Source organism: Acetobacter sp. UBA5411 (assembly GCF_002409645.1).
Taxonomy (GTDB): Bacteria; Pseudomonadota; Alphaproteobacteria; order Acetobacterales; family Acetobacteraceae; genus Acetobacter.
The window spans coordinates 1-57,671 of the sequence record NZ_DHNR01000009.1; the positions used below are offsets into that span (position 1 = coordinate 1).

At 56.8% G+C, this 57,671-nt stretch carries 47 protein-coding genes and 2 pseudogenes (1 of these 49 running past the window's edge); 30 read left to right on the top strand and 19 right to left on the bottom strand.

Annotation, left to right across the window (positions count from 1 at the left end; genetic code table 11):
• The 7 genes and pseudogenes from B3759_RS03040 to B3759_RS03070 form a co-directional block, all read left to right on the top strand.
• The coding region (locus tag B3759_RS03040; protein ID WP_291363514.1) for a S1 RNA-binding domain-containing protein at window positions 1-975 on the top strand (975 nt) is incomplete at its 5' end.
• 194 nt (window positions 976-1,169) lie between these two features.
• The gene (locus B3759_RS03045; RefSeq protein ID WP_291363516.1) at window positions 1,170-4,523 is read left to right on the top strand and encodes a glycosyltransferase family protein; all 3,354 of its coding nucleotides are present in this window, start codon (window positions 1,170-1,172) and stop codon (window positions 4,521-4,523) included.
• A gap of 26 nt (window positions 4,524-4,549) precedes the next feature.
• Window positions 4,550-7,549, top strand: coding sequence for a glycosyltransferase (locus B3759_RS03050; protein WP_291363518.1), 3,000 nt, complete (start codon window positions 4,550-4,552; stop codon window positions 7,547-7,549).
• Window positions 7,550-7,605: 56 nt separating this feature from the next.
• Window positions 7,606-8,596: pseudogene (locus B3759_RS03055) on the top strand (CgeB family protein).
• 117 nt (window positions 8,597-8,713) lie between these two features.
• Entirely contained in the window at window positions 8,714-10,057 is a 1,344-nt protein-coding gene (gene lysA, locus B3759_RS03060; RefSeq protein WP_291363520.1) for a diaminopimelate decarboxylase, read from the top strand.
• Window positions 10,054-12,837 (top strand): DUF4175 domain-containing protein, encoded by a 2,784-nt coding sequence (locus tag B3759_RS03065; protein ID WP_291363522.1) that lies wholly within the window; start codon window positions 10,054-10,056, stop codon window positions 12,835-12,837. The genes lysA and B3759_RS03065 overlap by 4 nt, the downstream gene beginning before the upstream one ends.
• A gap of 327 nt (window positions 12,838-13,164) precedes the next feature.
• The gene (locus B3759_RS03070) at window positions 13,165-17,118 is read left to right on the top strand and encodes an AAA domain-containing protein (protein ID WP_291363524.1); all 3,954 of its coding nucleotides are present in this window, start codon (window positions 13,165-13,167) and stop codon (window positions 17,116-17,118) included.
• Between the two features lie 331 nt (window positions 17,119-17,449).
• On the opposite strand, the gene B3759_RS03075 is transcribed toward B3759_RS03070, so the two are convergent.
• Both B3759_RS03075 and B3759_RS03080 read right to left on the bottom strand, forming a co-directional pair.
• Complete coding sequence (locus tag B3759_RS03075) at window positions 17,450-18,565, bottom strand: metallophosphoesterase (protein WP_291363526.1); 1,116 nt, start codon at window positions 18,563-18,565, stop codon at window positions 17,450-17,452.
• A 111-nt stretch (window positions 18,566-18,676) separates the two neighbouring features.
• Window positions 18,677-19,657 (bottom strand): SDR family NAD(P)-dependent oxidoreductase, encoded by a 981-nt coding sequence (locus B3759_RS03080; protein ID WP_291363528.1) that lies wholly within the window; start codon window positions 19,655-19,657, stop codon window positions 18,677-18,679.
• A gap of 121 nt (window positions 19,658-19,778) precedes the next feature.
• Here B3759_RS03080 and B3759_RS03085 point away from each other — a divergent pair, with 121 nt between their 5' ends.
• The 4 genes and pseudogenes from B3759_RS03085 to B3759_RS16875 all read left to right on the top strand — a co-directional run bounded on the left by B3759_RS03085 (window position 19,779) and on the right by B3759_RS16875 (window position 21,143).
• Window positions 19,779-20,360, top strand: a complete 582-nt coding sequence (locus B3759_RS03085; protein WP_291363530.1) for a TetR/AcrR family transcriptional regulator — start codon at window positions 19,779-19,781, stop codon at window positions 20,358-20,360.
• Between the two features lie 204 nt (window positions 20,361-20,564).
• Window positions 20,565-20,651 (top strand): hypothetical protein, encoded by an 87-nt coding sequence (locus B3759_RS16865; RefSeq protein ID WP_291363701.1) that lies wholly within the window; start codon window positions 20,565-20,567, stop codon window positions 20,649-20,651.
• 28 nt (window positions 20,652-20,679) lie between these two features.
• Window positions 20,680-21,012 (top strand): annotated as a pseudogene (locus B3759_RS16870) (oleate hydratase).
• Window positions 21,012-21,143: a hypothetical protein gene (locus tag B3759_RS16875; RefSeq protein WP_291363532.1), complete on the top strand. Its 132-nt coding sequence runs from the start codon at window positions 21,012-21,014 to the stop codon at window positions 21,141-21,143. The pseudogene B3759_RS16870 and the gene B3759_RS16875 overlap by 1 nt, the downstream one beginning before the upstream one ends.
• Window positions 21,144-21,215: 72 nt before the next feature.
• Here B3759_RS16875 and B3759_RS03105 read toward each other — a convergent pair whose 3' ends face one another.
• The 3 genes from B3759_RS03105 to B3759_RS03115 all read right to left on the bottom strand — a co-directional run bounded on the left by B3759_RS03105 (window position 21,216) and on the right by B3759_RS03115 (window position 22,918).
• Window positions 21,216-21,500: a hypothetical protein gene (locus B3759_RS03105; RefSeq protein WP_291363534.1), complete on the bottom strand. Its 285-nt coding sequence runs from the start codon at window positions 21,498-21,500 to the stop codon at window positions 21,216-21,218.
• Window positions 21,501-21,540: 40 nt separating this feature from the next.
• Window positions 21,541-21,966: a nucleotidyltransferase domain-containing protein gene (locus tag B3759_RS03110; RefSeq protein ID WP_291363536.1), complete on the bottom strand. Its 426-nt coding sequence runs from the start codon at window positions 21,964-21,966 to the stop codon at window positions 21,541-21,543.
• Between the two features lie 151 nt (window positions 21,967-22,117).
• Complete coding sequence (locus B3759_RS03115; protein WP_291363538.1) at window positions 22,118-22,918, bottom strand: AraC family transcriptional regulator; 801 nt, start codon at window positions 22,916-22,918, stop codon at window positions 22,118-22,120.
• 72 nt (window positions 22,919-22,990) lie between these two features.
• Between B3759_RS03115 and B3759_RS03120 the strand changes: the two genes are divergently transcribed.
• A complete protein-coding gene (locus B3759_RS03120) occupies window positions 22,991-24,151 on the top strand; it encodes a CynX/NimT family MFS transporter (RefSeq protein WP_291363540.1) in 1,161 nt (386 codons plus the stop codon).
• Between the two features lie 82 nt (window positions 24,152-24,233).
• On the opposite strand, the gene gluP is transcribed toward B3759_RS03120, so the two are convergent.
• Window positions 24,234-25,550, bottom strand: coding sequence for a glucose/galactose MFS transporter (gene gluP / locus B3759_RS03125; protein ID WP_291363542.1), 1,317 nt, complete (start codon window positions 25,548-25,550; stop codon window positions 24,234-24,236).
• A 256-nt stretch (window positions 25,551-25,806) separates the two neighbouring features.
• On the opposite strand from gluP, the gene galE reads away from it, so the two are divergent.
• From galE to B3759_RS03145, 4 genes are all read left to right on the top strand, one after another.
• A complete protein-coding gene (gene galE / locus B3759_RS03130) occupies window positions 25,807-26,796 on the top strand; it encodes a UDP-glucose 4-epimerase GalE (protein WP_291363544.1) in 990 nt (329 codons plus the stop codon).
• Between the two features lie 3 nt (window positions 26,797-26,799).
• Window positions 26,800-27,216 (top strand): cytidine deaminase, encoded by a 417-nt coding sequence (locus tag B3759_RS03135; protein ID WP_291363546.1) that lies wholly within the window; start codon window positions 26,800-26,802, stop codon window positions 27,214-27,216.
• A 138-nt stretch (window positions 27,217-27,354) separates the two neighbouring features.
• Window positions 27,355-28,149, top strand: coding sequence for a trypsin-like serine peptidase (locus B3759_RS03140; protein WP_291363548.1), 795 nt, complete (start codon window positions 27,355-27,357; stop codon window positions 28,147-28,149).
• Between the two features lie 144 nt (window positions 28,150-28,293).
• Window positions 28,294-28,905: an acetate uptake transporter gene (locus tag B3759_RS03145; RefSeq protein WP_291363550.1), complete on the top strand. Its 612-nt coding sequence runs from the start codon at window positions 28,294-28,296 to the stop codon at window positions 28,903-28,905.
• Between the two features lie 69 nt (window positions 28,906-28,974).
• Here B3759_RS03145 and B3759_RS03150 read toward each other — a convergent pair whose 3' ends face one another.
• Window positions 28,975-29,376, bottom strand: a complete 402-nt coding sequence (locus B3759_RS03150; RefSeq protein ID WP_291363552.1) for a VOC family protein — start codon at window positions 29,374-29,376, stop codon at window positions 28,975-28,977.
• 45 nt (window positions 29,377-29,421) lie between these two features.
• Entirely contained in the window at window positions 29,422-31,242 is a 1,821-nt protein-coding gene (locus B3759_RS03155) for an ABC transporter ATP-binding protein (RefSeq protein WP_291363703.1), read from the bottom strand.
• A 176-nt stretch (window positions 31,243-31,418) separates the two neighbouring features.
• On the opposite strand from B3759_RS03155, the gene B3759_RS03160 reads away from it, so the two are divergent.
• On the top strand, window positions 31,419-32,465 hold the full coding sequence (locus B3759_RS03160; RefSeq protein WP_291363554.1) for a glycosyltransferase family 4 protein: 1,047 nt from the start codon (window positions 31,419-31,421) through the stop codon (window positions 32,463-32,465).
• Between the two features lie 139 nt (window positions 32,466-32,604).
• Window positions 32,605-33,120 carry a hypothetical protein gene (locus tag B3759_RS03165; RefSeq protein ID WP_291363556.1) on the top strand — a complete coding sequence of 172 codons (516 nt, stop codon included), beginning with the start codon at window positions 32,605-32,607 and terminating at the stop codon, window positions 33,118-33,120.
• An 8-nt stretch (window positions 33,121-33,128) separates the two neighbouring features.
• On the opposite strand, the gene B3759_RS03170 is transcribed toward B3759_RS03165, so the two are convergent.
• Window positions 33,129-33,548, bottom strand: a complete 420-nt coding sequence (locus B3759_RS03170) for a secondary thiamine-phosphate synthase enzyme YjbQ (protein ID WP_291363557.1) — start codon at window positions 33,546-33,548, stop codon at window positions 33,129-33,131.
• On the opposite strand from B3759_RS03170, the gene B3759_RS03175 reads away from it, so the two are divergent.
• Together B3759_RS03175 and panS are read left to right on the top strand one after the other, a co-directional pair.
• Window positions 33,537-34,898: a carbohydrate porin gene (locus tag B3759_RS03175; protein ID WP_291363559.1), complete on the top strand. Its 1,362-nt coding sequence runs from the start codon at window positions 33,537-33,539 to the stop codon at window positions 34,896-34,898. The two genes, B3759_RS03170 and B3759_RS03175, sit on opposite strands and share 12 nt — an antisense overlap.
• 96 nt (window positions 34,899-34,994) lie before the next feature.
• Window positions 34,995-35,915, top strand: coding sequence for a ketopantoate/pantoate/pantothenate transporter PanS (panS, locus tag B3759_RS03180; RefSeq protein WP_291363561.1), 921 nt, complete (start codon window positions 34,995-34,997; stop codon window positions 35,913-35,915).
• A 22-nt stretch (window positions 35,916-35,937) separates the two neighbouring features.
• Here panS and B3759_RS03185 read toward each other — a convergent pair whose 3' ends face one another.
• The 6 genes from B3759_RS03185 to B3759_RS03210 all read right to left on the bottom strand — a co-directional run bounded on the left by B3759_RS03185 (window position 35,938) and on the right by B3759_RS03210 (window position 41,614).
• Window positions 35,938-36,663 (bottom strand): NADPH-dependent F420 reductase, encoded by a 726-nt coding sequence (locus B3759_RS03185; protein ID WP_291363562.1) that lies wholly within the window; start codon window positions 36,661-36,663, stop codon window positions 35,938-35,940.
• Window positions 36,660-37,250, bottom strand: a complete 591-nt coding sequence (locus B3759_RS03190) for a cupin (RefSeq protein WP_291363564.1) — start codon at window positions 37,248-37,250, stop codon at window positions 36,660-36,662. The genes B3759_RS03185 and B3759_RS03190 overlap by 4 nt, the downstream gene beginning before the upstream one ends.
• Before the next feature lie 109 nt (window positions 37,251-37,359).
• Window positions 37,360-38,730, bottom strand: coding sequence for a chloride channel protein (locus tag B3759_RS03195; RefSeq protein WP_291363566.1), 1,371 nt, complete (start codon window positions 38,728-38,730; stop codon window positions 37,360-37,362).
• A 148-nt stretch (window positions 38,731-38,878) separates the two neighbouring features.
• The gene (locus tag B3759_RS03200; RefSeq protein WP_291363568.1) at window positions 38,879-39,811 is read right to left on the bottom strand and encodes a cation diffusion facilitator family transporter; all 933 of its coding nucleotides are present in this window, start codon (window positions 39,809-39,811) and stop codon (window positions 38,879-38,881) included.
• Entirely contained in the window at window positions 39,804-40,877 is a 1,074-nt protein-coding gene (locus B3759_RS03205) for a cation diffusion facilitator family transporter (protein WP_291363570.1), read from the bottom strand. The genes B3759_RS03200 and B3759_RS03205 overlap by 8 nt, the downstream gene beginning before the upstream one ends.
• A 32-nt stretch (window positions 40,878-40,909) precedes the next feature.
• Entirely contained in the window at window positions 40,910-41,614 is a 705-nt protein-coding gene (locus B3759_RS03210) for a (d)CMP kinase (RefSeq protein ID WP_291363572.1), read from the bottom strand.
• Between the two features lie 229 nt (window positions 41,615-41,843).
• Between B3759_RS03210 and B3759_RS03215 the strand changes: the two genes are divergently transcribed.
• Entirely contained in the window at window positions 41,844-42,044 is a 201-nt protein-coding gene (locus B3759_RS03215; protein ID WP_291363574.1) for a DUF2905 domain-containing protein, read from the top strand.
• 109 nt (window positions 42,045-42,153) lie between these two features.
• Window positions 42,154-42,564, top strand: coding sequence for a hypothetical protein (locus B3759_RS03220; RefSeq protein WP_291363576.1), 411 nt, complete (start codon window positions 42,154-42,156; stop codon window positions 42,562-42,564).
• 48 nt (window positions 42,565-42,612) lie between these two features.
• Here B3759_RS03220 and secF read toward each other — a convergent pair whose 3' ends face one another.
• The 4 genes from secF to B3759_RS03240 form a co-directional block, all read right to left on the bottom strand.
• On the bottom strand, window positions 42,613-43,554 hold the full coding sequence (secF, locus tag B3759_RS03225; protein WP_010667746.1) for a protein translocase subunit SecF: 942 nt from the start codon (window positions 43,552-43,554) through the stop codon (window positions 42,613-42,615).
• Window positions 43,555-43,564: 10 nt separating this feature from the next.
• Window positions 43,565-45,121 carry a protein translocase subunit SecD gene (gene secD, locus B3759_RS03230; protein WP_010667747.1) on the bottom strand — a complete coding sequence of 519 codons (1,557 nt, stop codon included), beginning with the start codon at window positions 45,119-45,121 and terminating at the stop codon, window positions 43,565-43,567.
• 442 nt (window positions 45,122-45,563) lie between these two features.
• Window positions 45,564-47,540, bottom strand: a complete 1,977-nt coding sequence (locus tag B3759_RS03235) for a glycosyltransferase family 4 protein (RefSeq protein ID WP_291363581.1) — start codon at window positions 47,538-47,540, stop codon at window positions 45,564-45,566.
• A gap of 48 nt (window positions 47,541-47,588) precedes the next feature.
• Entirely contained in the window at window positions 47,589-50,867 is a 3,279-nt protein-coding gene (locus B3759_RS03240) for a Hint domain-containing protein (protein WP_291363583.1), read from the bottom strand.
• Window positions 50,868-51,198: 331 nt separating this feature from the next.
• Between B3759_RS03240 and B3759_RS03245 the strand changes: the two genes are divergently transcribed.
• From B3759_RS03245 to B3759_RS03280, 8 genes are all read left to right on the top strand, one after another.
• On the top strand, window positions 51,199-51,495 hold the full coding sequence (locus B3759_RS03245) for an AtpZ/AtpI family protein (protein WP_232876314.1): 297 nt from the start codon (window positions 51,199-51,201) through the stop codon (window positions 51,493-51,495).
• A gap of 36 nt (window positions 51,496-51,531) precedes the next feature.
• Window positions 51,532-52,281, top strand: coding sequence for a F0F1 ATP synthase subunit A (locus B3759_RS03250; protein ID WP_291363587.1), 750 nt, complete (start codon window positions 51,532-51,534; stop codon window positions 52,279-52,281).
• A 51-nt stretch (window positions 52,282-52,332) separates the two neighbouring features.
• The gene (locus B3759_RS03255) at window positions 52,333-52,557 is read left to right on the top strand and encodes an ATP synthase subunit C family protein (RefSeq protein WP_010667433.1); all 225 of its coding nucleotides are present in this window, start codon (window positions 52,333-52,335) and stop codon (window positions 52,555-52,557) included.
• Window positions 52,558-52,572: 15 nt separating this feature from the next.
• Entirely contained in the window at window positions 52,573-53,187 is a 615-nt protein-coding gene (locus tag B3759_RS03260; protein WP_291363590.1) for a hypothetical protein, read from the top strand.
• 22 nt (window positions 53,188-53,209) lie between these two features.
• Window positions 53,210-53,704, top strand: a complete 495-nt coding sequence (locus B3759_RS03265) for an ATP synthase F0 subunit B (protein ID WP_291363705.1) — start codon at window positions 53,210-53,212, stop codon at window positions 53,702-53,704.
• A gap of 55 nt (window positions 53,705-53,759) precedes the next feature.
• A complete protein-coding gene (locus B3759_RS03270) occupies window positions 53,760-54,500 on the top strand; it encodes a glycosyltransferase family 2 protein (protein WP_291363707.1) in 741 nt (246 codons plus the stop codon).
• Window positions 54,494-56,167, top strand: a complete 1,674-nt coding sequence (locus B3759_RS03275) for an ArnT family glycosyltransferase (protein WP_291363592.1) — start codon at window positions 54,494-54,496, stop codon at window positions 56,165-56,167. Before B3759_RS03270 ends, B3759_RS03275 begins: the two co-directional genes overlap by 7 nt.
• A 979-nt stretch (window positions 56,168-57,146) precedes the next feature.
• Window positions 57,147-57,671, top strand: the 5' portion of a protein-coding gene (locus B3759_RS03280; RefSeq protein WP_291363594.1) for a hypothetical protein. The gene runs 429 nt beyond the window's last position; 525 of the gene's 954 nt are visible here — the first part of the coding sequence; it begins with the start codon at window positions 57,147-57,149; its stop codon lies beyond the right edge, outside the window.

The following is a 57,671-nucleotide window of genomic DNA, read 5'->3' on the forward strand; positions in this document are numbered from 1 at the left end:
CTGCAGATCGGTCAGCCGGTTCGCGTGCAGGTCATCCGCTTCAACCCGGACACGCAGCGTATTTCTCTCGGCATGAAGCAGCTTGAGGCTGATCCGTGGGAGAACGTGGCGCTCAAGTATCCGCCGGGCGCACGCTTCACCGGTCGCGTCACGAACATCACCGATTACGGTGCATTCGTCGAGCTGGAGCCGGGCGTCGAAGGTCTGGTGCACGTTTCCGAAATGTCCTGGACGAAGAAGAACGTCCATCCGGGCAAGATCGTCGCTACTTCCCAGGAAGTCGACGTCATGGTTCTGGATGTGGACAGCACGAAGCGTCGTATCTCGCTTGGTCTGAAGCAGGTTCAGCGCAACCCGTGGGAGCAGTTCGCGGAAGAGCACAAGGTTGGCTCGATCGTGGAAGGCGAGATCCGCAACATCACCGAGTTCGGCCTGTTCATCGGCCTGTCCGCAGACATCGACGGCATGGTTCACATGTCCGACCTGTCATGGGACGAGTCTGGCGAAGAAGCCATGAAGAACTACGAAAAGGGTCAGGTCGTTCAGGCCAAGGTCCTCGACGTGGATGTCGAGAAAGAGCGTATCTCTCTCGGTATCAAGCAGCTTCATGAAGATCCGGCCGCTGACGTTCTGACGGGCGTTCAGAAGGGTGCGATCGTGACCTGCGTGGTGACGGCGGTTCAGGCCAACGGCATCGAGGTCAAGGTTGACGACGTTCTGTCCGGCTTCATCCGTCGCACGGAACTGGCTCGTGACAAGGCTGAGCAGCGTCCGGAGCGTTTCGCTGTCGGTGAGCGCGTCGATGCGAAGGTTGTCTCGGTTGACCGTGCAGCCCGCAAGCTTGCCCTGACCATCCGTGGTCGTGAGCAGGACGAAGACAAGCAGGCCATCAACGAGTATGGTTCTTCTGACAGCGGTGCGTCGCTGGGTGATATCCTCAGCGCAGCAATCCGTCGTCGGAGTGCTGACGCCTGATTAAGGCGTTCTTAGTCTGATTATGAGAAATGGCATCTCTTTTGAGATGCCATTTTTTTTGTCCATAAGCGGTAAGTGACTGAAGCGAAGGTCTTTTGCCGGGCCAGTCTTTGCGGTAAAGTCTCAAAAAGAATTGATGTTCGATCTGTGTAGTTATTCAGGGAAGGCGAAGACGGAAACGTCGGCGTAGGTCAATGGCAGTCATATACAATACGAACTACACGCATAATCCGAACTACTACCTTACGCTTGCCTTTGAACGAGCCGCCAAAACAGTCCTTGGCGATAGTAATGTTTCGTTGCCTGATAATATGACTCTCGCGGGTCTGGCGGCGCAGGGCGAGCATGATGTTCTGATCTGTATTGACGGCCAGCGTATCAATATGGAGTTGATGCGTCGTGTCAGGCCTGCCTTCAAGACGATGATTTTCTGGGCGTTTGAAGACCCGTTTATGGTGTCCTTCAACGTCGATAACATCGGTCTCTTCGACTACGTCTTCACGAACGATCCTTCCTGTGTCGATTTTTATCAGGGCAAGGGACACTACCTGCCTCTGGGCGCCAGCCTTTCGCTGCATGAGCGCAAGGTAAAGACGGCAGCCGAGCTCGATTACGACATCTTCTTTGCAGGCACGATGTGGCCGAATCGCGTCGAAACCCTGCGACGCGTCATCACGGCCTTCCCGGATGCCAGAATCAAGCTGGTATGCCCCGGCAATGAGTATCTTCCGCCTCTTCCTGCTGACCTTGCCGATCTCGCGATCCAGCGCCCCATCAGTCATGAGGCGTTCATCGATTTCGCCAATGCCAGCGCCGTGACGCTGACCATGTTTCGCGATTATGCCAGTCATGGCGATGTCGGGCAGGCGACTGCTCCGGGACCGCGCTTCTATGAGCTTGGTCTTGCCGGTACGGCGCAGGTTGTCGAGGCAGGCGAGCAGCTTGACGAACGCTACATCCATGAAGTCGCAGGCGCGAGCATGTCTCGCTCGGTCGAAGGTGTGATCGAGCATATTGCTGCATTGCTGGCCAACAAGTCCCTGCGCCGCAAGCAGGCGACTGCCGCCCAGAAAGCCGTTCTCGAGGCGCACCTGTACGATCATCGTCTTCGGAAGATGATGGAAGTAACAGGCGCAGATTTCGGTCGGCATGTTGTTTCGAAAGAAGTGTCAGTGCCTGCGCGTCGCGGTCGTCTGCGCGTGCTGATGTGCACACACTCTACTATCCATGAGCAGGCTTGGGGTGGTGTTGAGGTCTATCAGCAGACCATCGCTTCCATGCTGCTGCGTGACGTGGAGTTCTTCTACTGGCTGCATCGTGACGGCATGTGTCGTCTGACGGACGCCAGTGGTCGTGAGATCGAGAGCTTCGACGTGCCGGACACCGGCTGGCTCGACACGATGTGCGATGGTCCGGAAGAGATGGCGTTCTCGGCTGCGATCAGCCAGTACAACTTCGATATCGTGCATTTCCAGCATCTGGGACATCACTGTCTCTCACTGCCGATCATCGCCAAGGCGAATGGCGTCGGTGTGGTGTTCTCGGCGCATGACTTCTTCCTGCTGTCATCCCGCTACAATCTGCTGAATCATGAGCTTCGCTATTGCGAGGAAGATGTGAAGTGGGTGCTCGCCGCCGACATCTCCATGAAGCGCTCTGACAATGTCGAGTTTGGTGGTGAGCAGACGCGTCGCGCTTTTGTGTCGAAGATGCTTGAGTCAGTGGATGTAATCCTGTTCGGGACAAGACATTCCCACGATCTGACTCACGAAGTTTATCCGCACCTTGAGAAAAAAGTCAGTCTGACTCTGGGTATTCCGTCCCCTGAGCCGACATCTCCTATCGTGCCGAAAACCTATGAGCCGCTGAATGGTCGTCGTCTTGGCGTGGCCGTGATCGGCAACTTCCTGCGCACCAAGGGAGCGGATGCTGTTCTGGCTATCATCGAGATGGCCAATTCGGATCTCTTCGAATTCCATATCTTTGGATATGTCCATCCGGAGTATGAAGGCATCCTCAACAACATGCACAAGAACAACGTGCATGTTTACGGGCGCTATTCCGCCGGTGACGTTGAGGCGCTGAAAGTCGCTGATGTTGCCCTCAACCTGTCAATCTGGCCGGAAACCTACTGTATCTCGCTTTCAGAAGCTTGGCAGAGCGGTCTTATCCCGATTGTCACGGATGTCGGCGCGCTGGGTGATCGCGTGGAAGATGGCGTCAACGGATTCAAGGTGCCGATCGGCAGCCCGGCCGATGTGCTGCAGCGTCTTGAACTGATCCGTTGCAGTGAGAGTGTGCGCAAGCAGCTGATGGCGAACATTGGTCCGCATCTTTGGACGGACGCTCGCACATACGGTGATGAGCTTCTTCAGCTTTACCGTGATGTGGCGCCGCGCCGCGATATGGGAAGCAGCAACGTGCAGTTCGATGTGGGGCAGGTGCATTTGCTGCCGCACGCTTCCTGGAAGAATCAGGCTCCGCCGCGTCACATCTTTGATCCGCCGACAACGCGTGATCTGTCTATCGAATTGCCGGAAACAGTCACGGACTGGTATTCGATTCAAGGTGCCGAATATTACATTGATGATGTCTGTCGCCACGTCTTTGCTGAATATGAGGATGAGGATTTTGTCGCGGCCAACGAGTTCCACATCCGTGGCTGGTATGTGGTGCCGGGTGTGTCTGGCTCCGGGCATCTTTACACGGTGCTGATGGGCGAGGAGGATATTCCTCCGATCTTCATTCCCACCACACGTGAAGTGCGTTCGGACGTTACCGGTCTGTTCCCCGGTGCGCCACGTCGTTCGGGCTTCTCGGCTCAGGTCGCGCTGCGCGGAAAGTGGTGTGAGGGCGTTTTCCGGATCGGTCTCGTCAATATCGTGCATGGCAAGGGCGCATTCCAGCTGACCTCCGTTCAGATCGAGGTTGAAGGCGGTCGTATTGTCGGTATTGCGCGCCTGCCACCCTCCAATGGCCAGATCCTGCGTGATTTCGAGCGTGTTTCAGAGAGTGACGGCGTGCTGAGAGGCATCAAGCTGTCTGAGCTCGGCTGCAAGATCGGTCAGCAGTACAAGGGTGAGCTGCAATATTACATCGATCACTTCAGCGGCCTGATTGAAGACGGTGGTCACCACGAACGGGATCTGCCGGAAAGTGATCTGATCATTCGTGGCTGGGCGTTCCTCCGCGGTCTTTCGCGGGCAGGGCAGGTTTATGTCGTGCTGGTGAATGAGGAGACCGGAGCGCCGATCTTCATGGCCACATCGCGTCTGATCCGTCAGGACGTGCAGACCATTTTCCATGACGCACCTCTTTGCGTCGGTTTTGTCGGCAATCTGAGCCTGAAGAAAGGATTCAACGAAAAGCTGAATGGCTGGCATCGTATTGGACTGCTGAACGTGGTCGGTGATGAAGTCGGTTTCCAGACAACGGGCATTCGCATCCTCTGTGAAGATAATGAGGTCCGGGCCGTGGAGGAAGCCGCAGCCATCAAAACAGTCGTTGATTACTGCGTTGAAACTGTGCGTGACCTTGTCGAGCACTGAGCAGAAGTCAGAGTAAGCGCAAGCGTATGCAGCGCGATGATGTGACATTCAGCGGGCCTGCCGTTTTTGAATGGCAGGGGGGCAAGGCGACACGGATTCCCGTGTGGCTTCGCTTCGACGAGCTTTGGTATGTTGCGACCTACCCGGATGTGAAGCGCGACCTGAGCGCGGGCATTGGCGCCAACGCACTCGGCCATTATCGGGCAGTCGGTCAGGGGCGTGGGTATGCGCCCAACCGGTGGTTTGATGAAGGCTGGTATCGTTCCGTTCATCAGGATGTGGCTGAATCTATCGCGGACGGAACGATCCGGTCAGGCTTCCAGCATTATGTGGAGAAAGGCTACCGGAGCCATTCTCCACACTGGCTGTTTTCTGAATCATTCTATCGCACTCATGAGCCCGATCTGACAGGAACCGTGCTCAGGGCAGCTGGTCTTGCCAATGGGTATGATCACTATCTTTCGGAAGGAGAGGGTGGCTTTCGGTCAGGCAGTCTGTTCTTCGATCCTGCCGTGTTCGGTGACTTCGTTGCCCGGCAGAGTGGAGCAGATTTTTCTGCTTTCAGGTGGTTCATTGACAATAAGAATGGTGATGCTGACCGTTTCCGGGCGTCATGGTATTTCGACCCGGTCTGGTATCTTGAGCGATATCCCGACGTCAGAAATCTGATTGAGGACGGGTTCTTTTCCTGCGCCCTGCATCATTATCTGACAGCCGGTGAGGCGGTCGGTTATTCGCCACAGGCAGCGTTTTCCGAGGAGTTCTATCGGGAGCGTTATCCTGATGTCGGTGCGTGTGTTGCAGCCGGCCAGTTTCGCTCCGGATATGATCACTTTCTGGCCGCCGGAGCCTTTGAGGGGCGACAGCCCTCTCCGGATATTGCGCTGATGGAGTACGCCGCCAGACCTATGGTGCGCGCCGATGTGGGAAGCGGTATCTTTCGCGATCCCTTCGCACACTGGGTAGCGGCGCAGGAACGTCATGAGGTCGGGAGTGCCGATGGGGCACTGGATGAAGCTCATTCCAAAATGATGTTCTGCCGGGAGGCCGCCGGTCTTCTGGTGGAGGCCGGTCGTCGGAAACTGGATTTTTCCTACACCGGCGTTCCCACCGTCAGTGTCATCATGGTGCTGTACAACCAGTTTCCGCTGACCCTGATGGCGCTGGCTTCGCTGCGGGACTGTTTCCCCGGCGCGCTGGAGCTCATCATCATCGATTCAGGGTCGCGTGATGAAACGCGGCGGCTGGAAGACTACGTTTCCGGGGCCACGATCCGGCATCTCGATCACAATGCGAGCTTCCTGCTGTCCTGCAATATGGCGCTGGAGATGGTTTCTGCCGATGTCGTGCTTTACCTGAACAACGATGTAAAGCTGGCGCCCGGAGCAGTTCAGAACGCGCTCGATCGGCTGACGTCTGATCCGAAGATTGGTGCGGTCGGCGGCAAGATCATCCGGACCAATGGTCGTCTGCAGGAAGCCGGGTCGATCATCTGGCGGGACGGCAGCGCCTATGGCTACCTGCGCGATGCCGATCCCAACTGTCCGGAAGCCAATTTCGTCCGGGACGTGGATTACTGCTCAGGCGCGTTCCTGATGGTCTCGACGGCTCTTGCAAAGACGCTGGGCGGCTTCGACGAAGCCTATGCGCCAGCTTACTTCGAAGAGTCCGATTTCTGTGTGCGGATTATCCAGAACGGCTATCGGGTGGTCTACGACCCGTTTGTCGTGATCGAGCATCTTGAGTTCGGTTCTTCCTGCTCGAGTAGTTCGCAGGCGCTGATGCAGCGGAACCGCCGTATTTTCGTCTCCAAACAGGCCGACTTCCTGCGGGGGCAGTATCCGGCGCATGCAGGAAACGCCATTCTGGCCCGGTCACGTCCGACAAACGGACTGCGCATCCTGTTTATTGAAGACCGCATCCCTTTGCGGAGCCTTGGCTCGGGCTATGTGCGGTCAAACGATATCGTCCGCAGCATGGCGCGTCAGGGATGTGCCGTGACGGTATTCCCGGTCAATGCGCATTACCACTCGCTCAGCCGTGTGTATGGCGATTTCCCCGATACGGTCGAAGTGCTCTTTGATCGCTCGGCCGAGGATCTGGACCGGTTTCTGGAAGAGCGGGCAGGGGCGTTTGATCTGGTATGGATCGGGCGCACGCACAATCTGGCGAGACTGCTGCCGGTTCTGCACAAGAACAGCCGTTATCTGCCGGGAACCGAGTTCATTCTCGATACGGAAGCGGTCATCAGTCCCCGTCTTCTTCTCCGGGATAAAGTGCTGGGGCTAGATGAACAGGTTACGCCAAAGAGCCTCGATGTAGCGCTTAGGGAAGAATTCGAGTGCGCGTATTTCTGCCAGAAAGTCGTGGCGGTGACCGACAGGGAGGCTGAATTCATACAGCGCGCAGGGCATCAGAACGTCGTCGTGCTTGGTCATTCGCTGCAAGTGCGTCCGACGGAAAAGAGTTTTTCCGAGAGAAAAGACCTGCTGTTCGTGGGCGCGATTGTGGATGCCGAATCTCCCAATCTTGACTCGCTGATCTGGTTTGGTCGCGAAGTCATGCCGAAAATCCGGGCAGAGTTGGGCAACGAAGTGAGACTGACCGTGGTCGGTTCGCGTTCGCGCAAGGTCGATCTGTCATGCCTGAACGAGTTTGAAGGGCTGGATATTGTCGGAGAAGTAGAAGATCTGGAGCCGTTCTATGACACGCGCCGGGTCTTCATCGCACCGACCCGTTTTGCTGGCGGTATCCCTTACAAGATTCACGAGAGCGCCTCCTTCGGTCTGCCGGTTGTGGCCAGCGATCTGCTGATCGCCCAGCTGGGCTGGACGGATGGAGAGGATATCGTATCCGGTGGGGCTCCCGATGCGGGCGTGTTCGCCGATGCGGTGATCCGGCTTTATCGTGACGAAATATTCTGGAGGTTTATCCGCGAAGGGGCTTTGAAGCGCCTCGGGGAAGACTGTGCTCCGGACCGGTTTGACGCTGCGGTAGCGGCTGTGCTGGAAGATGCACGCCAATGAAAACGCGACGTTGCGAACGAGATCAACCAAGACCCCGATAAGGACTGGAGAGACTGATGGCAAAGACAGGCGAATATTCCGGACGGGTTCTGATCTGCAGTGGCGGACGCTTTGAATCGCAGGCCAATGCTCAGATCCGTGAATCAATCATGGCAGGCTGGGCGGAATGCTTTGGTGAGGAAAACGTCACCGCGGCGAACATCAGCGGTGCTGCAGCGGCGATTCGTTTCCTCAAGCCAACTGTGGTGTTCGGTATTGGGTCATATCTGCCGGAAAGCACCTATTTTGGCGAAGTGAACCGCGAAGCCAAGAAGATCGGTGCAGCGACTGTCTTCTGGGCGACAGAAGATCCCTATGAGCAGGATGCAAACTACCGCATCGGACAGGACTTTGACGCGGTGTTCTCCTGTGAGCGCTGGGGGTTCGAACTTCTACACCCGTGACAATGTCTGGCATCTGCCGCTCGCAGCCTGTCCGAAGCTGCATTATCGCCCGATTGATGAATCCGTTGAGCGGAACATTGATGTTCTGTTCTGCGGCGTAGCCTTCACAAACCGTAAGGACATTGTCCGCGGTCTGCTGCCGACCCTGCGCAATCTGAACATCAAGATCATTGGCCCGGGCTGGGGTGAGCTTGGAATCGGGTTCTCGGATGCGCGTCTGGAAAAGGAGCAGCTTGTGCAGTTCTACCAGCGTTCCAAGCTGGTCCTGAACCTTGGCCGCAGCCTGAGCTTCGAGAACAAGCGCTTCCTGATTTCTCCGTCCACGCCGGGTCCGCGCACCTATGAAGCTGCTGCGGCTGGTGCGTTGCAGGTGTTCCACGAGGATACCTACGAAATCCGTCGCTATTATACGAAGGAGGAAATTCCGTCCTTCTCGAACCGCAAGCAGTTTGAGGAACTGGTCGACAGGTACATCGACAACGGCGAGCTTCGTATTGAAACGGCGAAGAAAGCACAGGCGCGGACGATGGCGGACCACACCTATGGCCACCGTATCCGTCAGGCTCTGGGTATTCTGAAAGAAAACGGCATTCTCAATAGCTGATGCTGTCGAATGAGGCTGGGGCCTGTTGCATGACAGGCCCCAGCCATTTTTGTGATGTAGGGACCTTTGCAAATTCAGCCGATTGGCAAGTTCCGACTGAGCCGGTAACGTGACATTATGGCTGACCCGACCGTTTTCACCACTCCAGACCCCACAGTTCGCGAACTGCTGGCGACGCACTCGAACCTGTCGCTCGACGTGCGAAGTGGATTGATGCTGGATGGGGTGCCCCTTCTGGCTATTGCTGATGAAGTTGGCACGCCGTGCTGGGTCATCAGCGCTGATACTCTCAGAAAAAGAGCTGCGAAACTTCAGAATGCGATGAAAGCGGCGGGGTTGTCGGTTTCGGCGCATTTTGCGGTGAAGTCGAACGACCATCTGGCCGTGCTGAGCATCGTGTCTCAGGCCGGAATGGGGGCTGATGTTGTCAGTGGTGGTGAACTGACCAAGGCTCGAATGGCCGGAATCCCCGCGTCCCGGATCGTGTTTTCGGGGGTTGGCAAGACTGATGCTGAACTGAAGCTCGCTCTTCAGGAAGGCATTGCCCAGATCAATGTCGAGAGCGCTGAAGAGCTTGAGATCCTGTCTGGCGTGGCCTCGTCCATGGGACGTGAGATCGACGTGGCGCTGCGCGTAAACCCGGATGTCGATGCGAAGACACACGCCAAGATCACCACGGGGGTCGCGGGCAACAAGTTCGGTATTCCCTACGATGAGGCGCTTGGACTGTATCGTCTTGCTTCCGATCTACCTGGACTGAGACCCGTTGGTTACGCAGTGCATATCGGCAGTCAGATTCTGACGATGGCCCCTTATCGGGCGGCTTATGCCCGGATTGCTGCTCTCGTACGCACGACGCGTCAGGCCGGATTGCCCGTGACGGTTGTTGATTGCGGCGGCGGTCTCGGCATCTGTTACCGTGATGAAGGTGAAGGCTCACCTGAGGCGCTGGCCGGAGTGATCCGTTCCGAACTGGGCGATCTTGATGTTCGTCTGGCTATTGAACCGGGCCGGTGGATTGCAGCGCCTGCCGGTGTGCTGCTGGCGAGCGTGATTCTGCGCAAGAAGGTCACGGATGGTTCGCCGTTCATCATTCTGGATGCGGCCATGAACGATCTGTTGAGGCCTTCCCTGTATGAAGCCTGGCATGGAATTCTGCCTCTCTCGGCCCATGATGCCGTTCTTGAACCTGAAGAGGCCAATGTTGTCGGACCTGTCTGCGAGACGGGGGATACATTCGCTCAGGGACGCAGTCTGCCGCCGTTGCAGAGAGGAGCGCGTGTCGCGATCCTGGATACGGGAGCCTATGGCGCCGTGATGAGCTCCACCTACAATGCTCGTCCGTTGGCTGCGGAAGTGCTGGTCGATGGGGATCGCTGGTCAGTGATCCGGCCGCGTCAGAAGATTGAAGAGCTGTGGGCGAGTGAAATCATGTTTGAAGGAATGCGTGTCGAGGCATGAGCATAGCCCCGCCGGAACAGATCAAAAACGCAGCTTTGCCTGACGACAGCAGGCGGGCAACAGATCTCGCTGGCGTGCGCAGGAAAGCGCGTTCTGTTCTGGTTGTGGAAAGAGTTGCTGGTCTGCTCGCTCCTGCCGCTTCTGTTGCGGGTCTTTATTGTGTCGCCGGTTTTCTGCGTATTCCGCAGACCATGCCTGACTGGCTTCACGCCGTGGTCGAGGTGGGCAGTCTTGGTGCAGTCGTCTGGCTAGGACGTCGTGGGCTGAAACAGTACACGCCACCGACCCAGATGGAAGTGGACCGACGGATCGAACTGGCCTCCCGCTTGCGTAACAGGCCGCTGGCTTCCATGACGGATCGCCCGTCCGGCGTGGGGTCAGACATTCTCTGGAGCGCTTATCAGGAACGCCTGCTGAAATCGCTGGGGCCTCTGCGGTCAGGTTGGCCCGAACTCTCCAGCTTGCGCAAAAGCCGTTTTCTGCCTGTTGTGGCGCTGGCTCTCATTGGCACAGGCGTCTGGGCCGGAAGCCATGCGCCCGGACGTCTGTTGGCTGCTTTTATTCCGGGAATTGATGATCCTGACGTGCCGCTGCCGCATGTCGAGGCATGGATCACCCCGCCATCCTATGCGCCGTCTGCTCCGGTCTTTCTGGCTGACGGAGCAGCGCATGTTCCTGCCGTGCCTGAAGGTTCCGTTCTGGTTTCGACAGTCACGGGCACGCAGTCCACTCCGCATCTGAAGGGCGGTTTCAACCACGAAACCATGCAGGCGCTTGGTCAGCATTCCTGGCGTATTCAGGCGGATCTCGATCATTCCGGTGCCTTTGTGGTCAATAGTCGTGGTCGCACGCTGGCGTCATGGCAACTGACGGTGACACCGGATGCCCTACCGCAGGTGGCATGGGGGCCGAACCCCGGTGGCGAGAAGGGCGGGCGTCGGACCCGGCTTCCTTACGATGCGCATCACGCTTACGGACTTGGCTCGCTGGTCGTTGAAATCAGACTGGCTCATCCGGGATTGCTGACCAGAAGCCGTGTGCTGACAGTGCCGATTCCGCTGAAAGGCCATCCGGTCAGTGCAAAAGGCGTAGCCGGTCCAGACCTGTCAGATGATCCGTGGGCGGGCGAAGAGGTCTCCGCCACACTGGTTGCGACCAGCGTCAGCAAGAAGGTGGCCAGAAGTCCGATTGCCACTTTCAGGCTCGGTTCCAGGACGTTCAAATCACCTGTGGCCAAGGCTGTGCTGGACCTGAGGCGGCGTCTGGCTCTGGGAGATGAGCGTCGTCATGCCGCCGCCGAGGATCTGGAGGCTATTGGTGAAACACCGGGGCCGATTGACCAGAACACAGGCACGTTTCTCAATCTGACCAGCATTGTCGCGTTGCTGGATAATCGTGACGTCGACGACAACGATGCCCGTAACGAGGCTGTGGGACGGCTGTGGGATCTTGCTCTCGACATCGAGGATCAGTTGCATGGCGGCAAGCAATCCGCTCAGGCGTCGATTGATGTGCGCGCGGCGCAGGAAGCCGTTTCAGAGCAATTGCGGCACATGCGGGAAGACAATGCTCACGGGACGGAGGATCAGGCGGAACTGAAGCGGCGGATGGACGCCCTGCGCGCCGCCATCGGTCGCAAGATGCAGGCGCTCGCCGAGCAGGCCATGCGTGACGGCACGGCCATTCCCGATCTGCCCGGTCTTACGAAATCCGGTGATCGCGCCTTTCAGAAACTGATGGAACGGTTGCAGGGTGACGCGGCGGAAGGCCACGAAGACGGTGCGATGGACAAGCTGCAACAGCTTGAAGATTCCATCGAGAAGATGCGCAACGCCACGCCACAGGATATGGCGCAGCTGGCGCAGCAGATGATGGCACAGCAGAAGCTGAAAGAGCAGGCGGAAAGCCTCGGTGATCTGGTGAAGCAGCAGAGTTCGCTTCTGGATCATGCTCAGGCGCGGGTGGATCGAGATCAGCGGCGGCGGGACGAAAGCGCTGCCTCACAGCCGCCATCAGAGGACAGTGATCTTGGGTCCATGTCCACGTCGGAACTGTTGCGCAGGCTTGGTTTGGTGCCGCCTGATGGTAGCGGTGTCCCTCCTCAGCAGCCTGAGGGTGAAACACAGGCTCCCACTCCGCAGGAACCAGCCCAGTCAACGCAACAGACAGATGCGGACAAGAATGATCGTACCGCAGCGGAAGCCGACCAGAAGAGGTCGGATGGCGCTGCCCAGCATGCCCTGATGCGGGCGACTGAAGAGCTTGGGAGTGAATTCAAGGAACTTTCAGGCAAGGACGTTCCGGCGTTTGGCGAAGCGGGCAAGGCCATGAAGGATGCCCGTCATGCTCTGGCGGCTGACAATGATCCGGATGCTGTGAAAGCAGAAACTGCTGCGCTCAAGGCCTTGCAGCAGGGGCGTAATCAGATGCGGAAAGCCCTTCAGGGCAAGGGAGGCGGCTCGGGCAGCACGAGTTTCCTGCCATCCTTTGGTGGGGGCAGCAGTCAGGGTAAGGACGGTCAGTCCGGCAGTGGCGACGAGGAAAATGGTGATCCGGGTGAAGGTCAGTCCGGTGACGAGCAGAACGCCGATCGTGATCCGTTGGGTCGCTCGACAGGAGAGGGCACGGATACCAATCCAAATGCTGGGGATCGTCTCCCTGAGAAGATGTCGCGTGAACGCGCACAGGCGATTGAGGAAGAGTTGCGGCGCAGAGATTCCGACCGGACGCGTCCGAAGGAGGAGTTGGACTACTTGGACAGGCTTTTGAAGTCTTTTTGAGGAATAGAGGGTTTGGAGGATGCGGCTGTTTTGGGGGGGATTGCGGGTTGTCCACTTTCCGGCTCAGACATGCAGAAGCGGACACCTCCTCCATTTTCAGCACAGATTAAAGTAACGCAAAGGATGCCTGCTAAACACATGCATCTGTAGTGCCTATACCCCCTATGAGCAATGTATTTCCTCAGGTCGCCGCCAAGCCTTCAAAGAAAATGATAGATCTAATCCGGTGGTGATCCGCTCCCGCCCTTGGCCTGTGCGAGCATTTTCCGGCTGCATTGAACTGCGGAATAGCTTGGCATAGCTTCCTATTGAGACGGAGGAGCATGTATGCCGGTCAATCAGAAGTCGCCACGCCCATTGGATGTGCTCGAATACTGGCGCCGATCCCTCGTCGACGAAGCTCAGGCCACACTGTCCTTCGAAGGTAAGGAGGTCGTGACGCTTCGGGTCGAGGATTTGCGCCGTGGCGTTCTACCGCCGCGCGACGTCGAGGCTCTGCACGCCCTCCGCTTAAAGCAAAAGGATACCGCAGAGGACAAGGACAGCGACGTCGTCATAGCTAGCATAGCGCTGCGCGCGCTCAACCTGACCGTCACCCACGGGGCCGGAGACCTTCGGCACGCCCGTGCCTATGTCCAAGGCGTCGTCGTGGCTGTCAGCGCGACGGGCCAGCTATCGGTTCATGAGGACCTGCCGCCCTGGATAAACCGGCACTATCTGGAGCCAACTGACAGCATCGTAACCATCGGCCACGTGGAACGGATGGACGCTTGGTTGCAGGCGAACCCGCCGGATTGCACCGAGTGGTCGCGCTGGCTCGATTGGGCAGACGGCTGCTGGGACGCGGTGACCGATGGGGTGGTGCCCCAGGGATGGGTGCTGACCGAGACCGTGCCCGCGCTGACGGTCGCGTCTTCCGCCAACATGGCGATGATCCGCAACCTCAAGAAATTTTACGATGCAGCCTGCGCTGAGCCAACCAGCATAATGTCGCCTTTGCTTGCGCGCTACATCACCCCGCTCAATGACGCAGAATTGGTAGATGGGGCGTTCCGCGATGAAATGTCGAAGGCGCCCCGCGGGTCGATGAACGGCAAATATGGTCTGTCACCCAACCAGTCCGATACGGTCGGCGCATACCTAGCCCTCGAAGAGGGTGAGATGTTGGCTGTGAATGGGCCGCCGGGCACGGGCAAGACGACTCTCTTGCAAGGCATCATCGCGACCGAGCTCGTCTACCGCGCCCTGCGTAACGAGGAGCCCGTCGTCTTTGTCTGCACCTCGACCAACAATCAGGCCGTACAAAACATCATTGTCGCGATGGGCTCCGCGCTGATTGACCCCTCCGACCGCAATTGGGCGCGGCGCTGGGTGGATGGTGCAGACAGCCTGGGGCTGCTTCTCATCTCAAAGGAGCGCGCTCCCAGGGCAGAGAAGGAGGGATTCCTAGTCGCGGTCCCTGGGCGCAGGCCGGCCCCGGAGGACTGGTCTGGATTCCCAGCCCTGGAGCGCGACTGCGCCATTCTCGACCAAGCCATGGTGACGTGGATGGCGCGCTTTCATGATTATCGGCTGGACCTGCAAGATGTGGAGGACGTTCACGAAGCGGTCGAAATCCTGCGTAAGGAGATGGCGCATCTTCATAATCGCGTGCGCCCCCTCATCGCCGCCTATCAGCGTTATGACCAGCTTACGGGCGAAGGCCCCGACGACGCCGCCCTCGACGAACAGGAGGCTGAACTCGTCCGATTGAAAGGACAGTTTGATGAAAAGGCCGGAAATGTCGGTGCGCGCCTTGAAGAAGAAACCGGCGCCCTTGACGCTGCGCGCAGGCGTTACAGCGCTGAAAGTCAGAACGAGGCCCGCCTGCTGGCCCGAGCCCAGGACACCGTCGAAAAGCAACGGCGACAGGTCGAAGACACCGACGCGTTCGCCGCCCGCGTCATCGCGTCCCTTCCCAGCGAAGGCGGGATTTTCGGTGGCCTCTTCTCGACGCGCAAATGGGAGGCGGCCGAAGTCATGGTCGCTCAATCGCCTCACGCTGCGGCGTTTGTGTCCGCCATGCAGGCTCGCACACGCGCGGCTTATCTTGGCGTGATCGCGGGCCTGCAGGAAACGGCCCGCAAAGCCCTCGGGGACGCGGAGGCGGAGCTGGCAGCCGTGGAGAGAACCCGAAAAGCGCGACTTGCCCAGATCGGGGCGCAGGTCGAGGAATGCGCCAACAAAAAGGTCGTATCCGAAAGTGAGCTGCGCCAGCTCAACGAGATGAAGGCGCGCAGCTGCGATGCTCCCATGCGCGAACTCGCCAGCAAGCGCGCGGAACTCGCCGCTCTGCCTCGGATGCTGGCAGAAGTCGGCCACGCCGTGGGCGAACCGGATTGGTGGCGCCAGAACTTTGAGGTCTCCGAATGCGAGCTGCCTTGGCTCCGGGAGACATCCGATCACCGCGCACTCGATGCACTGCTTGACCGCACAGTGCGCTTCAAGCTTTTTCACCTGGCCCTACGCTACTGGGAAGGGCGCTGGATCCTTGAGACGCAGAGATTCCAGGCGGCACTCTCCGGCGGCGATACACGCGCTTACCCTTTCAAGGGGGCGGGCGAGAAGGCGCTCGTCGCCATGTATCGCCGCTGGGCGATGCTGACGCCGTGCTTCGTCTCGACGACAGCGACGCTGCCCAGGCATTTCATTAGGACCGCTCGCGTCGACCAGAAATGGCAAAGCCTCTACATGACGGGGTTCATCGACACGCTCATCATCGACGAGGCGGGGCAGATACCGCCCTTCCAGGCGGCACCCGCGATGGCGCTGGCCAAGCGTGCGGTCGTCGTAGGCGATATCTTCCAGATCGCGCCGGTCGTAACGATGCCGCACTCCACCGATTGCGGCAACGCGCAGGCCGCGGGTGTCTACCAGAGCTGGTGGAACGAGGACCATGCCGTGACCGACGGCCGGGTCGTGACGGCCAGCGCGCGCAACGAGCTGCCGGGGTCCGTGATGCGTGTTGTCCAGTCCTCAACGCGGTATTCCTCGCCCGAGGCCCCTTTACCAGGCATGTTTCTCTCCGAGCATCGCCGGTGTCACCGCGACATCATTCAAATCTGCAACGAGTTGGTCTATGGCGGTCGGCTCGAGCCTATGACGGCGCAGCCCAAGGAGCCGCCTCCGGTGCCCGCTCTGGCATGGGCGAACGTCTCCGGGCGATACGAGCGCGTCGGCGGCAGCGGGACCAACAAAAAAGAAGCCGCCGCTATCGCGCGCTGGATCGGTGCGCATGCGCAGGAGTGGGTTAACCATTACGGCTGCGAGCTATCGAAGATCGTGGCTATCGTGACTCCGTTCTCGGCGCAGAAGCGCGTGCTCCACGCGACCATTGGCCATATGCGCGACAATGGGAAACTGGATTTCTTGAACATCACCGTGGGCACCGTCCACGCACTGCAGGGCGCGGAACGGCCTATCGTCATCTTTTCGCCGACCTACGACCGCGACACGCCCCCCTCCTTCATCGAAGGCAACCGCAGCCTCCTGAACGTCGCCATCTCGCGAGCAAAGGACAGCTTCGTCATCATCGGTGCAATGGAGCATTTCGAAGGTATTCCATCCTCCACCTTGGGTATCGTGGGTCGATCAATGTTTACGCGCGGTTCAGAGCTGCGCGAGGTCACCGGCAACTATGCGGCCCCCGACGACATTGTCCTGCGCGGTGAGCGCCTGTCGACCCACGCCGCTCATGTCAACGCCTTCAACGCTGCTCTGAACGAATTGGCGTCAGGATGCAACGCAGTGGTCGTCTCGCCTTTCCTGGGCGCGGACCCCGTGGAGACCCAGGCCCTCCAGGACGTCGTCAGCGGCGCTATCGCACGGCGCTGCTCCGTGCACATCGTCACGCGACCGGCGACCAGACCTGTCGATGCCCGCCTGCAGGTGCTATTGCGCGAGATGGGCGCGACCCTCCATCACATTGCGCTACTGCACTCCAAGTCGCTCATTACGCCCACGGTGCTCATCGAAGGCTCGTTCAACTGGCTGAGCGTCAAGCGCGCCAATCCCGAGGGGGCCAATCTCGACACGTCCTGGCGCCTGACGGGCCTGCCTGCGCGCACGGCTGCGGCTGAGGCCATCAAAGAGCTCAGAGCCCGCGGCGCCGCAGTGAACGTCGTGATTACCGGTGAGGCGCGCCCCGCCCTGGATAATGCGCCAGACACGGGCAACGCTGAGGAGCCCCGAGACACCCTCTTGAGGACCGCAGTGGTTCAGATGGTTCCGCCCGCCGTCTAGCCGGGGACCGCTGCACCCCTCGTGCTCTGGCCGGCGGGCATTAATCATTGAGGGCGAGGCCGGCACCAGGCCGGAAGAGAAGCGGGGTTAAAACGTCTAGCCCTGCGAGAAGACAACGCTATCAGGGAATGCGTCCGGCGGCATCCTACTGGCGAAAGCAGTATATTCCACTCCCCCAAGAAGCCAGATTTCTTGATTGGGGGGTAAGCAGGTTGTCCGCTTTAAAAGTGCCCACTGGATGTTTCCTGCCATTGATTCAACTGCAGATAGAGACACTCAGGCGACAGAAATGATCGGACAATGGGAAGAAGTTGTCGGTCGACCTTGACGCCTATCCGGCCCGCAGATGAAAGCGTGTGATTTCGGCTGGCACGCCCAGGCGGAGCGCGAAGCCGGGCCATAGACCGGTTCCGTTGCTGACATAAAGCATCATGCCGCCCACCTGATAGCGTCCGGAGGCAAAGCCGTTATTGCCTCGCGCGACCAGCCGGTCGAGGCCGCGGATCATCCCGCCGTGCGTATGACCCGAAAGCTGAAGCGCCACCCCCCGAGCCGCCGCGGCCCGGGCATCGCCTGGTTGATGATCGAGCAGCACAACCGGCGCATGGGCAGGACAGCCCGCCAGCGCGGCGTCAAGATCCGGGCCCACCTGACCGTGCCCACGTGCCGAGCGATCCGTCACGCCTGCGATCACCAGATGGGCCGTGTCGCGCGTGATGATTCTGTGCTGGTTTTCCAGCACATCGAAGCCCAGTGCAGACAGATGGCGTATCCAGGCCGCATAATCGAAGAAATATTCATGGTTGCCCGGAGCCGCCAGTACGCCATCGGGGGCGTGCAGGCCTACGAGCGGTGCGATGTCGGCACGGCGCATCTCTACCGATCCGTCGATGAAATCCCCCGTCACGACGATCAGATCGGCATTGGCCGCGTTGGCGCGCGCCACGACACGAGCGGCCCATCCCGCAGAGAAGAGCCGCGTGATATGCAGATCACTCAGCTGGAGTAGTCGGTATCCATCGAACAGCGGGGATAATCCGCGTATGGTGACGGTCACGTCCCTGACCTGTGGTACTCGCAGAGCATTAGTGACGCCGATGGCCGCGAGCAGCCCGGCCAGTCCACCTACCGTGATGCGGGCTTCGGTGCCTATATGAACCGGCTGCCAGGTAATCAGCGCAACCACCAGCGCGAAGAGATCGAGTGCAAGCTGAAACAGCGTAAGAAACAGGATCGTTCCGACCGCCCAATTGAACAGGATGATAAGCGGTTTCGGGAACTCTGGCGCGAACATCGAGCCCGAAGAGAGCCTGCTCCAGAACTGGAATTGCGACGCCACGATGACGAAGACGGCCACCAGAAGTTTCACGGCAACCGGAAGAGGAAGGGGCCATAACCAATTCAGGATCACAATCGACAGCAGCAGGCCGAATACGATAATGCGCACGAGTATGGACTTCCTCATGGATAGACGGAGCCGACGGCTTACGGTGGCCGTCAGCGTCCCGAGCACAGCTATGAGCCTGTGCTGACCCGAAGTGTTGTTCCTGCGAACGCGTCAGGCGAAGCGTTCTCCGACCATTTCCTCGCTCTTTCTCCACAGGGCCTCGGCGTGTGCCGGATCGAGAGCGTAGGCGCGGACCCCCGGATTGACCAGACTGATCGGCTGGTCGTCCGGGATCACATCGCTGACGTGACAATCCTCGCAGTAGTGTGCCCCCACGGCACCGGCATCAGCTACGACGCCAGCCCACACCGAGGTTGCAGCACCCTGTGGGATGGTCTTGAACTGGAGCGGCTCATGGCCCTCAGCGATGGCCTGTTCGTTGATCTGGCTTGCCATGGCGTCGATCTCGCCAGGCGCCATGTGCCGCACCAGTTCCGTCATGATTGCACCGGGGTGAACTGCCGTTGCGCGCACGCCCCGTGAGCGATGCCGCGCATCAAAGGCGACGGCAAAGAGAATATTGGCGGTCTTGGAGCGTCCATAGGCCACGAACGGCACATAAGGCGTATGGTCGAAATTCGGGTCGTCCAGATCAACGTTGGCGAAGCGATGTCCGGCCGAGGATACGTTGACCACCCGTGCACTATCGCGCAGCAGTCCGGCGATCCGGTTGATCAGGACGAAATGTCCCAGATGGTTGGTGCCGAACTGCGTCTCGAACCCGTCTTTCGTATGTCCGAACGGCGTCGCCATGACGCCTGCATTGGCGATCACCAGGTCGAACGGCGTGCCTTGCGCATTCAGACGGTCGGCGCAGGCGCGTACGCTCGCCAGATCCGCAAGGTCCAGCGCGGTAAGTTCGAACGCACCGCCTCCCTGCGCCGCAGCCTCGCGGACCTGTTTGGTTGCACGCTCCGCTTTTGCAAGATCGCGTACCGCGCCCACGACATGCGCGCCATGAGCCGCCAGCGCCCGGGCTGTTTCGACACCCAATCCGGCGGAAACGCCGGTCACGAGAACGCGCTTTCCCTTCAGAGACACGCCGGAGAGAACATCATCAGTTGTTGAGGTTGCGCCAAAAACCTGAGTCATGGGTGGAACTCCCTGAAATGGTGCATCCATTCCTTGCCGAAGCAGCATGGAATGTCTTATGTGGAGCATCGCTCCGCTTTGCATATACGGAGCATTGTTCCGTTTAACAAGAGGAGGACAGGTGACCGACGTGAAAAAAACCCGTCGCCGACCGCGTAGCGACGGACAGCGCAACCGGGAGCAGCTTCTGGAAGTGGCCAAAACCGCGTTTACGGTGGGCGAAGTGGACATCCCCCTGGATGAAGTCGCACGGCGTGCGGGCGTTGGCATCGGCACGCTCTACCGGCACTTTCCCAATCGCGACGCTCTTATCGAAGCGGTGTATCGCGCTGAACTGGATCGGCTTGCTGAAGCGGCTCCCGTGCTGGCCGCGCAGCATCCACCTGTGGAGGCGCTGCGCGCATGGATGCGACTGTTCGTGGATTACATTGCTGCCAAGCAGGTCATCGCCCCGGCGCTCAACGGGTTGGTTGGGGGAACAGGGGCGCTCTATGCGCATTCCGGCGACGTTCTCAAAGCCGCGGTCAACAGCCTTGTCTCCGCTGCCATCGCGGCCGGTGAGTTCCGCGCCGACATCGATCCTCTGGATCTGCTCCGCGCTCTGGCAGGGGTTTCAAATTTCTCGGCTGGTCCCGGCTGGGAAGGCAGTGCGAAACGCCTTGTCGATATTCTCATCACGGGCTCGCGGTCTTCGGCATCTTAAACACTCACGCTCCACGACCTTCTGCACTTTGCGGCGTCGTGTGTGTGTTTCGCGATATCGAATAGAAAGTCGCATCCCGTCTGCCGGCTACGACACGCGATGCGCGGATTCCAGATCTCGTGCTACGAATTATAGGGCGCGATCCGTTTTTCGGGGAAAATCATCACGGATGGTCCAGTCACGATCGCGGATTCATCCTGGCTGATGAGCTGGATGGCAAGCCGCCAGCCCCATTTCAAAAGGCAGTCCGAAGGTCAGGATCGTGACCTAGCTCTATGGTCTGTTCAGTGACTTGCCGGGCGATTACGTGAAAAAGCCCATGCAGGGATGCACAGGTGAGGAAATCACCTGCGAGTGGTTGTTCCACATGGACGTCTCGGAGGACCAGATTGTCGATATGGCATCGGCAGGGGCAATGACGCGTCCCTGCATGACGCCATTCATCAGGGAGTAGTTTAAGCCGCGCGCACCGGCTGACCATCCGAAAGTGGTGCCCGATGGCAGCGTAAATCTTGCTTTTCTGGGACAGTTCGCCGAGACGCCACGCAACGCGGTTTTCACGACGGAATATTCTGTCTGCACGGCGATGGAGGCGGTCTATACGCTGTGTGGTGTCGAACGCACCGTGCCAGAAGTCGGGAGGCATCTTTGATGTTCGGCTTGCCGCTACAGGCAGCAGCGGGACTGCGGGATGGGGAAAAGGTGCCCATGGCGGGGATGGTTAAGAGCTTCACGGATGGAACGGAAATTGATGGCCTGCTCCACCGCTATGGGCTGGTTTGAGAAGATCAGAAAGGCAGCATTGGGGGGAGAGCGGAATGTCCGCTGTCGGCAAAAGATGAGCGATAGATGCCGTTAAATCACGCGCCAGGAACCGGGCGCAACGCGGCAGTCACCGTCGAACAGTGTTCCACCGTGGGGCGCCAGTTCCGCCTCGACCAACTCAATGACGGGATGGACATCGCCATTCGTGAATAGTGTTTGGAAAGCCTTGTCGAATCTGTCCGCCAGCCCGGCATCTGTTTCTCGGAGCAGGCGCGGAGCCCATTTTCCCGTACCATTCCAGCGTCCCCGCCCGCGCAATGCGAGCTCTACAAGTTTGGGATGGAGCGAGGCACCGATCGCTATCACCTCCTGCAAAGTTCGATTGCCGCGAAGGTCATCGACTGCATCTGTTAATTCATAGCGCAGCGCATTCAAACCTGAGGACGATAAAAGAGGCGGCCCCTTTGCCAAAAAGATCTGACATCTCTCTGCGGAGTGCTACGGCTCTGTCATGCTCTCGATCGATAATTTGGCCTTCTGCAATCATATTCAGAATACTGGGGCGACCTCGTGACACGTCGTCTTTGACGAACCAAGCCAACGTTTCGCGATCATGAACGAAAGCCTCGATGGGCATATCTCCTACGACGAAGCTCTCTCGGTATGCGGCTTCGAGATGATCGTAGATGACAACGAGATCTATATCAGAAAGATAAGTACCTTCGCCGCGCATGATCGAGCCCGCGACATAAGCGAAGGATGCCGCCTCATAGCGTGCCCGGAACACGCTTTTTGCTGTCGCGAGGGCTTCAGCCGGACTAGGATAGTAACAGTCTGCCATGGGCAGATATTCGACCGGGTTCCGCAGGTAAGCAATAGAAAATGAATGTCCACCATGTAGGCGAGAACAGCCGGTCGGACTTATCGCCTCGCGGCCACGTGTCCACGACGAAGAACGCAATCTTTCGTTCTTAAACAGACTGGTAATCAGATCATTCAACCTGATCACGAAATTGGCTAGGAGGACTGCCGAGAGTCTTGCGAAATGCAAACGCAAACGCGGATGCCGTGGAATAACCAAGTGCGTGCGCAATCTCTCCGACTGGCATGCCTGATGCCAGCATGCCAACGGCGGCCTGCATCTGCACCTGCCGACGATAGTGGCTGAAGCTCATGCCGGTCTCGACTTCAAACAACCTAGCCAGCGTCCTACTGCTGGCCCCAGCCACATCCTGCCATTCGGATAGTGACCGGCCGTCCGCCGGAGAGGCCATCAGCGCATCAGTCACACGCTGCAGCCTTGCATCTGAAGGACGCGGTACACCCAGAGGTTCGGAGTGTGCCAATGCGATCTGGTCCAGCAGCACCGCCACCATGCGCGACGCCGGTGAAGGAACGGGATAATCTGATGGGCATCTGGCAACCGCATCAATCAGTTCCTGCAACAGCGTTGTAAGGGCGATGATGCGACAGGCTGGCAGAAAATCCCGGCACATCTCCGGCGCAATCAGCACGGCACGCAGCCTGCTTTCCTTGGGGCTGTGAACGGCATGTACAACACCCGGTGGCAGCAGGAGCGCCCGGCAGGGGGGCACCAGCCACTGGTTATCTTCGGTGGTGACACGGATCACGCCATGCGTGGTTGCCAGAAGTTGCCCGAGATCAGCGTGACAATGAGGTTCGACATCCGCAGCTTCCACATGATGCTCCGCATGCACGCGCACTGGACGTAGCTCTGTGGGAGGTGTGCGATCAGCAAGACTGCTGGCCTGCAAGGATCGGAATTGCTTCATCTGGCATATTTTCGACAGTTTATGGCATCCTGTCGAGCGCAGGGTAAAAAATCAGCCTGTATAGCAGAGGGCATGACACGTTCCGCGAAAACGCTTCTGCCCTGGCTGATGATCTTCGGTGCCGGTATCTGCCTGCGTATCGGAATTGCGTCCCTCTCTCCCATCCTCGACCGGATCGAACGTACTCTTGCCATCTCCAACGCCGAACTGGGCTTGCTGACCACACTTCCCGTCCTGTGCATGGGCGGCCTCTCCCCGCTCGGGCATAGGCTGGAACGGCGACTTGGCCTGAGACGCTCCATGATAATGGCATTGGCGCTTCTGACGATCGCCCTGCTCCTCCGCCTCGACGGTGGCAGCTATGGAGTGCTGCTTTTCACGGCCGTCGGGGTAGGCGTGGGCGACGCGATCATCCGGCCACTGCTATCGGGTTTCATCAAGGGTGAGTTTGCCTCCCGCACACCGGCAGCCATGAGCGTCTATGCTGCCAGCATGGGCGTGGGATCGGCCGTGGCCGCTTTCGGAACGCCCCGCATCAGTGACGTCACCGGGAGCTGGCCGCTGGGGCTGGCTGTCTGGGCGCTTCCCACGGCACTTGCCGGGTTTTGCTGGATACTATGGCGTGAGGATATTGCTGCGCCTGCGCGCTCCGCGTCACAGCCCTCTCTCACGATCAGCCGGAACGGCATTCTTGGACTGACGCTGTTCTTCGGTCTTCAGGCTGGGATCAATTACGTCGCAATAGCGTGGCTGCCGTCCCTGTATGGTGCCCTGGGCTATTCTGACCATACTGCAGGGCTTCTTGTCGCCATCATGATGCTGTTCCAGACGAGCATCAGTTTTTGCATGCATGTCATCATGCGCGCTCTAAAACTTACAACCATCAAGGCAGCTCTGGCTTTTTCCGGCCTCGCCATTTTCGGTACGTTCAGTCTGTTGGTTGCAAAGCCGGTGCCATGGCTGGCACCTCTGATGATCGGGATTGCGACGGGAGGCCTGTTCCCGGTAGCGCTCCTCCAGCCTCTGGATTTTGCGCGCGATAGATCAGAGGCGACACGGCTGGCTGGGCTAACCCAGACGGGCGGCTATCTGCTTGGCGGTATCCTACCGTGGATTACAGGTCTGCTGATTGATCAGATCGGCGTTGCCCCAGCACTCCTGACATTGCTGACTGGCAGCGCTGGCCTGCTTACCGTGGTTACGGTGCTGATCCAGCGCACTTATCAGAAATGACATAGCCCGCCACGACTGTCTGCTTTCCAATCCATTCTGGAATGATCTGAATGTCCTAGATGAAGGCGGAAGCGAACATTCATTAACCACAGGGCCACTTTCTAAACAGTTTTTCGCGTGCCTGATGAGACCGAAAACTCCATACCCCATACCCGAGCAGCACGAGATAGGCAGGAACGGCGAGCACCAGAAAAGCAGTCTGAACACCTATATACGGCTTGATCAGAACGAAAATCTGCGGGGTGCATGCTCCCCCTGAAAACATCATAACCAGTAGAGCCGACGCAAGAGGCACGTGCCGCCCCGCGTTCTGTATCGCCATGGGAAATAGGGCGGGCATGATCATGGCATTGGCCAAGCCGAGAAGGGCGACGCACAGGACGGACACATAACCTGTTGTCAGATATGCAGCGACGGCGAAGAGAATGCCGCCCACGCAGGACAACACCATGCATCGTTCCTGTGAAAGAACATGCGGGACAAGGCAGAGGCCTGCGGCATATCCGCTCATCATCGCAAAAAGAGTGAAAGCGGTGAAAAACCGCGTCTGGTCGAGAGGCATGCCGAACGCCTGCCCATAGGTTCCGATCGCGTCGCCTGCGAGAACTTCAATGCCGACATAAAGAAATGTCGCCAGCATCCCGAAACCCAAGCGCGGTGTGATGTGAAAACCGGGTGATGACAGTGCAAGAGGTTCAGGCGGGTCCATATCAGGCAGATTGGATAGAAAGACCGCGCAGGCAGCCACACCTAGAAGTGCCGCCATACCAAGATACGGCCAGTAAATAGCATTGGTGAAACCGGCGAGTATAGCCTCACGTTCCGCCACGCTGGCAGCGTGTTGTGCCTGTTCGGCTACTCCGCTGATATTGTGCATGACCATGGCGGCCAGAACGATCGGCGCGAGGATGCCTGCGAGTTTGTTGCACAGTCCCATGATGGCGATACGCTGGGCCGCCCGGTCGTGCGGGCCAAGCAGACTGACATAGGGATTGACCGTTACCTGAAGCAGGGTGAGGCCTGCGCCGATGACCATCAGTCCGCCAAGTGCGCCGGGATAGGAGCGCAGCACGACACATTGTCCGAACAGGGCGCTTCCGGCCCCCATGACGGCCAACGCCAGAGCGAGACCGCTTTTCAGGCCTGTGCGACTGGCGATGCGGGCAGCAGGCAGGGCAAAAAGAAGGTAGGCGATATAGAACGCCAACGGTACAAGAAATGCGCCGATATCTGAGAGAGAGAAAGCCACTCTCACAAAGGAAATCAGTGGACCGTTCAGCCACGTGACGAAGCCGATCAGGAAGAACAGGCCGGCGGTGCTAAGCAGAGGTGTCCAGCCAAATGATCCGGCGGGACAGCGGGATAGAGGGAGTTTTGGTGAGTGGAGCGGGCTGGGCACGATGGCAGGGTTTCCGGTGGCTTACAGAAAGATTAATTTTGCGTTAAAAACAATAGATTCTATTGCTTTATCAGTATTACGATAGGCTTGGCTCGATAGAGGATGAGATCAGTAATGCGCTGCAACAAGGTAATTTGAAAGCGCTGCATTGTTGTTAGCAGAATCTTTCAGTCATGAAATAATTTTGCCTCATTCAGTAAGGATTTTCCGGCACTGAGCGTGATTCGAACAGTAGCGTCGTGAAAGAGTGATGAAGATGAAAAATCGATTTCTTGTGACAGGCGGAGCTGGCTACGTTGGTAGTCACATGGTTTTGGCTCTACTCGACGCAGGCCACGAAGTCACGGTTTTCGACAGTCTGAGAACTGGACATCGCGCCGCTGTTCCGGATGGAGCGCGTTTTGTTGAAGGTGACCTCGCGGATCTGCCGCTGCTCGACAAGGTTCTGGCAGACGGCCCGTGGGATTGCGTCTTTCACTTTGCAGCGCTTTCTCTGGTGGGGGAAAGCATGCAGAAGCCCATGATGTATATGTCGGCCAATGGCGGGCTGGGCTTTGGCCTGATTGACGCCTGCGTGCGTCACGGCGTGAAGAAGTTCGTGTTTTCCTCGACAGCCGCGCTGTTTGGTTCAGCGGGTGACAAGCTGATCGACGAGGATACCCCTGTGCATCCGGGGTCAGCCTATGGCGAAAGCAAGCGGGTTGTGGAGCAGGCGCTGTACTGGGCCGACAGGATTCACGGTCTGCGCAGCGCATGCCTGCGATATTTCAACGCAGCAGGGTGCGATCCGCAGGGGCGGGCAGGCGAGGATCACAAGCCGGAAACGCATCTCATGCCGTTGGTGATTGACGCTGCCTTGGGACGCCGGGATTCTCTTACGTTGTTCGGACAGGATTACCCGACGCCTGACGGAAGCTGTGTGCGTGACTATATTCATGTCACCGATCTGGCTCAGGCGCATCTTGCCGTTCTGCCGCTGCTTGATGAGAAAAGTGTCACGTTCAATGTGGGTACCGGCAAGGGAAACTCAAATCTGGAAGTGATTCAGGCTGTGGAGCGTGTCAGCGGCAAACCAGTGCCTTGGAAAGCTGGGCCGCGTCGTGCCGGTGATCCGCCGATGCTTGTGGCCAGTCCAGCGCGCATCATGAAGGAAACCGGCTGGAAGCCACGTTTTACGGACCTGAATGAAACAGTCCGGACGGCTCTGGAGTGGCGCATCGCTCATCCTCATGGCTATGCGGACTGACTTGTGAATTCCGCCAGCCAACAGACCGATATAAAACTGATTAAAGCGGCTTCCGCCGTTCGGGAGCGTGCCTACGCTCCCTATTCCGGCTTTAAAGTTGGAGCAGCGTTACGTTGCGACGACGGTCAGATTCATGTCGGGTGTAACGTCGAAAATGCGGCTTATCCTGAGGGGATCTGTGCGGAAGGCGGAGCCATCGCGGCAATGGTGGCTGCTGGCGGTCGAAAGATCGTGGAGATCGTCGTGTGTGGTGGCGGAAGCGGCCCCTGCACTCCATGCGGTGGGTGCAGACAGAAGCTGCGTGAGTTCGGTGCTCCCGGGATGCCGGTCTATATGACTGATCCGGAAGGGCAGGTGCTGCTGGTGAAGACACTCAGTGAACTTCTGCCTGATAGTTTCGGTCCGGAAAGTCTGGATTGAAAATCTGCATAAATAACCCGGACATCCAGCTTATCGCCGGATGTCCGGGCTTTGTGGCGTGCAATTCTGGAGGAAGGGTTTCCTCCGTTTGAAATGCTCTCATGCAATAAGGACAAACTACCGGAGAAACTTTTAAGAATGGGTAAATTTCAGCAGACGATTTTATGTTTCAAAGGTTTTCGAAAGTATTTCCCACTCTTTACGGGAGTCGTCTTCTCCCTGCTGACGTCCGTTTCCGGGCCATCCTCTCATGCAGCCATCCCGCAACGTCCGGGGATCGGACAGACAGACCATCGTCAGGCTGTCGACATGGCCTCGTTGCCGTGGAGCGCTATTGGTCGGGTTCAGACGGAACTGGGGAGCCGTTGCACAGGTTTTCTGGTTGCGCCGACTGTCGTTGAAACGGCGGCGCACTGCCTGTTCCTGCCTAAAACGGGCCGATACATTCAGCCGCACGATGTTCACTTTCTGAGGGCCTACAGCAAAGGCCAGTATGCCGCTCATGCACGTGCGATTCGACTGCTGGTTCCACCGGAATATGACCCTCGCAACGAATCCCGCACAGCAGCCTTTGACCGGGCGACCCTGTTTCTGGAAGCGCCCGTAGCGACCATGAAAGATGTGCTTGCCGTCTCGGATCGCTTGCCATCACCGGGAACTGATGTGGTGCTGGGTGGCTATGAGCAGGATTTCAGTGAAATTGTGCGTTCCGACATGGGGTGCCGAACAGGTGCGCTCATGGTGGATGGAGGCGGTAAACCCTTGGTTACGCATGACTGTTCCGCCACCCGAGGCAGCAGTGGCGCGCCTCTACTCAGTTTTCAGGATGGGCGGTGGACTGCTCTTGGCGTGCAGGTTCTGGCCAATTACGGGGTAGGCGGTGCGGCGGCACCGTTATTGCCTCTGGTGGCGGACGGTGGCGGGGGGCAATGATCACACCGCATCGTGATATACGCTTTTCGCATCTTACTTATTATTTTAATTGTTAAATAGAGCAGAGCAGACGAGCATGTCTGAACTGGGGCGCAACAGAAGGACGCCTCATTATCAACTCCATTTAGTTGGGGAGTCTCTGTTATGGGTCGTCTAGCCAATCCTGGCCCTCTCGGTCTCGCCGGTTTCGGAATGACCACAATTCTGCTCAATGTCTGTAATGCCGGTTTCGTGCCGCTGAATTCTTCAGTGCTGGCCATGGGACTGGCGTTTGGCGGCTTCGCCCAGATGTGCGCGGGAATGCTGGAATATCCGAGGGGCAATACTTTCGGTCTTACCGCTTTCACATCCTATGGGGCGTTCTGGATCTCTCTGGTGCTGCTGATCTTCCTGCCGAAATTCGGTCTTGTCGCATCCGCGACACCCGGTGCGATGGCGGCTTATCTCGGCACATGGGGTATTTTCACGGCCTTCATGTTTGTTGGCACGCTGAAAGCAAACCGCGTTCTGCAGTTCATCTTTGGCTCACTGACTGTGCTGTTCGCCCTGCTGGTCGCAGGGGAAATGACGGGCAATGCGACCATCACGCACTTTGCAGGTTTTGAAGGCCTGATCTGCGGTGCCTCCGCCCTGTATCTCGCCATGGCGGAAGTGCTGGAAGAGCAGTTCGGACACCCGATCCTGCCAACCGGCGCACAGCACCTGCCAGTTGTGTCGACCAGTCCAGTTCATTCTGTAAGAGTAGCTGCTGAATAAAGAAAGTTTCACCAATTAAAAAAGGGCGGCTGCGTAACAACAGTCGCCCTTTTTGTATGAATAAGCCGATCAGACAAATCGTCCCGGCGCACCGCGTTGCAGCACTTCGATCCGATACCCATCCGGGTCAGCGACAAAGAAGAACTGCCCGATCAGACGGCCTTCATTCTTCAGTTCCTTGACCGGCTCCGGCTTCAGACCTTCCTTTTCAAATCGTGCATGTTCGGCCTTGATGTCGCCAACCGAAACAGCGAGATGCCCGTATCCATCGCCACGATCATAAGGACGATCGCGATCATGATTGACGGTCAGTTCCAGCTCAAAGGTCTGCTCGTCGTTTGACAGATAGATCAGCGTGAAACTGTCGAACACAAACCGATCCGCAACATGCAGACCAAAAGCCTTTTCATAAAATGCCAGTGACGCCTTTTCGTCCCTGACCCGGATCATGGAATGGATCATCTTTGCCATGGAGCGTTTCCTGTCTGTTGTTTGCGGGTGAATGAACCCCTGTAATCAAAGGTCCGGAATGTCGAAAGCCTGCAATTCCAGAAACTCGCGATAGGGACCATCACGGCGTTCAAGCTCTGAGGGAGAACCGTCTTCCACGATCTTGCCTTTCTGCATCACGACAATGCGGTCAAAATCCTTCAGAGTGGACAGGCGATGCGCAACGGCGATGACGGTGCGCCCCTGCATCAGCCGGTGCAGGGCTTCCTGAATGTGATGCTCACTTTCGCTGTCGAGAGCGCTGGTCGCCTCGTCAAGGATCAGGATAGGCGCGTTACGCAGGAAGGCGCGGGCAATGGCGAGACGCTGGCGCTGGCCTCCCGACAGTTTCACGCCACGATCACCGACTTCTGTCGCAAAACCTTCCGGTAGCGCCATGATGAAATCAGTACATTCTGCGGCTTCCGCTGCCGCCCGGACATCATCGTCAGAAGCGCCGGGTGTGCCATAGCGAATATTATCCATAACGGATCGGCGCAGCAGGGAAACATCCTGCGGCACGACGGACATGCAGCCTCGCAGGGCTTTTTCTGACAGATCGAGGATATTCACGCCATCGATCATGACAGCGCCATCCTGCACATAACGCTGCCGCTGAAGCAGCGCGAGAACCGTGCTTTTGCCGGAACCGGAACGTCCGACAAGGCCGACACGCGTGCCGGGCGCAACATGCAGATTGAAATGCTCCAGCACATTGGGGCCAGTCGGATAATGAAACACCACATCCTGAAAGGACACTTCGCCCTTGGGAGGAGTGGGGAAATCCCGGGCGTCGGCCCGGTCGTGCATTTCATGGGGAATAAGGATTGTTGAAAGCGTCTCTCCCAGCCGGGCCGTATGCTGCACGGTCTCCACGAGAGCGACGGCCAGATCGCGCGTGCCGTGCAGGATCATGAAGCCGAGACTGACCACCATGACCACATCGCCAACCGTTGCGGCGCCGACCTGCCACAGCCAGACAATCCAGACGAGCAGGCCCGCAGTCAGAATGGCCGTCAGAACCGCGTGGACAAGACGCAGGATTTCCATGTTGCGCAGGGAAACACCACGCACCGCCATTTCGCTATCGAGCAGTCCAGCCAGTCGTGTTCGCTCAAATCCAAGCATGCCGAAGGTGCGGACCAGCGGCAGATTGCCGACCACGTCCTGCATTTCCCCGTCAATATTGGCTGCTGACCCGGCATAGGACGAGTGCAGCTTCTTGCCACCCCGCGCCATGCGGAACATCAGGGCGGCCAGTGTGAAGGCAAGGGCAGTGATGACGCTGCCCATCAGGGGACTGACGCTGATCATCAGGCCGATCGAAAGCAGGACATTCAGGCACGGCGGCAGGATGTTCCACGCCAGCAGGCTTTCAAGCGTGAAGGAGGCGTTGCCCGCCGTGGAAATGCGGGCCGCCAGAGCCGCCGGCATACGGTCGGAGAAATAACCCGTGGAGTGACCGGTAAGATAACGGAACAGATCTCGGCGCACATCGCCTGTAACGGCCACAAACGTCTTGGCCGCATACCAACCTGCAACGCGCCAGGACAGATTATCCACTGCGATGATGCCAGCCAGCCAGATGACGGCAATCCAGACCGGTCGCACGGAAGTGCCGGCCTTATGCTGGTTCATCGTGTCCACCAGATGTCTGATGGACGAAGAAGAGAAGACGGCGCAGGAAACAGCGAGGCCTACAAAGCCAAACACCATGACATGCGGAAAGGCGCGGTTTCGTGCATAGCGCATGAGAAAACGCACGGGATGACCAGCATATTGCGGAAGATCTGTATCGGGGACAGTGATCTCGCTGTCGTTACTCACGCGGCTCGGCTCATGCGTCATCTGTCCTGTCAACTTTTGGGTGAGTTTAAGCGTTTGTGCCATGAGTGAAAAGCTCACACAGCAATACGGAAATCGTATGTCCTGTAGCGTTTAAAGTCGGTGAAGCCGGAAAGGTTCACTCTGATCCGGATGTAGAGTGCCTGTAGAACAACAATAAAGATGCGGAGTTACCGGTCATGCGTATCGCCCAGATTGCCCCGCTCCACGAAGCCGTTCCGCCCAAGCTCTATGGTGGCACAGAACGGGTGGTAGCTTTTCTTACCGACGAACTGGTCAAAATGGGGCATGATGTCACCCTGTTCGCCAGCGGTGACAGTGTGACATCAGCAACGCTGGAGGCGGTGTGGCCCCGGGCATTGCGACTTGATCCGGCCATCCGTGATCCGATTGCGCCGCACATGCTGCTCATGGAACGCGCAGCACAGCGCGCCGATGATTTCGATATCCTGCATTTCCATATGGATTACTGGCCGTTTACCTATTTCAGCCGTCAGAAAACGCCTTTCGTGACGACCATGCACGGCCGGCTTGATCTGATGGAACTCCAGCCGGTTTTCGACGCCTTTCCACAGGTGCCGATCGTCTCCATTTCCGACAGCCAGCGCCGACCGTTGCCACAGGCGCGTTACGCCGGAACCGTCCTGCATGGATTACCTGAACATCTGCTGACGCCACAGCCTGGCCCCAGAGACTATCTCGCTTTTCTGGGACGTATCTGTCCCGAAAAAGGGATCGATAAAGCCATTCGCATCGCCCGCGCTGTCGGTATGCCGCTGAAAATTGCGGCCAAGGTGGACAAGGTTGATGTCGAATATTTCGAGCGCGACATCCTGCCGATGCTTGGAGATGGCGTCGAACTCGTCGGCGAGATCAATGATACGCAGAAATCGGCTTTTCTTTCAGGTGCACGCGCCCTGCTGATGCCGATCGACTGGCCCGAGCCCTTCGGGCTGGTCATGATCGAAGCCATGGCCTGCGGTACGCCGGTGATCGCTTTCCGTCATGGCTCCGTGCCGGAGGTCATTGAGGATGGTGTGACAGGCGCTATCGTCACCAATGAGAAAGAGGCTATTGCGGCGTATCCCCGTGTCGAAAAACTCGACCCCGCCAGTATTCGACGTGAATTCGAGAAACGCTTCACAGCGCGTCGCATGGCGGAGAATTATCTGGCCATTTACCAGACACTGATTGAAGAACGGTCTGGAAAGACCAGTCGTCAATAATGTCGGTTCTGAACAACGCCAACCCTGTGCAATAACAGGAGCCAGACATGAGGAAGCCCGGCTTGCTCCACGGGGAGGCTTACCGCAAGGTTACGCCTCTGCGTCGGAGAGCTGGCGCTTATAGACAAGACGGGACGGGATGATCATGAAAAGTCGCCATATCTGGCATCCTCTGAGCTGGTTCTACAAGGACCGGCACCGTGACGATTCCGCTCCCGTTACGCCAAGCTGGCTCGACAAGTTCAATGATCGTCTGGCGATCCGGATGACCATCATTTTCGGCAGCATCTGGTGCGTCTATGCCTTCATGTTGTTTTCCCTGCTGCCGGTTTTCAAGCCGGAATGGCAGGGAGGGCTGCTCTATGTCAGCAATTCCATACAGCTCGTGGCGCTTCCGGCCCTGATGGTGGGCAGCGCCATTCTTGCGCGCGGCAATGATCAGCGGGCTGCAGAAGATCATGCGGCTCTTATCGAGATCCTCAGCGATGTGCGTGAAGAGGTCACTCGTCTGCGCACGATGACGGCGAACATTGCCCAGCAGGAAACACAGAATAGCGAAAGACCGACTGATCTGGTTTCCATTTCCAATGATGCGGTTATTTCCGTGAACGAGCCGGAACCCCCGACGGGCGGAGGGACCAAGGCTGGTGCCTGACAGACGGATCAGGTTCCGAAAAGATGCAGCACAACTTCCCTTTGGTGCGGCGCGCGACGATGCTCGAAAAGGTAAAGGCCCTGCCAGATACCAAGAGCTGGCTCGGAATCAATGACCGGGATGCTGAGGCCGGATTGCGTCAGCATTGTCCGCAGATGGGCGGGCATGTCGTCAGCTCCTTCCGTGGAATGTCGGTACCGGCCGTTTTCTTCCGGAACGAGCGTTTCGAAAAACGTGGCGATATCGGCGCGCACCGTGGAATCCGCATTTTCCTGTACGGTCAGAGAGCAGGATGTATGCGGACACCAGAGCGTCAGTAGTCCTGTGAACACGCCTGTCTCGCGCACCCAGTCCAGAACGGGCCGGGTAATGGGAACAAGCCCCTTGCCCTGCGTTCTGAACGTCAGGCGATGGGTATGCTGTTTCATGGTCTGTCTCCCTGTCAGGCCGGTCGGATGGTGAAGGTCAGAAAGACCTGTCCACCCCGTTGGCGGGTCTGTGGGTTGCTTGTCGGAACGGCTTTCCTTCTGACCACCGAAACGGCCCGTGCGGCGGAAAGTCTGGACTGGCTTGCTGACCCCGGTGGCTGGAGCGGTCTGAAGAAACAATGGCAGAAAGCCGGTGTCGATGTCAGCATCGAGGATGTCGAGGAACTCTGGTCCATTCCGACAGGCGGGGCCTTGCCCTCCCAGCACTATGTCGGTCTGACGGATGTGGATGTCGTGCTGGATCTTGCAAGACTGGGTGGTAGCAGCGAACGCGACGGAGCCTGGGGCAAATTCGAGGTCAGCGCTCTTGATCTCAGAGGAAAGCCTTTCAGTAACTATCCCTTGTATGCGTTCAATCAGACATCATCCAGCGAGGCGGACCCTAACCTGCGGCTGTATGAACTGGCCTACAACTGGACCAGTGCAGGCGGACATATCGACACGCGGATCGGCAAGCTCGACCTGAGCCAAGACTTCATGGTCAGCACGACGGCGCAGACTTTCCTGAATGCGTCGTTTGGCTGGCCGATGCTGCCGAGTAACAACCTCTACGGACAGGGACCGGCTTCTCCCGTCGCCACGCCGGCAGTCCGTCTGCGGTACGCTTTCTCGAAAGGGTGGCAGGCCCAGCTCGCCGTGGCGGATGATAACGGCACCGGGGCAAAGTCTTTCATCAACAATACCGATCCATGGAACCAGAATCAGGATCCGGGCGGCACACATTTCAATTTCAAAACCGGTACGTTCGTGATCGGTGAAGTTGCGCATAACGTCAATCACGATGGGAAGTCGGGGACATACAAGGCCGGCTTCTATGTCGATACCGGGCGCTTCCCGTTGCAGGCCAATCAGGATGTCAGTCGCCGTGGCAACTGGGAAGTCTATATGGTTATGGACCATACGCTCCTGAAGAATAGAGGAGCGGGCGAACTGCGCGGGTTCGTGCGGTGGGAATATACGGGGCTGGCCGACCGCAACCAGATTTCCTCTTCGCTGGATGCGGGCCTCGTTCTCGATGGTCCTTTTCATCGCTCCGGTGACAATGTCGGGATTGGCTTTGGTTACGCGGCTCCCAGCCATTACCTGATGCTTCAGCGTCCGGATGGCTCGGAGCGGCATCACGGTAATGAATACCATCTGGAACTGACCTACGCTGCTCAGGTTCTGCCGTGGCTTGTGGTGCAGCCGGATGTGCAGGGACTCATCAATCCCAGCGGCGGAGCTTATGACGACGGCAAGAAAGTTAAGTCCGCGCTGATCTTCGGTCTGCACATGGATGCGTCTTTCTGATCATCGAAACCGCGGCAATGTTTTCCCGTGCTGTGCAGAGACGGACGTGATGTGGCACAAGGCGGTCCCTGATCTCGATAATGCGCAAGGAACGGCATGATCACGCGCCTCTTTCCTGTCTGGGCCGTGCTGTTTTCTGGCGCGGCGCTTGTCTGGCCGACAGTTTTTACATCGTATGTCTGGGCCGTTACGTCTCTGCTGGCGTTCATCATGGTCACGATGGGCGTAACGCTTACGCCCGGTGACTTTCTCCGCATTGCGCGCAAGCCCAAGGCGGTTATTGCCGGGATCGGGCTGCATTACCTCGTGATGCCGTTGGCCGCGTGGCTGATCGCGACAATGCTGTCCATGCCGGAAGATCTGAAAACCGGCATGGTTCTGGTCGGCTGCGTCGCCAGCGGTACGGCGTCCAACGTCATCATCTATCTGGCAGGTGGCGATGTGGCGTTGTCAGTCAGTATCAGCATGGTCTCGACGCTGGTCGGGATTGTCGCAACGCCGCTGCTCACCCGCCTGTATCTGTCTGCCGATGTGGCCGTTGACAGCTGGGGGCTGTTTCGCAGCCTGCTGATGATCGTGGCGCTTCCGCTTGTCGGCGGACTGGCGATCAACACGTTCTTTCACAAGACGGTTCGACAGATTGAACCAGCTCTGCCAGTTGTGGCCATGCTGTCGATCCTACTTATCATTGCAAGCATTGTCGCCAGCGTGAAACCGTCGCTGGCAGCGGTTGGTCCGCTCGTGCTGGTCGGTGTCATTCTCCACAATGCGACCGGTTTGCTCGGTGGCTACTGGGGCGGGCGTCTGCTGGGGTTTGATGAGGCGGTTTGCCGGACACTGGCCATTGAGGTTGGAATGCAGAATTCCGGCCTCGCGGCGACGCTGGGACGGCTTTACTTCGCACCTCTCGCGGCCTTGCCGGGAGTGATCTTTTCAATCTGGCACAATATTTCCGGCTCCATTCTGGCGGGCTACTGGAATGCGCATCCGGCCAGAAAAAGAGCGGAAAATAACTGAAAAAGTCGTGACTAACGCCGTTTTAGCGCAGGCCAAGCCCTGATTTCAGGCCCGCTACATCCGTCTGCATTTCAAATCCGGGATGACCGGGCTGAAAAAGCATGGATGATGAGAGTGGGCCTGTCACAACCGGATCAAAACCGGCCGCTTTTACAAGATCTTCCACACGCTGAACCGAAGCCACGTCATCTCCAGCTATTGGGATGGCCAGCCGGGGAGGCGTTCTGCCTGCCTCGGATGCCAGAACACTCATGTCGATAGAGTTGAAACCACGCACGATATGCGCGCCGGGGAAATAGCGCTGCGTGGTCAGTCCGGCACCGTCCTTGTCAGCAATGGAAGCGATAGAACCGTCACGGAACGGATAGAAATTGGTGGCGTCCAGAACGGTCTTGCCTTGAAGCAGAGGCGTCAGTTTTTGTCCGATGTCCGGAATGGCGCGATAGGGGACAGCAAGCAGCACGACCATTCCAAATTGGGCGGCCTCTTCGGGCGTGCCTGCGGAGGCGTTCGGTCCAAGGCTGGCGGCCAGTTCTTTGGCGTTGCGCATATTCTGAGCTGAAAACATCACCCGATAACCAGCTTTGATCCACAAACCACCAAGCGTGCTGGCGACATGGCCTGCTCCAATAATGCCGATTGTCGGGAGAGCATCTGCTGCACGGACATGCTTTCCGGTCGTGGTAAGACCGGAAACCACTGTCAGGCCAGCCAGAAGAACGTGACGTCTTTTCATGATCGGCATCATCCGTTTCTCTCTCCACTATCCGGATTTTTGAGACCGAAAACGGGATCCGACTGAGGAAAGGGCAGGGTGGTCAGGCGGCTTAGCTGTTCGGGCGTAGGTGCCTGCCGGACAATGTCGAAGCTTTGTTCGGGGGGATACGCGCCGACCACAAGAAAATCATCATCCGAAGACAGTTTCATGTGCCCGGTTCCTGCTGGCAGCAGAGCAATATCGCCAGCACGGACTTCGACCTGTCGTCCATTGGGACCACCAAGCATCAGGTGCGCCGAGCCACCTGCAAAACCGAGCACTTCATGCCCTTCTGTATGATAGTGGTGAAAGGAATAGACCCCATTCCGCCATTGGGGTGGCCAACCGTTCTGCTCGAAAAGATTTTCAAAGTTTGCGGCAGGGTCTGGCCCGTCGATGGAAAGGGCATTGCGATAGAGAACGACCGGCAGTTTCTGGTTGTTCGGAACCCAGTCATTTTTCTGAAGCAGAAAACTTTCGGTTCTGACAGGTGTGGCGGCTGCCGCTGACCGCACACCGCCTTTCCCCAAGGAAAGGCCCATTCCCGCCAGAATGGAATTGAAGACACGCCGTTCCATGTCGGTCACTCCCGCTCTGAATCCGGAACGCCAACATGACGCGCTCAGTTCATGGCCACCAAATCAAATAATATTGTCAGGCGGGAGCGGGCTGAGACTGACTGCGGGCTTAGCCCTGTTTGACTTCGCCGGGCGTTTCGTGCGGGCGGGGAGTGATGGGAACGCTTTTCGGATCGATATTGCGCAGGAAGCGTTCCGCCAGAGCACCGTAAAGCGGCTGTTTGCAGATCATCTTGGAAACACCGAAAGCCAGAAACGAGCTGGCGAGCAGGGCAAGCGTCACCTGCTGATTGTCGCACATTTCCATGACGATCACGGTCGCTGTCAGTGGAGCCTGCACGACTGCAGAGAAATACGCCACTGTGCCGAGGAGAACCACTGCACCGGGCGTCGTATGCGGCAGGAACTGGGCGACCCAGCCGCCCATGCCCGCGCCCACGGACAGGGAAGGCGCGAACAGTCCACCAGGAATGCCGGAGCAGTAGGATACGATGGTGGCGATGAATTTCAGCACGAAATAGGAGGCAGGATAATGCTCTTCGCCGTGGATGATCGAGCGGGCCTGTGAATAGCCGGTGCCGTAAGTCATGCCGCCGGACGCCAGTCCGATGAGCGCCAGCACAAAGCCGCACAGGGCTGCGAAGGCAATTGGACGCTCAGCCACAAAACGTCCGGCTCGACCCGGCAAACCCTTGGAAGCGCGAATCAGAATGGCGGAAAAAGAGCCGCCGGTTACGCCTCCAAGGAGCCCGCAGGCGATCACTGCCAGCCAGCTTACACCAAGCGGCACAACGGAATCCGTGTGTCCGAAGTAGCTATAGTTGCCCATCAGTGCGATTGCCGTGACACCGGCCAGCACCACACCCGCAAGAACCACACCGCTGGTTCGCTGTTCGAAGGAGTGGGCGAGTTCCTCAATCCCGAACACGATACCGGCCAGCGGCGTATTGAAAGCGGCGGCCACACCGGCAGCGCCACCCGTCAGTACGAGTGCACGGCGTGATACGAGCTCTCCCATATTGAGATACCGCCCTACGGCGTTCATGATGGCGGCACCGATCTGTACGGTCGGTCCTTCACGGCCGATAGACGCGCCTGCCACAAGCCCAAGACAGGTCAGCCCGACCTTGGCCGCAGCGATCCTCAGCGAGAGAATACGATCCACAAGCTTCTGGTCGGAAAGATGCATACAGGCGATTGCCTGCGGAATGCCGGAGCCCTGTGCGCCGCGGAAAAAGGTGCGTGTCAGCCATATAGATAGTGCCAGCCCGCCGGGTGTGACGATCAGCATCAGCCAGGGACTATAGGAGATGATGAGATTGCGCAGATGCGCGGCCTGATCAGCAAGCGTCGCAAAAGTGATGGCTGCTAGCCCGACGATAATCGAGCCACCCCAGAATATCAGTTTCCGTCGCCATTCAGCCGTAGTGATGCGGGCTGTATCGCGGAAATGTCGGATGCGGCCGGAGTGGGAAGCCATCGTGTATTAGTCAACTCATGTCTTGCGGCAGAAGTCCGGGTTCGACTCTACACAGTAAAAGGTCTTCGTCAGGGCTTACGCCCGACGCCTGCCTATTCCAAGCGCAAACCCACCCAATGGTTCCATTCCGGCAAGCCGGTGTGAGATTTTAATAACACCTTGTGGCGTGTGCGAGGACAATACCGCTGTTCTTGGCCTTGTGTTCCGGTTCGACGTGAATGTTGATCACGCAGCGTCCAAGCTCATTGCGGAGACCTGCTTCGATGCGGTCGCAGATATCGTGCACGACAGCGACCGTCATGGTGCCCGGGACCACCAGATGAAACTCGATGAAGGTGATTGCTCCGACTTCGCGGATGCGGATGTCATGCGCCTCAAGAGCGCCGATGGCTTTTTCCGCGATGACCTCGTTGAGCTTGGCCAGCGTCGCTGAGTCAGGGGCCTCATCCATCAGGCCAGAGACGGATTGACGCAGCATCTCCCAGCCCACTCGAAGGACGTTGACGGCGATGAGCGCCGCAATGGCCGGATCGAGCCAGTGCCATCCGGTGAGCGGGATCAGGGCAAGCCCCGCCACCAGACCAAACCCGGTCCAGACATCGGAAAGCACGTGCTGACCACCGGCGACCAGTGCAGGAGAGCGGATACGCCGACCGATGCGGAGCATGGTCAGACCCCATGCCAGATTGACGGCGGTGGCTACGCCATTCAGAGCTAGCCCGAACCACGGAGCGCCAACATTCTGGGGGTGGACAAAACCTTCGTATGATTCACGGGCGATCAGGAGTGCGGTCACCAGCACCATGGCGCTCTCGATGATCGCTGAGAGATACTCCGCCTTGTAATGTCCGTAGGTGTGATTGTCGTCCGCGGGTCTTTCCGCGAGATGAATCGCCCACAGTCCACCGATTGCGGCAGCGACATTGATGACGGTTTCAAGAGCATCAGATTTCAGGGCGATGCTGCCTGACACCGACCATGCGGCATATTTCAGTCCGAGAGCGACAAGACTGACGCCGAGACTGACCCACGCAATCAGGTTCTTGCGCCGCTCGATCGTCTGCCCTTCCGATTCAGACACGGTCTGCCCCTACGCAGTTGACGTTACACGCTTCGGTTTCAATCTGGATGGTCGTATGGATGATGCCAAAGCGTGTGCGCAGCATTTCATTGGCAGAGTCCAGAATTCTCTGATCATTTCCGTCATCGGTCGTCCGGACCAGATGCGCTGTCAGGGCTGTTTCCGTGGTGCTCATCGCCCAGACATGCAGGTCGTGCAGGTCGGTGACACCGGGAAGGGCGCGGAAGAACTCATCAATTTCGTTCATGTCGATCCCCTTGGGGACCGCATCGAGCGCCATATCGAGCGAATCCCGCAGCAACGACCACGTTGTCAGGACAATCAGCGCTGAAATGAGCAGACTGATGGCCGGATCAAGCCATTGCAGCCCCGTCAGCAGGACCAGCCCGCCAGTTATGACCACGGCCAGCGACGCCAGCGCATCGGTCGCCATATGCAGGAAAGCCCCGCGAATATTGAGGTCGTTCTTCTGCCCCTTCATGAGCAGAAGCGCTGTGCCGCCATTCACGAGAATACCGAGAGCCGCCACGACCATGACAGTCCAGCCGGAAACGGTTTCCGTGGGATAAAGCAGCCGCAGAACGGCTTCCCATGCGATGCCGCCGGTGACCAGAAGCAGGATCACGGCATTGGAAAGCGCTGCAAGAATGGAGGAGCGACGCAGCCCATAGGTATAGCGCGCCGTCGGGCTTTTTCTCGCAAGGCTGTGGGCCAGCCAGGCGGCTCCCAGCGCGAGAATGTCGGACAAGTTGTGTCCGGCATCGGCCAGCAGCGCGAGGGAGTGTGAGAGAACACCCCATATGGCTTCAATCACCAGATAGGCGCTGTTGAGCACCATGCTGATGGCGAAAATCCCACCGAACGTATCAGGCGCATGATGATGGTGGCCGAAAAGACCGTGATCATGGTCGTGATGATCATCGTGTGCGTGGTCGTGTCCATGATCATGCCCGCTGCAACTGCTCCCATGATGATCGTGAGCATGCGCTGAATGGTCGTGATCCGTGTGATCATCATGGCTGTGATCATGGTCGTGGGTGTCGTGCGAACACTCTGAGCCGTGCATGGAAGCATCGCCCCCGTTTTTCTCTGGCGGGGTCAGGAGCAGAGATCCTTCATGCTCTCGGACGGAAGGCTCACATTTTTTGCCTTCAGTACATCACGCACAATACGCAGAGATTGCGCCAGAACTTCGTCGGCAGTCAGCGTGTCCGTCTCGATCTTGATAGCGTCCTCCGCCATACGCAAAGGGGCTGAGGCGCGGGTGCTGTCGGCGTGGTCTCGCTCAATGAGCGCGATTTCAACGGTGCGTACACGCTGGTCCCGGTCAGACGCGTCATCAGTGCCGCCGTTCTGGATGTAGCGTCGGACAGCGCGGGCATATGGGCTGGCGGTGATGAAGAGCTTTACATCGGCATCCGGAAAAATGACCGTGCCAATATCGCGGCCATCGAGCACGGCACCATTCTTGCGCGCAAACAGGCGCTGCATGTCGACAAGAGCCTGACGAACGGCATTGTCGCGTGCAACAAGGGAGGCAGCTGCATCGACATCCGGTGTGCGAAGATCAGTGCGTTTCAGGTCAGCCAGCGACAGACCGCGTGCGATACTTTCTCCGGACGTTGAAGCGGGATCAAGCCCGGCATTGATCATCAGTCGCGCCACGGCCCGATACAGCAGGCCGGTATCGAGATGTGGCAACCCCAGAGCTTCAGCCAGACGCTTGGAAAGGGTGCCTTTTCCGGCCGCTGCCGGACCATCCACAGCAATGATGGGCGCCGATCCTGTCACCGGTCTTGTCATGGAGAAACATCCTTTGATCTGGTGCTGCTTTGTGGCGCGATACGCGGACAGGACTCTGGCGTCAATCTGCCTGTGAAACGGCGAGCCGCCTTCGTGGTGCGTTTATATCGAGGCTTTTTCGCTGCTGCCACGTTGAAATCAGAATTTTTGAGCGATCAGCTCAGAAGAGCGTCGTTCAATTGAAACTACGATGTCAGAGACCACATGAGGTGCAGACAGGGAGAGGCGTGTGGGACGTACACTGATAACCGTTGGTCTGGCGATTGTTCTGGTCGGAGTGTTGTGGCCTTATCTCCACAAACTGCCGATTGGACGACTGCCGGGTGATATTCTGATCAGACGTCAAAATTTTACCCTGTATATGCCGCTCGCAACCGGACTTGTTCTGAGTGTTCTGCTGTCCTTCATCCTCTGGCTTGTAAGGCGCTGATCTCTGGTCGGAGCGAGGAAGGGCTGATAGGGATAAACAGGCAGACAAGAGACCGATTTTCAGGTTGGGAAGACAATATGATGATCGCCAGCGATCATGGCCTGTCACGATGAGCAGTGAAGATGCAAAAAGCGCGACTACCTGCGTGACAAAAGTTTGGCCGTGGCGCTTTCGCTGGCGGGCTCTCGCCTTGTGTGGCGCTCTGGCGGCCTGTCAGGCATCGCCGGTCGTCAGCACCAAACCGACGCCTCATACATTGGTGTATAGCTACATGATGGCGCATGGCATGGCGCGTGGAGCCGTGATGTCAGGTGGGATAACACCCCGCAGGCTCACTGAAATCATCGTACTGGATCATGAGGCGTTACTGGCCGTTGCACGGGAAGAATCGTTGCCGAGTGAGAGCAACATGCGGGCGGCTAACAAGGCGATCGAGCAGTTGATCGCAACGACGACGCCGGTAGATGGTGCGCCGACCTCTCCGTCATCCGACACAAAATCGGCCGCCGGAGGGCCGTGAAGCGTATCAGTGAGAAAAGGTTTTTCTCACTGATACTGCAATATTCTCTCAGATTTCCTGTTTCACCGCAGGACGCGTGTCCTTGCGCAGACGCTTTTCACCCAGAAGAAGCAGTAGTGGCGCGGCGATGAAGATCGAGGACGATGTGCCGACCACGATGCCGAACAGCATCACCCATGCAAATCCGGACAGACTTGCGCCGCCGAAGAAAGCCAGTGGCAGGGCTGCCAGAAAGACCGTGGTGGATGTGCCCAGCGTGCGGCTCAGGGTTTCGTTGATGGAAAGATCAAGCAGTTCCCGTAGCGGCATGGTGCGATAGCGCCGCAGGTTCTCACGGATACGGTCATAGACCACCACCTTGTCGTTGGTGGAGTAGCCCAGAATAGTCAGGATCGCAGCGACCATCACAAGGTCGAACTCGAAGTGGGTCAGCACGAGGAAACCGACAGTCTTGGTCAGATCGAGCACCAGCGTCACGACCGCTGAGAGAGCGAACTCCCACTCAAAGCGGAACCAGATATAGGCGAGAATCATCAGCAGGCTGATGCCGAGCGCCAGCAGACCGTTGCGGAACAGTTCGGCGGACACGGACGCGCCGACCGCATCGGCCCGCACGATGGTCGCACCCGGCTGCGCCTCGGTGATGGCGTGGCGGACTTCATCGACAACCGCATTAGTGTTCGTCTGCTCGTTCGCACCCAGCCGGATCAGTACGTCATCGGGACCACCAAAGGCCTGCACACCGTCAGTCTTGAGATTGTGCGCCGTCAGTGCGGTCCGGATTTTGCCGAAATCCGCCGGGCCATTCGTCTTGGCTTCCACAACGATGCCGCCCCGGAAATCGAGACCAAGCGTCAGGCCGGGATGGAAGAACAGGATGACCGAAGCCAGCGACAGCACGGCGGAGGTTGCCAGTCCGACAAACCGGCCACGCATGAAGTTGATATGCGTATCCTTGCGGACAAAGCGCAGGAGGGGACGTCCGAACATGATGCGCCTCTCAGACCGGAAGAGTGGACGGACGGGTGAGGGCATACCAGCGCACCATCAGCATCCGAGAGAGAAGAAGGGTGGAGAACAGCGTCGTGGCGATGCCGATCGTGATCGTGAGAGCAAAGCCGCGCACGGGACCGGTTCCAAACACGAACAGCATGACGTGCGCCAGAAAGGCTGTGGCGTTACTGTCCAGAACTGTGGCTGTGGCGCGTTCGAAACCGGCCTGCATGGCGGCCAGTGGTGTGCGACCACGTTTCAGTTCTTCACGGATACGCTCGATGATCAGGATGTTGGCGTCTACCGCCATACCGAGGGTCAGCAGCATTCCGGCCATGCCGGGAAGCGTCAGTGTCGCCCCGAACAGCGACAGAATGGCCAGCATCAGCACAAGGTTGGCGAACAGGGCGACGTTCGCATACCAGCCGAAGCGGCCATAAAACAGCGCCATGAAGATGATCACCAGCACAAAGCCGACCAGCAGGCTGAGCGCTCCGGCCCGGATGGAGTCAGCGCCCAGCGATGGACCGATCGAGCGTTCTTCCACGACTGTCAGCGGGACGGGCAGGGCTCCAGCGCGCAGCAGCAGGGCCAAATCTGTCGCCTGATGGGCATCGAAATTACCGGTGATGATGCCACTGCCACCGGTGATGGCCGTGCGGATCACTGGCGCTTCAATAATCTTGTTATCCAGAACGATCGCAAAGCGACGTCCGACGTTGGCCTGCGTCACGTCACCAAAGGCGCGGGTGCCGACTGAATCCAGCGAAAAGCTGACAGCCCAGCCTCCTGTCTGTTCGTCCGTCGTAGCACCGGCGTTGGTGAGGTTCACGCCATCAACATCGACATGATTATGCACCGCGAGCGTGCTGTCCGGATGATCGGACAATGGCAGCAGTGTGTCGCCGGGAGGGGCGATCAGCGTGCCCGGCGGAAGTTCATCGACAAGTCGGAACGTCATCTTGGCTGTGGTGCCGAGAAGAGCCTTTACGCGCTCAGGGTCGCTGATGCCCGGAAGCTCGACGACGATACGGTCTTCACCCTGCCGCGTGATCTGGGGATCAACAGCGCCGGTGGCGTCGATACGGCGTCGGACGATTTCGATGGCCTGAGAGACGGCATCATGTGTCCGGACCCGCATGGCGCCGCTGTCCAGCGTTATGGCAATGGTGTCGTCAGGGCGGGTGGTGACTGAGAATTCGTTGGAAACCGTGCGAGGCAGATCTTCCAGCACTTTCAGATCCCGGTCCTTCTCCGAAGGATCGCGGGGCTGAAAGGTGATTTCGGCCTTGTCCGGATTGATCGCAATGTTGCGATATCCAAGGTTGGCGCTGATCAGAGACTGCCTGAGTGAGTCCGACAGGCTTTGCAGCCGATCATGCGTCAGGGATGAAAGATCGACCTGTAGGAGAAGATATGAGCCTCCCCGAAGATCAAGCCCGAGATGAATCTCTGGCCAAGGGATGGACGCCGCAGGTTTGCGGACAAAGTTGGGCACGCAGAGCAGAGCGCCAAGCAGGCACACCGCGGCCACGGAGAGCAGTTTGATCCGGCTGTAATACATCATTGCGTAGGCGACCGTTCTCCGTCTTGTCCGAAACAGGGAGCTTCTGCGAAGGCAACTGCCCCATTCTTGCTTCGTCCGGTACGTCTTTAGAAAAGCGGGCGGAAGATGCAAGGCATCGGAAATGAATGCAACCGCTGACAAGGCTTTCCCGCACAGGCTGGTTCATTGTTTTTGGGGGATGCAAGGGGGAAAGGACTGCTCTGCTCTAAAAAATAATAATTTTATATTTTAATTTCATATGGTTGTTTGTTTCATCTTGTGTGCTTTGTAAATAAGTCCACGCCGCCGAAAATCTCGATCATGATGGATCAGACTACGATGCCATAGGATCAACCAACCAATATATGGCCTAGGAAAAGTAGCTCTCATTTCCTGAAGCGGAAACTTATAGAATAATTTTAACTGTATGATTTTAAAACATTATATTTTTATGCTTGGGTCATGTTTTGCGTGCAAGTCCAAGACTCCGGTCAAGCGCCGAGCGCACGCGTTCTGCTGAATGACGGATGCGGATATAGTCGCGTCCAGCTTCTGCCAGAGAAGCTGCTTTTTCAGGGGTGTGGTAAAGATCTGCAGTGAGACGTGCCAGATCCGCAGCACTGCTGGCGACAGCAGTCTGTAATTCCGGCGGAAGATTCATGCCTTCCGTCGCAATGGGCGTGGTGACACAGGGGATACCTGCAGCCCAGCTTTCCAGAACCTTGCTCTTGATACCGGCTCCGAACCGTAAGGGAGCGATTGTCAGCCGCACGGAGCGGAGGAAGTTGTCCAGATCAGCGACATGGCCAAGCACACGCACACTGCGTATCTCACTCATCTGAATGATCAGATCCGGCATGGCGCTCCCAACTAGCAGGATTTCAATATCTGGAGCCTCCGCTCGCAGAAGTGGAAGGATGTCATTCACCAGCCACTTGGCGGCATCAATATTGGGGGCATGCCCATAATGCGCGATGAAAGCCACACCATGCCGTCGTTCAAACGGAAGAGGTGGTGCTTTCAGTTCCAGATGCCATGGAACAACATGGATGCTGGCAGTTGGAACCGCAGCAGCCAGCAGATCGGCTTCGACAGGTGAATGAGTGATCACGCTATGGGACGCCCACGTCGCCATATGTTCCCGCACTTTTTCCTGCCCGGAAGCCGTGCGTAATTCAGGACGATTTTCGGCAATGGCCTGCCGTTCCAGACGTACCCACGCCAGATCGGCCACACTGGAAATCAGGCGAGCTCCCGGCATGTAAAGTCTTGCCAGATCGAGGTAGCGGCCAGCGTTGGTCAGACGGTGAAAATAAATGGCATCAAAGCTGTTTGTCTGCGTCCGAAGTAGGGATTCAACCGTCGGGTAGGCTGGAGCATGCCAGCAGGTAAAGCTCTGTTTCTCAAGCTCCCGGACAGCCGCAGAGGCCGGTTCCGTGACTGATGCGATAAAGCTGACTTCATAGCCAAGCGCCTGTGCTGCCTGCATGTGTGAAAGGAGAGCGCTGGAACCGGCATCGCGGGTTGGATCGGGAGCGCGATCGTCAACAAACAGGATTCTGGCGGCAGTTACGCCCGGTTCAGCTTCCTTGCGTCGCTGGGCTTGCCGATGGTGCTCTGTCGCCGCCTTGCGAGAATCGTCGCGTCCCTGTTGGGTCCGAAGCTGGTGGCTCTGATCGGCAAGGAACTCCAGAGCCGCCTCGCGCTGACGTGCCGTCACTATTCCGTTGAGAGTCTGTCTTACGTGTTGGCGAAATGTCTCATTGAAGCGACGTGTCGCCGGGAAATGCAGGGGTGAGCCGGGCAGGTGTGTATTGGTCTCAGCACAGAGAACTGAAACCACATGGTCACTGTCTAGAGAGAGCGGCGGCGAGAGCATGATGTCAAAGCCGTAACGGCCGTCGCTAAGGCCATTATCGCGCAGATCCGGTCGAAACTGATTGGCGAGCATACGGTGCTGCAGCGCCTTATCGACCATGATCGCCACACTGAGGCGCGTTTCAGGGTGGGTATCGCTTCGCAGCCAGCCTGCGATCCTGTCGCGTCCGACAATATCAATGGAGGCGCGCAGGTCAGCCGGGATCGTGCTGGCAAGATGCTCGGCAAAAGGGAGTGGTTGGCGATCCGGGAGCAACAGCACGTTGAAAGAGCTGATTTCTGCTGCAGGCGCAGCATCGTCCGGGATCAGAATGGAAAAGGCATGATGCCCGTCCGCGCTACCCGGGATGACCAGATCTTCCCGAAAGCCGTCTGCCGTTACGTCTGCAATCTGGTTGCCGTGGCATAATATGCGAACGTGATAACGGGCTGACGGGTCGGTCAGGTTTCTCGCCCAGCCCGCAATCGTCCAGCCCTGGCCGGGTTCATGACTGATGACGTCAACAAATCCGGCAAAGGCTGATTCGGCCGGCACGGCCGATTTTTCTGACACGCTCATAAAGAGCAGTGTCCGGTAAAATCCTGAAAGTTTTACGAACGGAAACGCTCAGGCGGCATGATCGTGCAGCGATCTGCTTGCCGGATTGATCAGGCAGCCTCCTGTGTCAGCATCCTCAACATGGATCAGGTCCGCCACCACCGGGCCATCACAGACGAAGCGGAACGCGTGCCGCCCTGAATAACGTCCTTCTCCAGTCAGATCCTCTCTGAAACGATCCGCTGTGACACGGCCCAGTTCGATGTCCCGGCTATAGATGATCAGTTCACGCGGTGTATCGGAGGCAGCGTCGCAGCGTGCCCACCCCTCAATCGTCGTGGAAGTGACTGCGTCTACGAAGCCGCTGACCCTATTACGCTCCATGACGTCAGCAGCGAGCGTTTTCAGGCGCTGTCTGATTGCTTCGAGGAGCGGACCATCTTCGATGCGGGGCAGGCAGAAGCGTGCCGTCTGACGCATTTCCTCGGAATAAAGCGCCGCATACTCAGTAGCGTTGTGGAACATGGCCCGACTGTCATCGTCGACAAATGTTTCAGAGGCGGCCCCTTCCGCCAGCAGGAGATCGTGAGTCTCGAGTTCAATATGGATATAATCCACGCGGCGTGGCCTGCGCGTCTGGGTTATGCTGGAGCCGTTGATTAGCAGGCTGGCAGGAATAAGTTTACCGTCCAGCGCCATCGCGTGAAGCGGCGATACACGCAGGGTCCGGTGCGGAAGGCCGTTTCCCAGAGCGCCAGCCTGAATGACGACGGGCAGGATATCCGGGTTGCCAGCGGCAAAGCGTCCGTCATAGCTGCGTCGCCCGATCCACCGAATCGCGCGACTTTCTCCGGAAGCTGTCCGGATGACATCCCCAATCGAGAGGGTCTCAATGGGACGCTCTCCATCTGGTGTGGTGATGAGCGTTCCGGGGCAATAGCAGGGCACGCCGTAAGTGATTCGGGTGCCGCCATCAGGAGCGCGCTGAAAGTAGAATGGTGAGCCAAATGTGCCACCTAGGTGGATGGACACGCTTTCGCTCCCCTCGGTCACGGTCAGAACGCCGTCGGAATCGATGAATCCGGTATCGATCTCATTGGCCGTTCCGGCGAATGTCAGATCGGTAATGACAATCTGGTTGATCGTGCTGACAGTCTGGGTGCCTGACGCGCTATAAAGCGAGGTCAGCCCCATCGACGAGACCGCGCCGATAACGTCAAAGCCCTGAATGGTGATGGATGCGAGCTGATCCATCGTGATGTTAAGCACTGACTGCGTCGTGTGGCTGCCCGACATGCCGTAGACCGTTTGTCCCGGATCGCTGTTCGGCAGAAAGGTGAGGGTGCCTGTGTAAAGAGCGCCATTCTCAAGAGTGAGCGTGCCGCCATCCAGCGCGATATTGGCTGCCGAGCCACCTGCCTGCACATCAATGTTGGCGTTGGCATTGGCCGTCGTATGAATCGCCGTCCCGCCAGACATGACGATCTGCTGAGCATAGCCATCCGCCCACATGGGAGTGGTGTGGTAGAACCAGCCCAGATGTAGGCCTGTCAGTGTGGTGTCGACCGCTGTGCCGCCGTTTTCGACATATTGGATGCTGTCGGAAATAGCCTGACCAAAAGGCAGATAAGTGCTTCCTGCGAAAGCGACGTTCACAGTCGTGTCGCTGGACAGACCTCCCGCGCCGACGATCTGCGTCCCGTCGATCATCATGTCCGGGCCAAGATTGTTCGCATTATAGCGACCCGTAATGGTCGTTTCGGTAGCTGTTCCGCCAAGGAGGGACTGTGTACCGCCCATGACGTTGGTAGCCGAGGCTGAGCCGCCCGCCAGCACTTCCTCGGAGCCATAAAGGCTGGTCTGCACGACCCGCCCGCCAGAATCGACAACGTCGGTGCCGTGCACTTCGTTCTGCAGGCCCAGCCCATCGACATAAAGCCGTCCTCCAGCCTCAACCATCGTGTTGATGGCAAAGGATGTGGCTGGAATGAGAGCATTTTCATCTGTGGCGACCACTGCGCCGACATCGCCGCTGGTGATGACTGTATCAATGTGGGGGGAGGCAGCCCCGCCAAACGACAGGGTGGCGCCGGTACCGTCCGCATTTTCAACCAGTGTCAGATTTGCGTTGCTGTAGTCCGTTCCGCTGTCGAGAAAGATTGTCTCAACAGCCGCACCACCCGATTCGAGCGTCAGTTGTGATCCGCTGCCGAGAGAAAGCGATGTGTCCGATGTCACGCCGGACAGAAAAACACTGTCATTCGCGCCGAAACCGGACAGAGTCAGGTTGGTCGGGACTGAGCCCAGCACCAGAGATTCTCCGCCTGATGTGGAGAAAAGGAACTGGACATGGCTGGCTTCAGCACCGTCAGCGACAATGACGGTGCCGCCGGAGAGGGCGATGCTGCCGGAAAAATGCTCCAGAGCGCCTGATGTGAATTGCAGAGTCGTGCCAGAGCCGGTCTGAGTGATCGCTCCGGCCCCTGAAATCTGGCCTGCGACGGAACTTTGGCCCTCAAAAACGAGTGTGCCATCATTTGTCACAAAACCACCTGCCTCGACCACGTCATTCACGGCCGTTGCACCGGAAGCGACAGTCTGGATTCCGCCAGAAGCAACGATAATCTGCCGGGCGGATGTCCCGCTCTGAAGCGTCTGATTTCCTCCTGAGGCGACTGTCCCGTTTTCTACGGATGCGCCGTTCATGACCTGCTGTGAGCCGCTATCGAGGATGAGAAAATTCTGATCCGTAACACCGCCTGATCCAGCGGGAGCCAGTATCTGCTCCTGAGCCGATACGCCGCTGATCACTGTGCCGGATGCGCTGCCACCGTTGAGAATCAGTGTGCCATCGGTTTCCGTCTGTAATCCCGTGACAGAGGTTGCGCTGCCAAGAACGAGTGTCCCGGACGAAACCGCCTGCACCGGGACACGGGCATCCGTAACGTTCACGGTTCCGCCGGTGAACGTTACGGATGTCACTTCAGCGGATGATATTGTGATGGCGCCTTTACTTCCTGCGACAAGGCTATCGGCCACAGCACCGCTGGAGAGTGCTATTGAGCCTCCTGCAAGCGCTATGCCCGTATTCAGCAGCCCCCCGCTCATGATCTGCACAGAGCCGGACAGGACAGTCACATTTTGTTCAGTGCCGCCGCTCTGCACGATTTCCTGCGCCGAACCTGCTGTCGTGCCCTGTAGTCTGGTGCCATTAGCAATGCCGCTGACAACCAGTGTTCCACCACCAAGGACAGTCACTGCCGAGACGATCGTGCCGGATGCAACGGTGTTTGTCTGGCCGCTGAGGACAAAACTGTCAGTGCCTGAAAAGCTGGAGGAGGTTGTCATGACAGCGCCTTCATTTGCCGGTCTCGATTTCTTCATGCGGGTGTCGGTTCAGGAAGGCTGATCTGTCAGAATCAGATTCGTTTTAACCGCGTCGCCTGATGATCCACACTGTCGCATCGATCCATTTCGGGTGGCTGTTAAAAGGACGGCAAAGCTCGTTAAAAGTCCGTTTAAGACGGGGTTTTGTTCCCAAAAAGGGTATTGAAAATGGGCTTTTTCCACGTGACGGAGCGCTATTCCGTATGATCACTTGGTTACAGAAGTGTCACGCTTGCTTGACAGGGAAATGCAGGGTCGTTAGCAAGCCGATGCACCCAGTTGGGAGGTGCAGGTGACCGAGGACAGAACTTCCTTTGACGAACGTCTCCGGGCTGCGCAAAAGCGCGTCGCGGGTAAGCAGGCCACTGACCAGAAACCGGATGCTCAGGACAAATCGCTCCTGTCTCTGGCGGCGAGGGCAGGGAGTGAAATGCTGGGCGGGCTCGTCGTTGGTGTGCTGGCAGGGTGGGGACTGGACCGCTGGTTCCATTTCAGAGCCCTTTTCATCGTGATCTTTGCACTTCTTGGCGGTGGCGCCGGTATCCTGAATGTCTGGCGGCTGATGAAGTCGCTGGAACGGCAAGAATAAGAATCCGAGCGACCAGAAAGGTCGGGGAGAATAACGTTGGCGGGCGGTTCAAGTATCAACGTGCTCGAGCAGTTCGAGCTGCATCCGGTTCTGGGTGGGTTGGGCGAGGCTCTAAGTCTCAGTCAGGCACCCATTTTCATGGTTGTGGCATGCGTGCTTGTTCTGGCTTTCCTTCATTTCGGGATGAAACCGGCAGCAGTTGTTCCTGGTCGCCTTCAGGCTGCGGCTGAAATCTGCTACGAGTTCATCCATAATCTGGCGGTGGATACGATCGGACCTGAAGGGACTGCTTTCTTTCCTTTCATTTTCGCTTTGTTCTTCTTTATCCTCGCTGGTAACTATCTGGGGCTCATCCCCTTCTCCTATACCTTCACCAGCCATATCGCTGTGACATTTGCTCTGGCGCTGATGGTGTTCCTGATCGCGATCATTGTTTCGCTGAAGGTGCAGGGGTTCAAGTTCTTCGCGCACTTCATGCCTGCGGGAGCGCCGGTGCTGCTGGCTCCGCTGCTGGTGCCGATTGAAATTCTTTCCTTTCTGTCACGTCCGGTCAGTCTGTCGATCCGACTGTTCGCCAACATGGTGGCTGGCCACGTGATGTTCGATATCTTCGCAAGCTTCGTTATCATGCTGGCCGGCCTTGGCTTCATTGGTGATGTGCTCGCGGTTGGCCCTCTCGTGATCAATATTGCGCTGATGGGACTGGAATTGCTGGTTGGTGCTCTGCAGGCCTATGTGTTTGCTATCCTGACCTGCATCTATCTGAGGGAGGCTGTGTCCCACTAATTGGGGCAGACCCCGTCGGGTTACGTTTTTTCGTTAATAGGGAAAATCAAAATGGACCTCGCTTCAGCCCGTGAAATCGGTGCCGGTATCGCTGTAATCGCCCTTGCCGGTGTCGGCATCGGGCTCGGAAACATCTTCTCCACGCTGGTCAGCAGCATCGCTCGTAACCCTGCGGCTCGCCCGCATGTGTTCGGCCTTGGCATGCTTGGCTTCGCGCTGACAGAAGCTGTTGCGCTGTTCGCCCTTCTGATCGCCTTCCTGATCCTGTTCGTCTGAGGACGGAGTAGCTTCGTGCGCAATCCGGTTTCCCTGATTCGTCACTCTCTCGTTGCAGGAGTCTCGAGTCTGCCGCTTCTCATGGCGGCGGCGCCCGGCGCGCACGCGGCGGGTATGCCTCAGCTGGACTTCAGAAACCCGCTCCTTACGGGGCAGGTTATCTGGGGTGCTGGCATCTTTCTGTTTTTCTACCTCGCTTTGCGCAGTTGGGCATTGCCGAAGGTCGATACGGTTCTTGCCAGCCGTAGTCAGCGTATAAATGGTGACCTCGATCAGGCGCGTGCAGCAAAAGTCGATGCCGACAATGCTGTCCGAGAACTGAATGAGACAAAAAAGGCAGCAGCTGCCGAGGCTCAGGCGCATCTTGATGCTGTGCTTGATGAGGAGCGCAAGCAGACAGCATCTCGTCTGGCTGAATTGGGTTCCAAGCTGGAGGTTGAAATTGCTTCAGCCGAAAAAGCTGTTGCGGAAGAACGCTCCAGGGCTCTTGAATCCCTTAAGCCGATTGCATCCGATGTGACTGAAGCATTGGTGCAGAAGCTGACCGGAACAAAGCCTGATCGTGTCAGGATTGAAGCGGCTGTCGCAAAAGTAGCAGCTGAAAAGTCCACGATTTCGGCAATCGCGTGACGGGGAGATAGCGTCAGTGACAATTTTTCAAGAAGCTGGCTTCTGGTACGCGACGTCATTTGTGCTGTTTTTTGTGATCTTTGGCCCAAAGATCTGGAAACCGCTTAGAGAGCTTCTCGACGCTCGTGCCGACCGTATTCGGGTCGAGCTTGAAGAGGCTGCCCGTCTTCGTCGTGAAGCCGAACAGATGCGTGAAGATGCAACGCGTGAGCGTGAGCAGGCTTACGCGGAAGCGAATGCTGTTATCGAGCAGGCACGCAAGCAGGCGGAAGATATGGCTTCAAAAGCCCGTGTCGAAGCCGAAGAAATGTTGAGCCGTCGCGAGCAGATGGCTCGTGATCGCATTGCGGCTGCAGAACGTGCTGCTGTTGAAGAGGTACGGGCTGCTGCGGTTGAGGCTGCTTTCAAGAGTGCCCGGCTTGTGATTGAAGAGACAGTTAACCCAGAGTCATCTGTTTCCATGATTGATAAGGCAATTGCGGATCTGCCTGCCGCCCTGACTGCCCGTGCAGCCTGATAAATCCTTGTTGTCGAGCAAGGAAGCATGTCCCACAGAGAATGAAAATTTCTCTGTGGGTTCGCCTGTTTTGAGCATTGTTCTCACAGTGCTTAACGAACGGGAGAATATTATTCCTGTGTGTCAGGAATTGGCTTCCGTTCTGCCAAACCTTCCCGACTGTGAAATTGTTTTCGTCGATGACGGAAGTGTCGATGGTACACTGGAAAAATTGATCCAGGCTCGGCAAACAATTTCTGGTCTGCAGGGATTGCGTGTTCTCAGGCACAATAGGCGTTGTGGTAAATCAGGCGCTCTAAGAACGGGCATCAAAAATGCAAAAGGTCGCTGGATTGCGACCATAGATGGGGATGGACAGGATGATCCATCTGAAATCCCCGAGTTGTTTGCATTAGGAGTTTCTGGAGAGGAAGCTGGTCGAGCACCTCTGGTCGTTGGGACACGCTTGAAGCGTAGGGACACCATATGGCGTCGTCTGGCTACGCGCTTTGCGAATGGTCTTCGCCAGCGCATTCTGGCCGATGAGTGCCCTGATACTGGTGCGCCGATGAAGGTCTTTCTGCGTGAAGACTTCCTGAACTTGCCCCAATTTGAGGGATTGCATCGCTTTCTTCCGGCCCTCATGAAAACCTACAGGGTTCCATTGGTATGTAAGCCGGTGAGACATCGTTCCCGGCTTCATGGAGAGTCCAAATATACCAATCTTGGGCGCGCCATTGTTGGAGTGCGAGATCTGCTAGGCGTTGTGTGGCTGAGAAACAGAACCCGATTGCCTGAAACAGTCGAAGAATGCTGAAGAGCAAGCTGACGAGCTCATTTATCAATCGCCTGCTACTTCTTGTTTTCTGTGCCTTTTTGCTCTTATTGCCTGGGCGAGCAAGCATACCTCCCTTTGATCGGGATGAGCCGCGTTACATGCAGGCTACAGCCCAGATGCTTGAGAGCCATGATTTCATTGATGTGCGGTTTCAGGATAAACCGCGATATCTTCAGCCTGCTGGAATTTACTGGCTTGAGGCTGCCGCCGTTTCCTTAACAGGAACACTCTCCGATAGGGCTGTGTGGGCTTATCGCATTCCTTCACTTGTTGCGATGACATCCGCTATCGGTCTGACAGCATGGATGGGAGCTATACTGTTCAATCCCGCGGCGGGGCTGCTCTCGGGTGCCTTGCTGGCGACTTCAGTACTTGTAGAAGCTGAAGGGAGAATGGCGACAATTGACAGCACGCTGTTACTCGCTGTTCTTCTTGCTGAATTTTCGCTTCTTCTCGTCCTTGAGGATAGAAGTAAAGATCGTAGGACCCCAGTTAAAACGGCTTTGCTGTTCTGGAGTGCCTTGGGTTGCGGTCTTATGCTTAAAGGGCCTGTCATTCTTATCCCCGGCCTTGGAACACCCTTGTGCTTGGCCCTTGTTGAGAGAAACGGGTCCTGGCTTCAGCGCTTACGCTTCGGATGGGGCTGGCTTGTTATGCTGGCTATTGTGGTGCCTTGGTGCGTTGCGATTGGCGTCGTTAGCCATGGAGATTTTTTTCAACACTCTGTCGGAAGAAATTTTTTAGGAAAAATAGGGCAGGGCCAGGAAGCTCACGGCGCTCCTCCAGGTTTCCATCTTCTTGTTTTTGGACTAGCTTTCTGGCCGGGGTCCTTTTTTGCGGCAGCGTCACTTCCATTTATTTGGGCACGTAGAGCAAGCTGGCAGATCCAGTATCTACTTTGCTGGATTATTCCGCATTGGATTATCTTTGAATTAATCGCAACAAAACTTCCTCATTATGTTTTGCCGACATATCCAGCAATCGCTCTGTTTACTGGAGCAGCACTCTGTTGTTCGAGTAAAGGATGGAGTTGGCCACAAAAAAAATGGTGTAGAATAGCTTTGTTTGTCTATGGCGGCCTTTGCCTCAGTATCGGCGTGGCATTGTCGCTAGCAGGAATAGTTATCAGCAAAGTCATTGAAGGTAGAGTGCCTGCCGAAGCATGCCTTATCGCTATCGGTAGTTTTCCTCTTTTAATTTTAACTGTGCGGGCCGTTATTGCAGTCAGCATGAAGCAGGCTGCACTCTATGCAATGGGAGCGGCTACTCTGATTTATGTGGGATTGTTTTTGGGAGTTATCCCGCGTCTACATCAAATATGGCTGTCTCCCAGACTAACGGTGGCTGTTAATCGGCATTTGCCCTGTTCTGATTCTGAAATTATATCAAGCTCATTTTCTGAACCAAGCTTTGTATTTCTGATGCATGGAAGAATTAATTTTGATACCTCCAAGAATGCAGCGCGTATGTTGGAAACCAATAAATCTTGTGGGTTAGCTTTGGTTGGTAGGCGCGATGAAAAAACTTTTAACGAAGAGCTTTCGAGTAAATCCATTAAAACGATCGAATATGGGCGAGTTTCAGGATTTAATTATTCAACAGGGAAGTGGCTGGATATTGGTATATATGGCGTTTTGAACAGATGAATCGTGTGATTTTGTGTTCTGTTGGCTGGACTTGAGGGATATGCTTTTTGGCATAGGTTTATAATCAGGCAAGCATCGTCTTACATGAACCGGGGCTCTACGCTGGACCAAAGAACGACAACGAGTATCCATGACAGACCACGCAGCATTGGGTGTGTTGGCATTATTAGGTAGATAGTCAGGTCGGCCTGCCAGCAGGGCAATTGTGACCCGCTCTGCAGGTGTCGTAATTTCCCAGAGAGTTTCGGGATTAATGCGGCCTGTCGTGATCAGTCGAGCGGCTTCGACTATGCGCATATCTTTATCCTTTCCTTCTAGAAAATAGTGAAGTTAGGACTTTGATAACTCAAGAAGGTTTCGGAGAAGTTAAAGTTTGCCTAGTTTGGGGTAGAATTAACAGTCGGGCAATCAAGGTTTCTATATTAAAATCTTTAGCCTGTTTTCAGTGAAGGCTGAGGGAAGGGAAAGGAAATTTTTCTTGCATATATAAATATAAAAATTTATATAAAATAAAAGATATACATTAAATATAAATTTTACTGCAGTAAACATGTGTTTTTAACAAATAGTAACTATTTTATTTTTCAATATAAAAATTAGATTTTTAGCAGTTTATAATTTCTATTTTGAGTATCTATGTTATTGTAGTATGAGAGCTATATTTTGAAAATATACAATAGAATTATAGTTAATTTGTGTTTTTAATAATTATTCGCGAAATATTGTTGATTTAATTGCGCGATTTATTATAAACTTTTATTTAATAAAATAAGTAAAATGCAGATACTGAAATTATAAATATTATTTATATAAAAATAAATAAAATCCTATATATAGAGCTATATTTCAAGAAAACAAAGTGCGAATTTTAAAAATGCTTTTACTTATAGTGAATAATTTGGATTTTTCAGAAAGCTTGCATTTTTTCGCGATATGGTAATAAGTATATAAAAAATGCATAATATATGGGTTAATGGAAATGATATATTATCGTAACGTTTTGTTTGCATTGTGTTTTGTTAGTAGTCTTCATACTGCTAAAGCAGCTGATGATAGCTCTACTTTACAAGATCAGTTAGACGTTTGTTATGCAAAAAAAAGCAACTGCGTTATCGATCTTCATGGCGCTAAAAAGGTGCTTTCAAAAACATTAAAAATAAACCCTGAGTTGGTAACCATAAGAGATGCTATATTTGAATGCCGCATGAATAATGGTGCATGTTTTTATATATCCGAAGAAGGATATGGACACCGTAGCGATGCTACAATTAATAAGCTTGAGCATATTACTCTTTTTGGAAACAAATCAATTGATGGAATTGTCATGAATTATACTAATCCAAGAGATTATGTGACTAATGCGGCTTTTACTCTTTCAAGTGTGTCTATTCAGGGATTTAATCATGGGTTGGTCCTGGGAAGCGGAGTTTGGGGAGTAGATATGTTCAATGTAATAATTGGGGGAGGGAATACTGGCATTTTCGTGCCTCCTGGTACAAAAAAT

Excerpts from the sequence above, each read along its gene's own strand:
- B3759_RS03045 (WP_291363516.1), top strand. The coding sequence starts at position 1,170 with ATGGCAGTCATATACAATACGAACTACACGCATAATCCGAACTACTAC.
- B3759_RS03050 (WP_291363518.1), top strand. The coding sequence starts at position 4,550 with ATGCAGCGCGATGATGTGACATTCAGCGGGCCTGCCGTTTTTGAATGG.
- lysA (WP_291363520.1), top strand. The coding sequence starts at position 8,714 with ATGGCTGACCCGACCGTTTTCACCACTCCAGACCCCACAGTTCGCGAA.
- B3759_RS03065 (WP_291363522.1), top strand. The coding sequence starts at position 10,054 with ATGAGCATAGCCCCGCCGGAACAGATCAAAAACGCAGCTTTGCCTGAC.
- B3759_RS03070 (WP_291363524.1), top strand. The coding sequence starts at position 13,165 with ATGCCGGTCAATCAGAAGTCGCCACGCCCATTGGATGTGCTCGAATAC.
- B3759_RS03080 (WP_291363528.1), bottom strand. The coding sequence starts at position 19,657 with ATGACTCAGGTTTTTGGCGCAACCTCAACAACTGATGATGTTCTCTCC.
- B3759_RS16865 (WP_291363701.1), top strand. The coding sequence starts at position 20,565 with ATGAGCTGGATGGCAAGCCGCCAGCCCCATTTCAAAAGGCAGTCCGAA.
- B3759_RS16875 (WP_291363532.1), top strand. The coding sequence starts at position 21,012 with ATGTTCGGCTTGCCGCTACAGGCAGCAGCGGGACTGCGGGATGGGGAA.
- B3759_RS03110 (WP_291363536.1), bottom strand. The coding sequence starts at position 21,966 with ATGGCAGACTGTTACTATCCTAGTCCGGCTGAAGCCCTCGCGACAGCA.
- B3759_RS03115 (WP_291363538.1), bottom strand. The coding sequence starts at position 22,918 with ATGAAGCAATTCCGATCCTTGCAGGCCAGCAGTCTTGCTGATCGCACA.
- B3759_RS03120 (WP_291363540.1), top strand. The coding sequence starts at position 22,991 with ATGACACGTTCCGCGAAAACGCTTCTGCCCTGGCTGATGATCTTCGGT.
- galE (WP_291363544.1), top strand. The coding sequence starts at position 25,807 with ATGAAAAATCGATTTCTTGTGACAGGCGGAGCTGGCTACGTTGGTAGT.
- B3759_RS03140 (WP_291363548.1), top strand. The coding sequence starts at position 27,355 with ATGGGTAAATTTCAGCAGACGATTTTATGTTTCAAAGGTTTTCGAAAG.
- B3759_RS03145 (WP_291363550.1), top strand. The coding sequence starts at position 28,294 with ATGGGTCGTCTAGCCAATCCTGGCCCTCTCGGTCTCGCCGGTTTCGGA.
- B3759_RS03150 (WP_291363552.1), bottom strand. The coding sequence starts at position 29,376 with ATGGCAAAGATGATCCATTCCATGATCCGGGTCAGGGACGAAAAGGCG.
- B3759_RS03155 (WP_291363703.1), bottom strand. The coding sequence starts at position 31,242 with ATGACGCATGAGCCGAGCCGCGTGAGTAACGACAGCGAGATCACTGTC.
- B3759_RS03160 (WP_291363554.1), top strand. The coding sequence starts at position 31,419 with ATGCGTATCGCCCAGATTGCCCCGCTCCACGAAGCCGTTCCGCCCAAG.
- B3759_RS03165 (WP_291363556.1), top strand. The coding sequence starts at position 32,605 with ATGATCATGAAAAGTCGCCATATCTGGCATCCTCTGAGCTGGTTCTAC.
- B3759_RS03175 (WP_291363559.1), top strand. The coding sequence starts at position 33,537 with ATGCTGTTTCATGGTCTGTCTCCCTGTCAGGCCGGTCGGATGGTGAAG.
- B3759_RS03170 (WP_291363557.1), bottom strand. The coding sequence starts at position 33,548 with ATGAAACAGCATACCCATCGCCTGACGTTCAGAACGCAGGGCAAGGGG.
- panS (WP_291363561.1), top strand. The coding sequence starts at position 34,995 with ATGATCACGCGCCTCTTTCCTGTCTGGGCCGTGCTGTTTTCTGGCGCG.
- B3759_RS03185 (WP_291363562.1), bottom strand. The coding sequence starts at position 36,663 with ATGATGCCGATCATGAAAAGACGTCACGTTCTTCTGGCTGGCCTGACA.
- B3759_RS03190 (WP_291363564.1), bottom strand. The coding sequence starts at position 37,250 with ATGGAACGGCGTGTCTTCAATTCCATTCTGGCGGGAATGGGCCTTTCC.
- B3759_RS03195 (WP_291363566.1), bottom strand. The coding sequence starts at position 38,730 with ATGGCTTCCCACTCCGGCCGCATCCGACATTTCCGCGATACAGCCCGC.
- B3759_RS03205 (WP_291363570.1), bottom strand. The coding sequence starts at position 40,877 with ATGCACGGCTCAGAGTGTTCGCACGACACCCACGACCATGATCACAGC.
- B3759_RS03210 (WP_291363572.1), bottom strand. The coding sequence starts at position 41,614 with ATGACAAGACCGGTGACAGGATCGGCGCCCATCATTGCTGTGGATGGT.
- B3759_RS03220 (WP_291363576.1), top strand. The coding sequence starts at position 42,154 with ATGAGCAGTGAAGATGCAAAAAGCGCGACTACCTGCGTGACAAAAGTT.
- secF (WP_010667746.1), bottom strand. The coding sequence starts at position 43,554 with ATGTTCGGACGTCCCCTCCTGCGCTTTGTCCGCAAGGATACGCATATC.
- secD (WP_010667747.1), bottom strand. The coding sequence starts at position 45,121 with ATGTATTACAGCCGGATCAAACTGCTCTCCGTGGCCGCGGTGTGCCTG.
- B3759_RS03235 (WP_291363581.1), bottom strand. The coding sequence starts at position 47,540 with ATGAGCGTGTCAGAAAAATCGGCCGTGCCGGCCGAATCAGCCTTTGCC.
- B3759_RS03240 (WP_291363583.1), bottom strand. The coding sequence starts at position 50,867 with ATGACAACCTCCTCCAGCTTTTCAGGCACTGACAGTTTTGTCCTCAGC.
- B3759_RS03255 (WP_010667433.1), top strand. The coding sequence starts at position 52,333 with ATGGACCTCGCTTCAGCCCGTGAAATCGGTGCCGGTATCGCTGTAATC.
- B3759_RS03275 (WP_291363592.1), top strand. The coding sequence starts at position 54,494 with ATGCTGAAGAGCAAGCTGACGAGCTCATTTATCAATCGCCTGCTACTT.